The sequence below is a fragment of the Xanthobacter albus genome (genome assembly GCF_043194895.2).
GTDB lineage: Bacteria > Pseudomonadota > Alphaproteobacteria > Rhizobiales > Xanthobacteraceae > Xanthobacter.
In genome coordinates this window covers 1,930,485-1,986,277 of record NZ_CM195532.1, presented here as the reverse complement: position 1 = coordinate 1,986,277, position 55,793 = coordinate 1,930,485, and the positions used below count along the sequence as shown (strand labels likewise).

The following is a 55,793-nucleotide window of genomic DNA, read 5'->3' as shown; positions in this document are numbered from 1 at the left end:
CGAGATGCGTCCGGCGGGCACCGGGCGGCCCCTGGTGCGGGCCATGAGGGCGTCGATGTCGGCATCCCACCACATGTTGAGCGCGCCCGCCGCCCCCGCGCCCACGGCGATGCACACCAGCGCGGTGAAGCCGAGCAGCGGGTGCATCTCCCCCGGCGCGCGCGCGAGGCCCGCGAGGGCGGTGAACACCACCAGCGACATCACCCGCGGCTTCATGAGGGCGAGATAATCGCCGGGGGTCGCGAGCCCCTCCGCCGGCGCGCGCCCCGCCCGCGCGGCGGATGCACCCGCCCGAAGCCCCGTGTCGCTGATCCCGATATCGCTCATGGCGGTGACCCCTAGGGCATTTTCAAGCGAAGTGGATTCCGGTTCGCGTGAAGAAAATGTGTGATCTCAATAATCTAGAGCGGTTACCGCGAGCCGATGCGAGTGGAAAACGCTCCAGGCAGGCCTTCACGGCCCGAGAAACGGGCGGCCGGGAAGCGGCGGCGTCTGCCCTCGCCGCCGCTTCCCCTCGCCATCCTCAGCTGATCCGCGGCAGCACCTGGAATTGGTGGAACGGCGGAGGCGAGGACAAGGTCCACTCCAGCGTGGTGGCGCCCTCTCCCCAGGGGTTGTCGCCGGCCTTCTGCTTGCGCAGGAAGGCGAGCGTGGTGCCGGTGAGGAAGATGAGCACCGCGACCCCCGAGATGTAGGAGCCCACGGAGGAGACGAAGTTCCAGGGCGCGAACGCGTCCGGATAGTCCGCATAGCGGCGCGGCATGCCCGCAAGGCCCAGGAAGTGCTGGGGGAAGAAGACGAGGTTGACGCCGATGAAGGTGACCCAGAAGTGCAATTTGCCCCAGAATTCGGGGATCATGTAGCCGAACATCTTCGGGAACCAGTAATACCAGCCGGCGAAGATGGCGAACACCGCGCCCAGCGACAGCACATAGTGGAAATGCGCCACCACGTAATAGGTGTCGTGCAGCGAACGGTCGATGCCGGCATTGGAGAGCACAACGCCCGTCACGCCGCCGATGGTGAAGAGGAAGATGAAGCCGAGCGCCCACAGCATGGGCGTGCGGAACTGGATGGAGCCGCCCCACATGGTGGCGATCCAGGAGAAGATCTTCACCCCCGTGGGCACGGCGATGATCATGGTGGCGGCCACGAAATAGGATTGCGTGCCGGCGGAGAGGCCCACCGTGTACATGTGATGCGCCCACACCACGAAGCCCACCACCCCGATGGCCACCATGGCGTAGGCCATGCCGAGATAGCCGAACACGGGCTTGCGCGAGAAGGTGGACACCACGTGGGAGATGATGCCGAACCCCGGCAGGATGAGGATGTAGACCTCCGGGTGGCCGAAGAACCAGAACAGGTGCTGGAACAGGATGGGATCGCCCCCGCCCGCCGGATCGAAGAAGGTGGTGCCGAAGTTGCGATCGGTGAGCAGCATGGTGATGGCGCCCGCCAGCACCGGCAGCGACAGCAGCAGCAGGAAGCCGGTGACGAGCTGCGACCACACGAACAGCGGCATCTTGTGCAGCGTCATGCCCGGCGCACGCATGTTGAAGATGGTGGTGATGAGGTTGATGGCGCCGAGCAGGGAGGAGATGCCCGCGAGGTGCAGCGCGAAGATCAGCAGGTCCATGGCCGGGCCCGGATGGCCCACCTTGGTGGAGAGCGGGGGATAGATGGTCCACCCGCCGCCGAAGCCGTTGGTGCCCGGCGCGCCCTCCACGAACAATGAGGAACCGGCGAGGATGAAGGCCGGCGGCAGCAGCCAGAACGCGATGTTGTTGATACGGGGAAAGGCGGTATCCGGCGCGCCGATCATCAGCGGCACGAAATAGTTGCCGTAGCCGCCGATGAGCGCCGGCATCACCATGAAGAAGATCATGATGAGGCCGTGGCCGGTGGTGAAGACGTTGAACACCTGCGGATTGGCGAAGATCTGCAGCCCCGGCTGCTGCAGCTCCATGCGGATGGCGATGGAGAGCGCCCCGCCCACGATCCCCGCCAGGATGGCGAAGATCAGGTACATGAGGCCGATGTCCTTGTGGTTGGTGGAGAACAGCCAGCGCCGCCACCCGGTGGGGACGGAGGCGTGATCGGCATCCGAAAGCGCATACGTGGCCATGCCCTGCTCTCCCTGGCGATGTCTCCCGCGGGGACCCGTGCCGCGCGCGGGCGCGGGGGCCCGCCGGGCTGCGGGCGCCTCGGGATTCTTCTGCCCCGATGGCGCCCTGCCCCTCTTGTCCCGTGTCCCTCTTGTCCCGTGTCCCTCAGCGCGCGGCGGCGAAGCGCCCGGCCGCGTCCGAGGCGGCGGCGAACTTGCCCTTGGCGGCCGCCACCCATGCCTCGAAGTCCTTCTCGCTCAGCGCCCGCACGGCGATGGGCATGAAGGCATGGTCACGCCCGCACAGCTCCGAGCACTGGCCGTAATAGACCCCCTCCTTCGTGACCTTGAACCAGGTCTCGTTGAGGCGTCCCGGCAGGGCGTCGATCTTGATGCCGAAGGCGGGCACGGCGAACGAATGGATGACGTCCGCCGCGGTCACCTGCATGCGGATCACCTTGTTCACCGGCACCACCAGCTCGTTGTCCACGGTGAGCAGGCGCGGCTGGCCCTCCTTCAGGTCGGCGTCCTGCACCAGCAGGGAATCGAAGCCGAAGCCGCCGTGGTCGGGATATTCGTAGGACCAGTACCACTGGTGCCCCACCGCCTTCAGCGTGATGTCCGCGGCCGGCACCCTCAGCTCCAGGTGCAGCAGACGGAAGGAGGGAATGGCGATGGCCACCAGGATCATCACCGGCACCACCGTCCAGATCACCTCGATGAGGGTGTTGTGGCTGGTGCGCGAGGGCACCGGGTGGGCCTTCTCATTGAAGCGCAGCACCACGATGGCGAGCAGCACCAGCACGAACAGGACGATGGAGACGATGATGACCAGGAGGAAGGTGTTGAAGTCGCGGATGCTCTCCATCACCGGCGTGGCGGCGCCCTGCAGGTTCATCTGCCATGGTGATGGTTGCCCGGTGCCGGCAAGGGCGGCCGAAGCGAAGATGAACGCCGCGGAGAAACTCGACGCGGCGCAGGCGGCGATGGCCGTGCGCGACATGTCTTGCTCGCCTCTTCCCTGGCTCGGCCATTTGCTGCCGATGTGCCGCCCCTTCCGGGGGATGTGCGGCTTTCGCCACAATCGCCGGCTTTTTGCCGGTCATGCTCAGGCTGCCACCATCGCGAAATTTCGGCAAACACATTCGTTTGTGCTTTGCAATGCGCTGACGCACCGCACGCATGCGACACAGTAGCGCTTCAGGTCAAAACACCCCTCTCTCCTCTCCGGATACCGCCACGAGAATATGAATAACATTATTAGTGTCATATACTTATATGGAATTCAGGGTCTTTCGCCGACTGTCCTCCTCGCCGGTTCCATTGCTGGAATAGAGACAATTTACCGCAGGTGAGGCGGCAGAGATCTGCCCGGAGAATCCCCTCCCCGCTGCTGGATGGCGGTATCCATGTCGGAAGGCGCCGCCGGCGATGGCGGACTCGGAATCGCCCCATTGTTGACAGGAACGCCTGAGCATTAAGGCAATCGTTGCGAAATGCCGCTATTCGAGATGCAGCTCGGCCCCAGGTCGAGGCGCCCGCAGCTTCCGGAGTCGTGTTGATGGTCGTGTCGTCCCGTGCCCTCCTCTTCCTTCCGGCCCCGCGTGGCGCGGCCCCGCACGGGCGGGCCCTCGGCGGCCTCAAGGGCCTGCTGCTGCTTGCGGTTCTGCTCATCGCCGGGCTCGGCGCGGCGCGCCCCGCCGCCGCCCAGGGGGTGGTGAAGTCGGTGCACGGGGAGTGGCAGATCCGCTGCGACACCCCGCCCGGCGCCCAGGGCGAGCAATGCGTGCTGCTCCAGTCCGTGCAGGCGGAAGACCGGCCCAACGTGGGCCTCACCGTCATCGTGCTGAAGACCGCCGACCAGAAGAGCCGCCTGCTGCGCGTGCTCGCGCCCCTCGGGGTGCTGCTGCCGGCCGGGCTCGGCCTCAAGATCGACGACCAGGACGTGGGCCGCGCCGGCTTCGTGCGCTGCCTGCCCAACGGCTGCGTGGCGGAGGTGGTGATGGACGACAATCTCATCAACCGCCTCAAGACCGGCAAGCAGGCCACCTTCATCATCTTCCAGACCCCCGAGGAGGGCATCGGCGTGCCGCTGAGCCTCGAGGGCTTCGGGCCGGGCTTCGACTCGCTGAAGTAGGACCCGGCCGGCAGGGAGCGTTGCCGTATTGCCGCACCGCCGCGGTTTATCGGCCCCGCCCCCGATATGCCCCATCGACGGCACGGTTTGGTCACGCTTTGATGCGCTCCTTGCGCCCGCGCCGATGGCCCATGCGGCCGGCGCTGCGGACCCCGAGCGGGTGATGCGAGTTTCCATGGAGGCATCCGCCGGTCGCGGCGGCAGGGAGATTTGGGGATGCACGGCGAGGACCACACGCTGTTCGTCGCAGCGCTCGCGCTTCTGACCGCCGCCGTCATCTCGGTTCCCATCGCCCGGCGCCTCGGCTTCTCGCCCATCGTCGGCTACCTCTTGGTGGGGGTCGCCATCGGCCCGGTGGGGCTGAACGTGGCGGACCCCTCGCTGGTCTCCACCGTCGCCGAGCTCGGCGTAGTGATGCTGCTGTTCCTGATCGGGCTGGAGCTGAAGCCCTCGCGGCTTCTGTCCATGGGGCGCTACATCTTCGGCCTCGGGGCGGCGCAGCTTCTGCTCAGCGGGCTCGCCTTCGCGCTGCTCGCCTTCTTCGTGTTCGGGTTCGGCACGGCGGCGGCGGTGGTGAGCGGCATGGCGCTCTCGGTCTCCGGCACCGCCATCGCGCTCCAGCTCCTCAACGAGCGGGACGAGCTCGCCTCCCCCTACGGCCAGCGCACCTTCTCCATCCTGCTGTTCCAGGACATCGCGGTGGTGCCGCTGCTGGCGCTGGTGCCGCTGCTGGCGCCCGGCGAGAGCAAGTTCGCCCAGGACCCCTTGGCGGCGCTGCTGCGCGCCGGCACCGCCATCGCCGCCATCGCCGTGATCGTGGTGGCCGGGCGCTACCTGCTCAATCCCCTGTTCCGGGTGCTGGCCCGCTCCGGCGCGCGGGAGGCGATGACGGCCGCCGCGCTGCTGGTGGTGCTGGGCGCCGCCGGCCTGATGCAGGCGGCGGGCATGTCCATGGCCCTCGGCGCCTTCCTGGCCGGGCTGCTGCTCTCCGAATCCACCTTCCGCCACGAGCTGGAGGCCAATGTGGACGCCTTCCGCGGCCTGCTGCTCGCCATGTTCTTCATGAGCGTGGGCATGTCGCTGAACGTGGCGGTGGTGGCGCACAACATCGGCCCCCTGCTCATCGCCACGGCCCTGGTCTCGGTGATGAAGTGCGTGGTGGTCTATTTCGTCTTCCGCAACGACAACATCGCGCCCCGGCAGTCGGCGCTGGCCTCGGTGGTGCTGCTGCCGGCGGGCGAGTTCGCCTTCGTGCTGTTTCCGCTGGGGCTCAACACCGGCATCCTCCAGCCGGCCCAGGCCGACCTGCTGATCGCCCTGGCGGTGCTCACCATGGTCCTCGGGCCGCTGCTGTTCGCGGCCATGGGGCTGGTGCTGCCCCGCCTCTCGCGCGCCGCGCCCGAGCCGGAGGCCGACGACTTTTCCGATGCCGACGGCTCGGTGCTGGTGATCGGCTTCGGCCGCTTCGGGCAGATCGTCTCCCAGTGCCTGCTGGCGGAGGGGGTGGGCGTCACCATCATCGACAACGATGTGGAGATGATCCAGAGCGCGGGCCGCTTCGGGGTGCACATCTACTATGGCGACGGCACCCGGCTGGAGGTGCTGCGCGCCGCGGGCGCGGAGACCTGCAAGGTGATCTGCGTGTGCGTGGACGACAAGGAGGATGCGAACCGCATCGTGGAGGTGGTGAAGGCCGCCATTCCCGGCGCCAAGCTGTTCGTGCGCTCCTTCGATCGCATCCACTCCATGGAGCTGATGCGCCTCGGCGTGGATTTCGAGATTCGCGAGACCCTGGAATCGGCGCTCGGCTTCGGCGGGCAGGCGCTTCGGGCGCTGGGCATCGGCGCCGAGGCGGCGAGCGCCCGCGTGGCCGACGTGCGCGCGCGCGACAGCGCCCGCCTCCGGCGCCAGCTCGAGGAGGGCATCTTCGCCGCGCCGGAGCTGGTGCGCGGCCGCAAGGTGGAGCCCGAGCCCCTCCACACCCCGGAGAAGCCGGCCAAGCCGCTCAATCCCGAGGCCCAGGACATCCTGAGCCACGAGACCGAATTCTCGGGCTGACCCAAGGCATCCTCCCCCTCGGTGGCGATCCCTTCGTGATTTTGACGCCCCCTTTGGTATAAGCTGTCCAAAAGGGATATCGCGCTGCGGCGCGGCTGCGGCTAGGTTGCACGCGGCTGCAACCTCGCGCACACAGCAATGGGCGCGCCGCCGTCATGCCCCGCGACGGCGCAGCCCGCCACGACCGCGAATGCGGCGCGACGACCGCCCGCCGAGCGCGGGCGAGGACACCGACCGGATCTGCCGGGCGACGAATCACGGCCTTCCGGCGGCAAGCGTCGCTGGGAGTGGATGGACCAGTTCGTGGAGCTGCTGCGCGCCGCTCAAAGGGGAAACGGGATGGAAAATCTTGCACGGGCCTACGGCCTCTCCGCGCAGCAGGCCAAGGCTGTCGCCGATGCCCTGATGCCCGCCTTCGCCGACGGCTTCCGGCACACCACCCAGTCGCCCGAGGCCATGGCCTCGCTGATGGCGCTGATGCTGAGCGGCCCCTACGGCGCCTATTACGGCCAGCCCGGCGCCTATGCCGCGCCCCAGCCCGCGCCGGCGCCGCCGCCCCAGCAGCCGGACATGAACCAGCTCGGCGTGAACGCGCTCAACGCGGTGTTCGGCTCCGACGAGGTCAGCCGCGCGGTGGCGGGCCATGTGGCGGCCTCCACCGGCCTCGGCATCGCCATCGTCCGGCAGATGATGCCCACCTTCGCCAGCCTGTTCGTGGGCGGGCTCGCGAAGTCGCTCGCCGCCTCCGGCGCGCTGCAGACCATGACCGCGGCGCTGCTCAGCCGCCTGCCGCTGGGCCTCCCGCAGACGCGGCCTGCCCCCATCTCGTCCGGCAATCCCTGGATCGACGCCTTCCTGGCGTTCTCGGCCACCACCGCCAGCCAGCCCACCTATTCCTCGGGCAACCCCTGGGCGGATGCGTTCGCGCGGGCGATGTTCCAGCACGCGACGCCCCCGGCCCCGGCGCAGCCCCGCGCCAATCCCGCCAGCGCCTGGCAGGATGTGGTGAGCGCCATGGCCAACACCCTCGCCCAGACCGGCGCCCCGGCCCAGAGCCCGGCCGCGCCGCCCCCTCCTCCGCCCGTGCCGCCGATGCCGGCGCAGTCGGATGCGCTGCTCAACCCGCTGCAGCCGTTCCAGGAATTCTTCGCGAAGATGTTCGCCCAGGGCTTCCCGCCCAATTTCCCCACCGGCGGCGGCGCGGAGCGCTCGGCCTATTCCGTGCCCGAGTTCTGGCTGGACGTGCTCAGCCGCGCGCGGCAGACGGTGCCCGAGGCGGAGATCCTGCCCCCGGAGAAGCCCCGCCTCGTGAAGAAGGACGGCGAGGGCCGCTAAAGCAAAAAGGACCCGCGCCGGTTGCGGTCGGCGCGGGTCCAGCATCGGCGGGGCAGAGGGGCGTGCCCGCCGATATTCCGTAAGGGCCTTGCGCCTTCAGCCCTGCCCCGCCTCGCGGCACAGCAGCCGGCGGGCGGCGCGGCGCTCGGTGGCGCGCAGCACCAGCACGCGGGTGGGATCGGCCCCCAGGGGGGCGCTCACCGCGTCGCGCACGTCGGCGCGGGTGATGCCGATATCCCTGAGCATGTGGTCCTCGAGCGCGGCGAGGCGGGCCATCACGCGGCGGTGCTCGATGGTGCGCGCCATGGCGGCAAGGCCGGTCACGGCCCAGGCCGCCGCACGGCCGGCGGCAGCCATAACGGCCCCCGCCGAAGACCGGAACCCAGCGCGCCCTTGGGGCGCCGCGATGCTGTGGGTGTCACCAAGCGCGCTCATTCTCATCTCCCTTACCGCGACACGCTCGCCGCTCTCCTCTCCAGGGCCGTCCGCTCGCGCCGAAGCACGCGCGAAACGCCCTCATCCATCGATTTCGTCCACGGCCCCGCAGGCCGGAGATCACTCCGCGAGAACGCTCTTCAGCGGCGCTGGGCCTGGCCCGGCGCGCCGCGAGGAGCCGTGGCGCGGCTTCTTTTGCGCGCGCCAGACAAATCACTCTAGCGAATGTTTTTCATTCCACATATCATCTTGCGTGATGAATGATCCGGGGCGCCGCCGCCCCGGCAGCACGCGCACCGGAGCCCCGCCATGACCGCCCTGCTCGACCCCGACCAGCTGCGGACCTTCGTCGCCATCGCCGAGACCGGCAGCTTCACCCGCGCGGCGGACGTGGTGCACAAGACCCAGTCGGCGGTTTCCATGCAGATGAAGCGGCTTGAGGATCGCGTCGGCCGCGCCATCTTCGCGCGCGACGGCCGCGCCTCACGCCTCACCGAGGACGGCGAGCGGCTCCTGGATTTCGCCCGCCGCATCGTGCGGCTGAACATGGAGGCCGTCCTCACCTTCGCCGACACCGAGCTTTCGGGCCGCGTGTGCCTCGGCGTGCCCGACGACTACGCCGACCGCTACCTGCCCGACATCATGGCCCGCTTCTCCCGCACCCACCCCGGCGTGGAGCTGACCGTGATCTGCGAGCCCACCAGCGAGCTGGTGCAGCGCATCGCCGCCGGCACCATCGACCTCGCCATCATCACCGCCACCGAGATCACCGCGCGCAATGCCCAGGTGATCCGCCGCGAGCGGCTCATGTGGGTGGCCTCGGCCCGCCACGCCGTGCACCAGGAGCCGGTGGTGCCCCTTGCCCTGGGGCGGCCCACCTGCCAGTGGCGCGACATCGCGGTGGCGCGCCTCGCCACCGCCGGGCGCGGCCACCGCATCCTCTATTCCAGCCCAAACAGCGGGGCGGTGGCGGCGGCGGTGCTCTCCGGGCTCGCGGTCTCGGTGTTCCCGGAATCGGGGCTGCGGCCGGGCATGCGGGTGCTGGGCGCCGCCGAGGGCTTCCCGCCCCTGCCGCCATGCGACATCGGCCTCCTGCGCAACCGGCACGAGCCTTCGCCGCTGGCGGACGCGCTGGCACAGCACGTGGTGCAGGGCCTCGACAACCTCACCGGCCAGGAGGCGGCGCAATAGCCGCGCGGCGGAGCCTCTTTCCCCGCGCCGCCCCCTTGCGCGGCGCCTGAAAGGGGGAAACTCTGCGCCCCGTGCGCGAGGGAAAGATGACGCGACCCCCTGTCCTGATCTGGTTCCGCGACGACCTGCGCCTTTCGGACAACCCCGCCCTTCACGCGGCGGCACGCTCCGGGCGGCCGCTTGCCGCGCTGTTCGTGCTCGACGAGGACGCGCCCGGCATCCGCCCCCTGGGCGGGGCGGCGCGCTGGTGGCTGGCCGGATCGCTGCGGGTGCTGGCGGCGCAGCTCGGCCGACACGGGGTGCCGCTGGCGCTGCGGCGCGGCCCCGCCACCCGCGTGGTGCCGCAGGCGGCGGCGGAGATCGGCGCCGCCCTGGTGCTGTTCAACGACCGCGCCGGCGGGGCCGAGGCGCGGGTGGACGATGCGGTGGCCGCGCGCCTGCGCCAGGAGGAGCGGGAGGTGGAGCGCTTCTGCGCCCACCTGCTCCATGCGCCGGGCACGGTGGCCACCGGCGGCGGGCGCCTGCCCCGCACCTTCTCCGCATTCCAGCGCGCGGCCATGCGCCTGCCGGCGCCCGGCGCGCCCCTGTCCGCACCCGAGCGCCTGCATCCGGCGCCCGCGCTCGCGGGCGAGGCGCTGGAGAGCTGGGGCCTGGAGCCGGAGCATCCCGACTGGGCGGGCGGCCTGCGCCTCGCGTGGCGGCCGGGCGAGCCCGGTGCCCAGGAGCGCCTTTCCGATTTCATCGACGAGGGGCTGGCGGGCTATGGGACGGGGCGGGACTTTCCGGCCCGGCCCCACGTCTCCCGCCTGTCGCCGCACCTGCGGTTCGGCGAGATCTCCCCGCGCCAGATCCTGGCTGCCGTGACCCACGCCGTCGCGGCGGGCGAGGCGCCGGCCGGCGACACGGAGAAGTTCCTGAGCGAGCTCTACTGGCGCGAGTTCGGCCACCACCTGCTGGCGGCGGAGCCGGATATCGCCCGCCGCAACATCCAGCCCGCCTTCGACGCCTTCCCCTGGCGCGAGTGCCCCGGCGAGCTGAAGGCGTGGCAGCGCGGCGTGACCGGCTATCCCCTGGTGGACGCGGGCCTGCGCGAGCTGTGGCAGACCGGCTGGATGCACAACCGCGTGCGCATGGTGGTCGCCTCCTTCCTCGCCAAGCACCTTTTGATCGACTGGCGCGCGGGCGAGGCCTGGTTCTGGGACACGCTGGTGGATGCCGACCCCGCCAGCAACCCGGCGAGCTGGCAGTGGGTGGCAGGCACCGGCCTCGACGCCGCGCCCTTCTTCCGCATCTTCAACCCGGTGCTCCAGGGCGAGAAGTTCGACCCCGACGGCGCCTATGTGCGCCGCTTCGTGCCGGAGCTGGCGCAATTGCCGGCGAGCCTGATCCACAAGCCCTGGACCGCCGACACCGCCACCCTGCGGCGTGCCGGCGTCACGCTCGGCGGCAATTATCCGCGCCCTCTCGTGGACCATGCCGCAGCGCGGGAGCGGGCGTTGCTCGCGCTTAAATCCACGAGACAATATCGGATAAATTGACTTGATACAGCCATCGTTAGCGATATAGGCTAAGCCTACTTTGTTTAAGGGCTTACTCGATCATGATCCGTAACGGTCTTGTGGAATCCATTGGCAACACGCCCCTCATTCGCCTGAAGCGCGCCTCGGAGGAAACCGGCTGCGAGATCCTCGCCAAGGCGGAATTCCTCAATCCCGGACAATCCGTGAAGGACCGCGCCGCCCTCGGCATCATCAGGGACGCCATCGCGCGCGGGGCGCTGCGGCCGGGCGGCGTGATCGTGGAAGGCACCGCCGGCAACACCGGCATCGGCCTCGCGCTGGTGGCGGCGCCGTTCGGGTTTCGCACGGTCATCGTCATTCCCGAGACCCAGTCCCAGGAAAAGAAGGACATGCTGCGGCTCGCCGGCGCCACGCTGGTGGAGGTGCCCGCGGCGCCCTACTCCAGCCCCAACAACTACGTGAAATACTCCGGCCGCCTCGCGGAAGCCCTCGCCAGGAGCGAGCCCAACGGCGCGGTGTGGGCCAACCAGTTCGACAACGTGGCCAACCGGCAGGCGCACATCGACACCACCGGCCCCGAGATCTACGAGCAGACCGGCGGCAAGGTGGACGGCTTCGTGTGCGCGGTGGGCTCCGGCGGCACGCTGGCCGGCATCGGCATCGCCCTCAAGGAGCGCGACAGCGACATCAAGATCGCCCTGGCCGATCCGCCCGGCGCCGCGCTCTATTCCTATTACACCACCGGCAGGCTGGAGGCCGAGGGCTCCTCCATCACCGAGGGCATCGGCCAGGGGCGCATCACCGCCAACCTGGAAGGCGCGCCGGTGGACCTCGCCTTCCAGATCCCCGACACGGAATCCGTGCCCATCGTATTCGACCTGCTGGAGCACGAGGGCCTGTGCGTGGGCGGCTCCTCGGGCGTGAACGTGGCGGGCGCCATCCGCCTCGCCAAGGAGATGGGGCCGGGCCACACCATCGTGACCATCCTCGCCGACTACGGCACGCGCTACCAGTCGAAGCTGTTCAATCCGGAATTCCTGCGCTCCAAGAGCCTGCCGGTGCCGGCGTGGCTGGAGCGCAAGACCGAGGTGCCCAGCGTCTTCCTCTGAAGCCCTGCGACGCCGGGCCTGTGGATGAGCGCCGCCGCGCCCGTCCATGGGCCCCGCCGGGCGCGCTACAACCTGCCGGCCGCCCCACCGGGGGCGCGCCCAGAAGGAGCATGTGCCATGACCGACACCCCCGCCTTCGTGTCCACCGAGTGGCTCGCCGCCAACCTCGGCGCGCCCGACCTCGTCGTGGTGGACGCCTCCTGGCACATGCCGAATTCCGGCCGCAGCGGCGCCGCCGAGTTCGAGGCGCAGCACATTCCCGGCGCCGTCCATTTCGACATCGACGCCATCGCCGACCATTCCACCGCCCTGCCGCACATGCTGCCGGGCCCGCACGCCTTCGCCCAGGCGGCGGGCGCGCTCGGCATCGGCGACGGGCTGCGCATCGTGGTCTATGACAGCCTCGGCCTGTTCTCCGCGCCGCGCGTGTGGTGGACCTTCAAGGTGTTCGGCGCCCAGGAGGTGATGATCCTCGACGGCGGCCTGCCCAAATGGCTGGCGGAGAACCTGCCGGTGGAGAGCGGCCCGGCCCGCCGCGCGCCGGCCACCTTCACCGCCCGCCTCGACCATTCCATGGTGGCGGACATCAACACCGTAGAGCGGGCGCTCGCCGCCGGCAGCGCCCAGGTGCTGGACGCCCGCGCCGAGGCCCGCTTCCGCGGCGAGGCGCCCGAGCCGCGCGAGGGGCTGCCCTCCGGCCACATGCCCGGCGCCTTCAACCTGCCCCACGGCCGTGTGGTGGACGGCGGGCGCCTGCTGCCGCCGGAACAGGTGCGCTCCATCGTGGAGGCCACCGGGCTCGATCTCTCGCGCCCGGTCATCACCTCCTGCGGCTCCGGCGTCTCGGCCGCCATCCTGTGGCTGGCGCTGGAGAGCATCGGCAAGCGCCCCCTGGCGCTCTACGACGGCTCCTGGACCGAGTGGGGCGCCAGCGGCAAGGCCATCGCCGTCGGCTGAGGCACGCAAGGCAGCGCGCGCAAATGCTTTTGCGCGCGCGATAGTGTATAGGGACGCGCGATCAACGAAGGGGCGTGACGGCAGATGCGGATCTTGATCACGGGTGGCGCGGGCTTCATCGGCTCGGCGGTGGTGCGGCATGTCGTGGGCCTCGGGCACGAGGCGCTCACCTTCGACAAGCTCACCTACGCGGGGAACCTCGCCTCCCTGGCGCCGGTGGCGGACAATCCGCGCCACCGCTTCCTCAAGGCGGACATCTGCGACGCTCCCGCCGTGCGCGCCGCGCTTGCCGCGTTCCGCCCGCAGCTCGTGATGCATCTCGCGGCCGAATCCCACGTGGACCGCTCCATCGACGGGCCGGCAGCCTTCATCGACACCAACGTGACCGGCACCTTCGTGATGCTGCAGGAAGCGCTGGCCTATTGGCGCGGCCTGCCGGACGCAGAGAAGGCAGCCTTCCGCTTCCACCACATCTCCACCGACGAGGTGTTCGGCAGCCTGGGGCCGGAGGGCCTGTTCCGCGAGGACACGCCCTATGCGCCGAACTCGCCCTACTCCGCCTCCAAGGCGGCCTCCGACCATCTGGTGCGGGCGTGGCACCACACCTATGGCCTGCCGGCGGTGATGTCCAACTGCTCCAACAATTACGGGCCCTACCACTTCCCCGAGAAGCTGATCCCGCTCGTGATCCTCAATGCCCTGGAGGGCGCCGAACTGCCGGTCTACGGCACCGGCGAGAACGTGCGCGACTGGCTGTTCGTGGAGGATCACGCCGAGGCGCTGTTCACCATCGCCACGCGCGGACGGCCGGGCGAGAGCTACAACGTGGGCGGCGCCAGCGAGCGGCGGAACATCGACGTGGTGCGCACCATCTGCGCCGCCCTCGACGCCAAGGTGCCCGATGCCGCCGGCCCGCGCGAGCGGCTCATCCGCTTCGTAACGGACCGGCCGGGACACGACGCGCGCTACGCCATCGACTTCTCCAAGCTCCACGGCGAGCTGGGCTGGTCGCCACGCCACACCTTCGAGAGCGGCATCGCGGATACCGTGCAGTGGTATCTCGACAACCGCGCCTGGTGGGAGCCGCTGCGGCAGCGCTACCAGGGCCAGCGGCTGGGCCTCGCGCCGGAACGGAAGGCCTCCTGATGCGCATCCTGCTGCTTGGCGCCGGCGGCCAGCTCGGCCGCGAGATCACCGATCGCGCCGCCGCCCGCGCGGTGGAGCTCACCGGGCTCGACCACACCGCCCTCGACATCTGCGACCCCGCCGCCGTGGCCCGCGCCCTGGAGGCCCACCGCCCCGACGTGGTGGTGAACGCGGCCGCCTACACCGCCGTGGACAAGGCCGAGAACGAGCCGGAGATCGCCGCCCGCATCAACGCCTTCGCCCCGGCCCACATCGCCGAGCGCTGCGAGCGCTACCGCACGCCGTTCATCCACGTCTCCACCGACTACGTGTTCGACGGCACCAAGGCCGCGCCCTATGTGGAGCAGGACCCGGTGGCACCGATCGGCGTCTACGGCCGCACCAAGGCGGCGGGCGAATCCGCCGTGCGCTCGGCGGCGGAGCGGCACATCATCGTGCGCACCTCCTGGGTCTACGGCGCCCACGGCCACAACTTCCTGAAGACGGTGCTGCGCCTCGCGCGCGAGCGCGACCGGCTCACCATCGTGGCCGACCAGCACGGCTGCCCCACCGCCACGCGCGACCTCGCCGAGGCGCTGCTCACCGCCGCCGAGGCGGCCGCGGCGGGCGATGCGCGCTGGGGCACCTACCATTTCGCCGGCGACGGGGCGACCACCTGGCACGGCTTCGCCGCCGAGATCGTGCGCGCGGCGGGCCCGCGCCTGGGCCGCACGCCGGAGGTGGCGCCCATCACCACCGCCGACTACCCCACCCCGGCGCAGCGCCCGGCCAACTCGCGCCTCGCGAGCGACCTGTTCCATCGCACCTTCGGCCTGCGCGCCGCGCCCTGGCAGGAGCGCGTGGCCGAGGTGGTGGACACCCTGCTCGCCGAAGCCCCCGCGACGCGCTGACCACGATGGCGCGCCGCCGTGCGCGGACACGCCGCCGCACTTTTTCGCACCGCACGCATCCTGTAGGCTGCGCCGCGGCATTCCTGACGAAGCCCGCCGGACCTTGAGATGAGCAGCAACTTCAACGAAGAAACCGTGAAGAGCGTCCACCACTGGACCGACCGCCTCTTCACCTTCACCTGCACCCGCGATCCCGGCTTCCGCTTCCTCAACGGGCAGTTCGCCATGATCGGCCTGCTGGTGGACGGCCGGCCGCTGCTGCGCGCCTATTCCATGGCCAGCGCCAATTACGAGGAAGACCTGCAGTTCTTCTCCATCAAGGTGCAGAACGGCCCGCTCACCTCGCGCCTCCAGCATCTCAAGGTGGGCGACAAGATCCTGGTGGGGCGCAAGCCCACCGGCACCCTCATCCAGGACAACCTCCTGCCCGGCAAGCGGCTCTACCTGCTCTCCACGGGCACCGGCCTTGCGCCCTTCCTCTCCGTCACCAAGGACCCGGACGCCTACGAGCGGTTCGAGAAGATCATCCTGGTCCACGGCACCCGCACGGTGGCCGAGCTGGCCTATGAGGACTTCTTCACCAAGGAACTGCCGCAGAACGAGTTCATCGGCGAAGAGGTGAAGAAGAAGCTGATCTACTACCCCACCGTCACCCGCGAGCCCTTCCGCAACCAGGGCCGGCTGACGGAGCTCATGACCTCCGGCAAGCTCTTCTCCGACATCGGCATGCCCGTGATGTCGCCGGAGGAGGACCGCTTCATGCTGTGCGGCAGCCCGGCCATGCTGAAGGATACGGTGGCGATCCTTGAGGAGCGCGGCTTCAAGGAAGGCAGCCAGTCCGAGCCCGGCCACTATGTGATCGAAAAGGCGTTCGCGGAGCGCTGAGGCGCGCGGAACGCCATTCCCGCTTCCTGGACCCTGGAGCGTTTTTTGTTCGTGCCAGCTCACGGATAGCGCCCCAGACTCCTGGGTTTACGCATTTTCTTCACGCGAGCCGGTGTCCACTTCGCTTGAAAATGCTCTAATGCCGAAGGCCCGTGCGTGTTTTTCATGCGCCTTCGGACCGGCCCTTGCGGCGCCTGGACGGAACCCGTCCGGCGCAAATCGAGGACCGGGGCCGGCGGCCTGACGCGGCCGGCGGCGTGGCGGCAACCGAGGGGTGGACGGATCGGGGCATGTTCGACGCGGTCATCATAGGCGGCGGGCCCGCCGGCGCCTCCTGCGCCCTGTGGCTCAAGATGCTGGGCTTCCGCCCCTGCCTCATCGAGCGCAGGGCGGCCCTGGGCGGGCTGCAGAACGACAACCCCTACCCCAACGAATGGATCGCCTCCGCCCCCGACCGCACCGGCTACGAGGTGGCGAGCGACATCCACCGCCACGTCCTCGCCCATGACATCGTGTGCCGGCTGGGCGAGGGGGTGAGCGCGCTCGACCGGATCGACGGCGGCTTCCGCGCCACCACCACCGGCGGCGCCATGGTGTTCGCCCGCACCGCCGTGCTCGCGAGCGGGGTGCGGCCGGTGAAGGGCGGGCTCGCGGCCTCCGAGAACGTGCTCATCGGCCCCGGCCGCACCATGTTCAACGCCGCCTTCGAGGGCCAGGAGGTGGCGATCCTCGGCGGCGGCGACAACGCCTTCGAGAACTACATGTTCGTGCGCAAGCGCGGCGCGGCGGCGGTGCACATCTATGCCCGCACCATCCGCGCCCGCCGCGCGTTCCTGGAGAAGGTGCCCGCCAACGACGTGCGCCTCGGCCCCTACCACGTGGAGCCCGAGCGCCCGGCGGTGGCGAGCCGGCCCTACGACCGGCTGGTGGTGCTCTACGGCTGGGAGCCCTATCTCCCCTTCGCCGCCCACCTCGACCTCGCCCGCACCGCGCGCGGCTTCGTGGAGACCGACCCCGACTGCCAGACCTCCATTCCCGGTCTCTATGCCATCGGCGAGATCGCCCAGCGCATGCACCCGTGCTGCGTCACCTCCATGGCGGACGGGGTGGTGGCGGCCAAGGCCATCCAGCGCACGTTGGAGCAGGATGCGGTCTCCCGCTTCGTGGAGCGCGTGCGCGCGAGCCGGGCAGCGGAGGAGTGAGGCCCAGGGCCCATGAGTTTCGCTTATGGGCCTTCGATTAAGCCCGCACTGTGCTTGAGCGGAGCCACGCGGCACCGGTCAAAGACGGGGCCGATGGTATGAGGCCCAGGGCCCGTGCGCCTTACTCCCTCCGGGCCTGCCCGTGGGCCGAAGATCGCGCCCCGTGCCGCGTTCGCGGGTCGCGGACCGATGGCGTGACGGGCCGTGGCGCCCGCCCTATTCCCCGGCCAACCGCGCTGCCGATGGCGCGGGCGCATCCGCGTCGCGCATCACGGCCGTGGGCGCGGCCAGGGCGGCCGCCACCTCGGGCCGGCGCATGAGGGCGGCGGCGGCGGCATAGACGTCGCCGGGGTCGCCGGCTGGCGCCTGCGGCACCTGCGCCACCACCCGCGCCGGGCGCGGGGAGAGCACCACGATGCGGTCCGCGAGGCGCACCGCCTCCGCGAGGTCGTGGGTGACGAACAGCACCGCCGTGCCCGCCCGCTCCACCTCGCGCCGCACCAGGGCCTGAAGCTCCTGCCGCAGGCCCACGTCGAGGGCGGAGAAGGGCTCGTCCATCAGCACCAGATCCGGCGCGGGCGCGAGCGCGCGGGCGATGGCCACGCGCTGCCGCATGCCGCCGGAGAGCATCGCCGGCCGCTTGGCGAGATCGGCCGGCGAGAAGCCGAAACGGGAGAGGATGTCCGCCGCCGCCGCGCGCCGGGCGGCGCGGGGCACGCCGCGCGCCTTGAGGCCGAAGGCGGCATTGTCCAGCGCATCGGCCCAGGGCAGCAGCCGCGGCTCCTGGAACACCATGGTGAGATTGGAAAAGCCGTTGTGCAGCCGGCCCGCGCCCGGCGCCTGCGCGCCGGCGGCAAGGCGCAGCAGCGTGGTCTTGCCGCAACCCGAGCGGCCGATCAGCACCACCAGCTCGCCGGGCCGCACGTCGAGATCCACGTGGTCGAGCACCACGCCGTCGGCGAAGGCGAGGCCCACCCCCTCGAAGCGAAGCATGGCTCAGCCCCCCGCCATGGGCACGGCGGCGGACGCGCCGTCGCGGGCCGCGAGCCAGCCGCGCAGGGGCGCCAGCAGCACCGCATCCGCCAGCAGCAGGAACGCCACCACGAGCACGATCCACGCCATGGTCTCGGCCAGATCGAGATAGGCCCGCGCATTGGCGATGCCGCCGCCCACGCCATCGGAGCCGCTCAGCACCTCCGCCATGACCGCCACCTTGAAGGAGAAGGCGAGCGCGGTGGCGAAGGCCGGCGCCAGATGGTCCGCCAGGGCGGGCAATATGAGGTCGCTCGCCCGCATGCGCGCGGGCGCGCGATAAACCCGCGCCATCTCGTCGAGGCGCGGATCACGGCTGCGCACGCCCTGGAGCGCGGCGAGGAACACGATGGGCGCCGCCGTCACCGCCACGGTGAATGCGGGCGCCCCGCCGCCGGGGCCGAACCACAGCAGCGCCAGCACCACCCAGGCGATGGGCGGCGTGCCCAGGATCATGACGAGCACCGGCGCCACCATGGCGCCCACTGGCGTCACGAGGCCGCCGGCGAGGCCCAGCGCCAGCCCGGCGACCCCGCCCACCAGGAAGCCGCCGAGGGCATGGCCGGCGGTGGCGGCGAGCGCCGGCAGCGCCAGCCCCTCCGCGACGAGGCGCCAGAGCGCCCGCCCTGTTTCCTGAAGGGACGGCAGAACGAAGGGGCCGAGGGCGTAGTGGCCCCACTGCCAGGCGGCCAGCAGGGCGAGCACGCCCAGGGCCCCCCACCCCCAGCGCGCGATGCGGCTTCCCGCCGCCAGTCCTCGCGACACGGCGCGCATGCCCGCCGCCTCACATGTCGAGGTAGAAATCGTCCGGCGGCAGCTTGCCGCCCAGGGCGTCCGGCTGCATGGAGAGGATGGTCTCGTAGAAGGCGACGAGGCCGGGCTTCAGCGTCCTGGCGCCGGTGGCGACCACGTTGAAATGGTCGAGCGAGGCGGCGAACACCGGCGCCTTCATGCCCATCTTCTCCTGCGCCAGCTCGCCGGCGGCGGGCTTGTTGGCCAGCACCCAGTCCTTGGCCGGCACGAGGCCGCCGCGCAGGGCCGCGACCACCTCCGGATTGTCCTCCAGCAGCTTCTCGTGCACGGCGATGCCGGCCATGGGCAGGCCGAGCCCGTTGTGCTGCTCGCGCCACACGGCCTGCAGGTTGACCGCGCGGTAGAGCGGCTTGCCCGCCTGCTTCGCCATCATGATGGCGGCGGTGGCCGGCGGCTCGGAGAGCACGGCGGTGGTGACGCGCCCGGCGGCGAGCATCTGCGCCGCCTCCATGGGGGTCTGCACGTAGGTGAGCTTCACGTCCTTGTCCGGGTCCATGCCGGCGCCCTTCAGGCAGGCGCGGAAGACGAGGTCGGGCATGTCGTTGCGGAAGAAGCCCAGCACCTCCTTGCCGGCGAGGTCCTTCAGGTCCTTGATGTTCTCGTCCGCGCTCACGACCGTGAGGTGGCCCATGGAGAGGATGGCGAACAGCTTCAACGGCAGGCCGCGGTTGGCGAGGTTCGCGGGCACGTGGGTGGGGGTGGTGAACAGGCGGGTGCGGCCGGAGACGATGGCCGCGCGCAGGTCGTCGGTATCGCGCCACAGGCGGAAGGTGGCGCCGGGCGCGGCGGCATCGAGCCCGCCGGAGGCCAGAAGGCGCACCAGGACGATGGTGGAGCCATTGGGCGCGCCGAGAATATCGAGCCCCTCGGCCGGCTTGGCGAAGGCCCGCGTGAAGCCCCCGGCGCCGAACGCGACGAGGCCGGTGGAGGCCATGGCGCCGAGCATCTGCCGGCGGGAAAGCAATGCGGTCATGAAAATCATCCCCTCGCCGCCCCGGCGGCCGGGGCGGAGTGCTATATACATTTAGACATAGCACAGCCCATGCGTGGACTTCACGCGGCACCGGGCCGGCACGATGTCGCGCCGGGGAGACGGGTAGCCTTTTGCCTGCCGAGATGGCAGCATCCGGGCCGATCGCTTTCGGGAACGGGGGAAGACATGGGCGCTCTTGCAATGCGGCTGCTGGCCATGGCGGTGGCGGTTCTGCTGCCGGCATCCACGCTGCCGGCGGCGGCGCAGACGCTGGACCGGGTGACCCAGAGCCAGACCTTCCGCATCGGCTATCGCCAGTCCGCCCCGCCCTATTCCTATGCCGCCGCCGACGGGAAGCCCGCCGGCTATGTGGTGGACCTGTGCCGCGAGGTGGCGGCGGGCGTGCAGAAGGCGCTGAAGCTGCCCAGGCTGAACATCGAGTATGTGCAGGTCTCCGCCGACGACCGCCTGCAGGCGGTGCACGACGGGCGGGTGGATGTCCTGTGCGAGCCCACCTCCATGACCATGTCGCGCCGCGCGCTGGTGGACTTCTCCCTGCCCACCTTCCTCGACGGCGCCAGCGTCGTCACCCGCGGCGCGCCGGTGAAGGGGCTGGAGGATCTCGCCGGCCGCAAGGTGGGCGTGCTGAAGGGCACCACCACCGAGGAAACCCTGCGCTCCACCCTCGCGCAGATGCATGTGAAGGCCGACGTGGTGGCCGTGGACGACCACCCCCAGGGCCTGAAGATGCTGGCGGACGGCAAGCTCGACGCCTATTTCGGCGACCGGGGCATCTTGTTCTACCTCATCACCAACAGCCCCTATGACAAGTCGCTCTCGCTCTCGGACCAGTATTTCACCTTCGAGACCTACGCCCTCGCCCTGCCGCGCGGCGACCAGGCCTTCCGCCTGCTGGTGGACACGACGCTGGCGGACCTCTACCGCACCGAGCGCATCCGCGATATCTACGCCCGCACCTTCGGCAAGTTTCCGCCGGACCAGTTCCTGAACGCCCTGTTCGTCATCAACGGCGTGCCGAGATAATCCCCATGCCAGGGGCCCCTGCCCTTGCGGGACCGACTTCTCCGCGTCGTGCAGTCATGCCAGGAAGGGGCGGACACCCGTCCTGAAACTGATTGCCCGAACGGATTGCCCATGAACGGTCTCGAAACCGAAGGCCTGCTCTCCGCCTGGTCCTTCGACGGCAAGGGCGCAGCCACCCAGATCGGCTGGAACGAGATCCTCAACACGCCGATCCCCGAAGAGGGCTTCGTGTGGCTCCACTTCCGCCACCTCGAACGCGCGCCGCAGGTCTGGCTGCGGCAGAAATCGGGCATCGACCCCTCCGCCATCGAGGCGCTGGTGGAGGCGGAGGCCCGCCCGCGCTGCGCGGTGTTCGCGGACGGCGCCCTGCTCTCCCTGCGCGGCATCAACCTGCAGCGCAACGCGCTGCCGGAGGAGCTCATCACCGTGCACCTGTGGGTGGATGGCAAGCGCATCATCTCGGTGCAGCACGAAGCCCTCTCCGCCATCGCCGACTATGAGGACATGCTGAAGCGCGGCCGCTGCCCGCGCACCCAGGGCGAGTTCGTGGCCGAGCTCTCCATGCGCCTCGTGGACCGGCTGGACGCGGTGGTGAACAGCCTCATCGACGAGGCCGACGACCTGGAGGACGATGTCGCGCGGCTGGAAAGCTCGGTGCTGCTGCCCAAGGTCGCGATCCTGCGGCGGGTCGCCATCAAGCTGCGCCGGCACATCGCGCCCCAGCGCGAGGCGCTCAACCATTTCTCCCTGGAGGACGATTCCTGGCTCGGCCCCAAGGACCGCAACCGCCTGCGCGACGCGGCCGACCGCGTGACCCGCTTCACGGAAGAGCTGGACAGCGTGCGCGAGCGCGCCGCCGTGATCCGCGACCAGATGGTGGACCGCCGCGCCGAGCAGATGAACCAGTCCATGCTGGTGCTGGCGGTCGTGACGGTGGTGTTCGCCCCGCTCACGCTCATCTCCGGCATGTTCGGCATGAACGTGGGCGGCATCCCCGGCTCCCAGGATGGCGAGGGCTTCTGGATCGTGACCGTGATCCTGGTCCTGCTCGGCCTGTTCTTCCTGTGGGCCTTCCGCCGACTGCGCTGGATCTGAGGCGCGGCCGGCGCCCTTGAGCGCCCTCGCCCGCGTGCCAAAAGAAAAAGGGAGCGCCCCGGCGCGATGGCCGCGGCGCTCCCCGTATCCTGCCGGATCAGATGGCCTTGCTGTACAGTTCGGCCACGTAGTCCCAGTTCACCAGATGGTCCACGAAGGCCTTCAGGTAGTCGGGACGGCGGTTGCGATAATCGATGTAATAGGAGTGCTCCCACACGTCGACGCCCAGGATGGGGGTCGCGCCGTGGATCAGCGGGTTCTCGCCGTTGGGGGACTTGGAAACCTCGAGCTTGCCGTCCTTGACGGACAGCCAGGCCCAGCCCGAGCCGAACTGGCCGGCGCCGGCGGCGATGAAGTCTTCCTTGAACTTCTCGACCGAGCCGATGTCGGCGATGATCTTCTTTTCCAGCTCGCCGGGGATGGCGCCGCCGCCGTTCGGCTTCAGCCAGTTCCAGAAATGCAGGTGGTTATAGTGCTGGCCGGCGTTGTTGAAGAGCGCGGCGTTCTTGCCGTAGGAGCCCTTCACCACCTCCTCAAGGGATTTCCCTTCAAATTCAGTTCCCTTTAGGAGATTATTGCCATTATTGACATAAGCGAGATGGTGCTTGTCGTGATGGTACTCCAGGGTCTCGCGCGACATGTACGGGGCGAGAGCATCGTAGGAGTAAGGCAGGTCGGGCAGCGTAAAGGACATGAAACATCTCCGCAAACGATCCGGCACACACTCGGCGCCAGATCGCAGGTCCCGCCCAGGCGGGAGATGCGGAGCGACCGAGCTGCGAACTAGATAGGGCGGGGTCGGTCCTCAAACAACCTTGATCTCGCCAATTTTCCGGATGCGTCGCCACCCTGGCGCCATATCCGGACGGACTGCAAAGGGGCGTCCGGCCGCCGGTCTCTTCGGCGCGCGCGTGGCCGGCACAGCGGAGTGGGGTAGCGGGATGTGGTGGTTTCTAGTCCTTCTCGGCATACTGATCGCGCTCTCGGGCCTTTCGGTCATCGCGCTCGGCATTTCCATCTTCGTGTCGACCTTCGGCAACACGCTCATCACCACCGGCGCGGTGGCGGCCTCGGGCGGGTTCGTCATCACCGCCATGGGGCTGGTGCTGCGCCAGATGGAACGCCTCTCACAGCGCATCGACGCCGCCATCGGCCGCGTCCGGACGGACGAGGAGCCGAAGGCGGAGGCTGAGCCCGCCGTCCTGGAGCCGGTGCCGGCCAAGCGCGGAAAGGCCGCCCCTGCCGCCGCCGGAGAGGCTCCGTCCACGGAGGCGCCCGCCGCCGGGACAGCGCCCGAGGGCGCCGGCCGCGACCTTCCCGCCGCCGGCGAGAAGCGCGGCGCCGGAGAGGCGGGGCCCGAGATCAAGCCCGAGACGAAGCCGATGACCGCCCGCGAGCGGATGAAGCCGGAGCTGCGCGCCCCGCGCCTGCCGGCGGAGGAGGCCAAGCCCGCCGAGCCGGAGGCGCCGCGCGCCGCCCAGCCGTCCCCCGCGGAGGACCCCATGGTTCAGGCGCGGCGCGAGCGGCTGGAGCGCCGTGGCGAGACACCCGCCCCCGCTCCGGCCGAGCCGCGCACGCCCCTGCCGCCCCGCCCGCGCGCCGGCCTTGAGCCGCCCGCGCCGCGCGGCCCCCGCCCGCCCGAGCCCCGCATCACCGAGCCTCGCGCGCAGGAACCCCGCGCGACGGAGCCTCGGGCCACCGAGCCTCGTGTGCAGGAACCCCGCGCGACGGAACCTCGCGCGACGGAGACGGAGGCCGCCACGACGGCCGCCCCCGTCGCCCCGGCTCCGGAGCCGGAGGCCCCCGCCGCCACCGCCGAGGAACCGCGCATCCTCAAGTCCGGCATCGTGGGCGGCATGGCCTATACGCTTTATTCGGACGGCTCCATCCAGGCCGAGCTGCCCGACGGCGTGGTGCGCTTCTCCTCACTGCAGGAGCTGCGCGACCATGTGGCGCGGGCCCAGCAGATGCGCTGACGCGACGGCGCCCTCCGCGACACCGGGGGCGCCTCGCGCACGCGCGACGACGGCCCGCGGAGGCACAATCTCAGGTTGATTTTCGGAATATGTTTCACGCCGCCGACATTCCGTTCGCCGCGGCGGACGCCGTGTGCGGCGCTCCGCGCGCTCCCTTCGGGCGAGACACGGCGCGTGACACCCCGAGCAGCCGCGGAACGAACCAAACGCCCCGCAGCAGAGGCGCCCCGCGCGCCGGGGCGTGGTGCGGACGGCGGGGATCGAACCCGCATACCCGGAGGTGAGGGATTTTAAGTCCCTTGCGTCTACCAGTTCCGCCACGTCCGCATCGCGCCCGGCCGGGCGGGAATGCCTCAGGATTCGGCGTAAGTCGAGGGGTCCGCCGGGGTCAGGGACACCGACTCGCCACAACCGCAGGAAGAAACCTGATTCGGATTGTTGAAGACAAACTGGGCGGCCAGCTTGTCCACCTTAAAGTCCATCTCGGTTCCCAAAAGGAACAGCAGGGCCTTCGAATCGATCACCACCCGCACGCCCTTGTCCTCGACGACGGTATCCAAGGGGACGATGTCGTGAGTATATTCCATGGTGTACGACATGCCGGCGCAGCCTCCATTGGCCACGCCCAGTCGCACCGCGTCGCCGGGCCGCTCGGCGGCGGCGAGAAGCTCCTTCAGGCGCGCGGCGGCAGCGTCGGTGATGCGGAGAACCGGTGGACGTGGACGCCTGCCCTCGGTCGGACGCTGGCCCTCGGCCGGCGGGGAAACCTCGCTCATGAACGTTCTCCAGCTCGCGCCCCACAGCCTGGGGCGATCCTTAACCCCTAGATGGTGGATCGCGCCGGCCACGGCAAGGCATCGTCCCGCCGTGGCGGCGCGCGCCGGCGGCGGCTAGAGGGGAATCGCGGAATCCGGTATTCGCCGGCCCGCCCCTGTTTCACCGGGCCGGCACTGTCCCGCCGATCGAGAGTTCAAGTACGAGATGCTTATCCGCAGTCAAAGCCTGGGCCTGACGATCGCATACGTGGTCATCGCGGGCATCTGGCTGCTCCTTCCCGACGTGTTCCTCTCCCGCCTCCTCGGCGCGGACACGGCCACCGTGATCTCCCCCTACCGCAACGCCCTGTTCGTGGCCTTCTCGGCGCCGCTCCTGCTGCTGGCGCTGCAGCGCGTGGGCGGCAAGGACGGGCGCGCACGCACCTTCCAGCCGAAGCTGGTGCACATGGCCATCGCCTCGCTGGCGCTGAGCATCGCGGTCATCGCCGGCATCGCCTACACCTACGAGACCGCCTCCCAGCGCCTCATCAGCGACAACCGGCGCTACCTCGCCGGCTTCACCGAGGTGCAGAACCAGACCCTGCTGCGCCAGCGCGCCTTGCGGACGGCCGCCACCGAGGCCATCGCCGGCCTGCCCGCCCTCGCCGGCGCGATGGGGAGCGGAACCACCGACCGTGAGCAGGCGCGCCTCCTGCTCGAGCATTCCACCTCGGCCTTCGATTTCACCGCCTTCCAGGTGCTCGACCTCGACGGCCGCGGCCAGATCGCCACCACCAAGGGGCTGGTCATCCCGCCCGGCATCACCACGGGCATCCGCCAGGCGGTGGAGACCCGGCAGCCGGTGTTCGTGCCGCTCTGGGATTCCGGGGATGGCGACACCCGCAGCGGCGTGCTCGCCCCGATCATCGACGCGGAGGCGCCGGGCAAGCCCGTCACCGGCGTGCTGCTGAGCGAAACCTCCGCCTCGCAATTCCTATACCCGTTGCTCGCCGGCGCGCTGCGCGGATCCAACACCACCGACGTCTTCCTCATGCGTCCCGCCGGGGGCGGGCGCTGGGTCATCACCTCGCCCCAGCGGGGAAGCGATTCGCCGCCCCTCACCGAGACCATCGACGGGCGCACCTATGACTTCGCCGCCAGCCCCGACGGCGGGCAGATCGGCATCGGCACCGATCACCTCGGCCGGCCGGTGCTGGCCTTCCGCCGCCCGCTGGACGGCACGCCCGCCGATCTCGTGGCCAAGACCGACCTCCAGGAGGTGCTGGGCGACGCGCAGATGGTGGCGGCGCTCTCCACGGCGGTCGCCGGGCTGTCGCTCATGCTCGCCTTCGCCATCGGCTACGCCGCCACCGAGAGCGCCAAGCGGCGGACGACGGCGCGCATCACCGCCCAGGCGCGGGCGCTCGACCATGCCGAGATCCGCTTCCGCGCCACCTTCGAGCAGGCGGCGGTGGGCATCGCCCACATCGGGCTCGACGACACCTTCCTGGAGGTGAACCAGACCCTGTGCAGCCTGCTCGGCTACACCAAGCAGGAACTGGCCGGCCAGCACTACGGGCGCATCCGCCGCCCCGACGAGAGCGCCGACGACGTCCGCATCTGGCGCGCCCTCATCGCCGGCGCCGTGCCCAACGTGCAGACCGAGCAGCGGCACGTGCGCAAGGACGGCAGCGAGGTCTGGCTCGCCTGCACCACCTCCCTCGCCCGCACGCCGGAGGGCGCGCCGGACTATTTCATCATGGTCGCCCGCGACATGTCGGTGCGCCGCGCGCAGGAAGTGGCCCTGCTCGAAAGCCGGGAGCGGTTCGAGCTCGCCGTGGGCAGCACCGAGCAGGGGGTGTGGGACTGGCGCCGCCGCGGGCCCGGCATCTATCTCTCGGAGCGCTGCCACACGCTGCTGGGCTTGCCCGCCGACAGCCCGCTCGACCTGATGCGCCTGTGGCGCGAGCTTCTGCATCCGGAGGACCGGCCCGTGTTCCGCAAGGCGTGGCACCGCCTGCGCAACACCACGGACGACCTGTTCCAGGCCGACGTGCGGCTGCTCCACGCCGACGGCACCTATCACGACTACCGCCTTCGCGGCTGCGCCAAGCGCGACCGGAGCGGCATGGTCGAGCGCCTCGTGGGCATGCTCGACGACGTGACGCAGGACCGGCGCACCGAGCGCCACCTGCGGCTCGCCGCCGCCGTGTTCGTCAGCTCGAACGAGGGGCTGGTGGTCACCGACCTCGGCGGCACCATCTCGGCGGTCAATCCCGCCTTCACCCGCATCACCGGCTATGACGAGCAGGACGTGGTGGGGATGAACATGCATGTCATGCGCTCCGGCCGCCACGACATCGCCTTCTACAAGCAGATGTGGGGCGCCATCCGGAAGAACGGGAGCTGGCAGGGCGAGATCTGGAACCGGCGCAAGAATGGCGAGGTGTTCCTGCAGCAGCTCGTCATCAGCACCGTCTACGACGCCGACGGCGCGCCGCAGAGCTATGTCGGCGCCTTCCACGACATCACCGCCATCAAGCGCAGCGAGTTCGAGCTCGACCACATCGCCCATTACGACCTGCTCACCGACCTGCCCAACCGCACCCTGCTCGCCTCCCTGCTCGACCATGCGGTGACGCGGCCGGCGGCGCGCTGCGCGGTGCTGTGCGTGGACCTCGACCGCTTCAAGACCGTGAACGAGAGCTACGGCCACGTGGCCGGCGACCAGGTGCTGCAGATGGCGACCGCCCGCATGCGCGGCGTGCTCGGCGCCAACACCACCCTGGGCCGCTACGGCGCGGACGAGTTCCTGGTGATCGTCGACGACGTCCGGGGCCCGCAGGATGCCGCCGCCACCGCCAGCACGGTCATTTCCGCGCTCGCGGCGCCCTATGTGTTCCCCCCGGACGGGCAGGACGTCTACGTGGGCGCGAGCGTCGGCATCTCGCTCTACCCCGAGGATGCGGACAACGCCCAGAAGCTGGTGCAGCACGCCAACTCCGCTTTGTTCGAGGCCAAGAACAACGGGCGCGGCACCTACGCCTTCTACACCCGCGAGCTGACGGACACCGCCAAGGCCCGCATCGAGATGGAGACCGAGCTGCGCCGCGCCCTCGCGCGCCAGGAGTTCGAGCTGCACTACCAGCCGTGCGTGGACCTCACCACCGGGCACATCCGCAGCGTGGAGGCCCTGGTGCGCTGGCGCAGCCCCACGCGGGGGCTGGTGCCGCCCGACCGCTTCATCCCCTTCGCGGAAGAGACCGGCCTCATCGTGCCGCTGGGCGACTGGGTGCTGGAGGAAGCCTGCCGCCAGATGGCGAAATGGCTGAAGGCGGGCATGGTCTGCGACTATGTCGGCGTCAACCTCTCGCCCCGCCAGTTCAGCCGCGAGGCCATCTGCGACCGGGTGCGCGAGGTGCTGCGCCTCACCGGCCTGCCGCCGGAGCGCCTGGAGGTGGAGATCACCGAGGGCATGCTGTTCGAGGCGCGGGACGCCGCCGAGCAGAAGTGCCGGAAGCTCGCCGACATGGGCGTGCACATCGCCCTCGACGATTTCGGAACGGGCTATTCATCGCTCGGCTATCTCAAGCGCTTCCCCATCTCCAAGCTGAAGATCGACCGCAGCTTCGTGCGCGACCTGCCGCGCTCGGCGGCGGACGGGGAGATCACGGTCGCCATCATCGCGGTGGCGAAGGCGCTCGGCATGGAGGTGGTGGCGGAGGGAATCGAGACCGGGGCGCAGTACGACTTCCTGCGCAACCGCGCCTGCGACCTCGGCCAGGGCTACCTGTTCAGCCGCCCGCTGATGGTGGCCGACATCGAGGCCCGCTTCGCCGGCAAGCAGGTGCCTGTGGCCGAGCTGGCCGCGGCCGAGGCGGCGGCGAGCGCCTGAGCGAGCGGGGCCGGCTTTCGGCGGAGGGCGGGGCCCCGGCAAAAGCGGAGCAGGGCGCGCGCCACGCGGGCGCCGCCAAAGGCCCGGGAGAGCGTTTTCCGGGAGCGCTCCCGGAGAGCGACCCATGGGAAAAACGCGCGGCCTCCGGCATCGGAGCGGCGACGGCAGGGGAGAGCTTCCGGATGTCCGGGCTCGGGCGCCGGAATCGCGAAATCCCGCGCCCGCTCAGTAATTGTCCCAGAGGCCGGGGCTCGCGATCTCCGCGAGGTTGCCGTCGGGGTCGCGGAAATAGAGGCTCGTGCCGCCACGCGGCCAGCGCACCTCCCCCTCGATGGCGACCCCGTGGGCCTGGAGGTGCCGCCGCCAGGGCTCCACGTCCGCCACCGCGAAGGCGAAATGCGCACGCCCGGCGCCGTCATGTCCGGGAATGGTGCCGCCGAAGGGCAGCGCCACCGGCGCGTCGGCCGCGCCGCGCAGGAACAGCAGCAGCACCGTGCCGCCCACGGGATAGGCGACGAAGCGCGCATCCGCCCGCATGGGCGAGAGCCCCATCACGCCTTCATAGAAAGCCGCCGCGCGCGCGAGATCGTCCACGTAGAGGCCGGTTTCCAGCACACGGGCGAGGGGCGGCGGCCGGTCCATGGCGGAAAGCTCACCACAGGTTCAAGGTGGCCCGCGCCTCGTCGGACATCCGACCCTGGTCCCAGGGCGGATCGAAAGTGATCTCCACCTTCACGCCCGAGACGCCCGGCACGGTCGCCACGGCGTTCTCCACCATGCCCGGCAGCGAGGCGGCGGCGGGGCAGTTGGGGGTGGTCAGCGTCATCTCCACCGCGACAGAACGGTCGTCGGCGATATCGACCCTGTAGATGAGCCCGAGCTCATAGATGTCCACCGGGATCTCGGGATCGAACACGGTCTTCAGCGCATCCACGATGCCGTCGGTGAGGCGCGACAGCTCGTCCTGCGGGACGCTGGAATGAACCTGCGGCAGGTTGCCCGCCTCCGCAACGGTCTCGTGAGCCTTGGTCTCGGTCATGCGAACACATCCTGTGCCATGGGCCGGGCGCCGGTATGGCGATTTTCCAAATGTGGGACCAGATGTCGAACTTTGGTCTGGAACGTTTCCCGCTCGCATTGGCGCGCGGCAGCCGATCCAGATTTTTGAGATCACGCATTTTCTTCACGCGAACCGGCATCCACTTCGCTCGAAAATGCTCTAACGGCCTTGGGCACCACGGCCTTGGGAGTCAGGCACCGGGCCGCGCCCGCCGGCGCCGCGCGCCATCAGGGGGCGCGGGGCGCCACGCGAGCAGCAGCCACCTTTTCATATCCGCCCAAACGACGCCGCGCGCAACGCCTTCGCGCGCCGGCCCAGGCCGGGAAAGAGGCGCGCGCCGGCCCTAGCCGGCCCGCGCCGCGAGCCACCCCGTCATGCGCGCCACCAGCGCCTCGCGCACCGCCGGGTCCGCCACATGCTCCACCGCCTCGCCGGCGAAGGCCTGGATCAGCAGCATCTCCGCCTCGGCGCGCGGCAGGCCGCGGGACATGAGGTAGAACAGCATCTTGTCGTCGAGCGCACCGGCGGTGGCGCCGTGGCCGCACTGCACGTCGTCGGCGAAGATCTCGAGCTCGGGCTTGTTGTCCATCTCCGCATCATCGGAGAGCAGCAGCGCCTGGCTCATCATGCGCCCGTCGGTCTTCTGCGCGTCGGGCCGCACGGTGATCTTGCCCTGGAACACCCCGCGCGCGGCATCGGCCAGCACGGTCTTGAACAGCTCCCGGCTCTCGCAGCCGGGCACCGCATGGTCCAGGAACAAGGTCACGTCCGCATGGCGCCGGCCGGAAAGCAGGCTCGCCCCGCGCACGCCCATGTGGGCGTCGGAGCCGGCGAAGCGCCCGTGCACCGTGAGGCGCGAGAGCGCGGCGCCGAGGGTGAGCACGAAGGCGTCGTAGCGCGCCGCGCGGCCAAGCTCCACCACCAGCGTGCCGAGGTGGGTCGCCCCCTCCCCTTCCGCCTGCAGGCGCACATGGTCCACCCGCGCCCCGTCGCCCACCAGCAGTTCCACCACCGCGTCGTCGAGATAGGCCGCACCGGAAGTGCCCTCGAAGCTCTCGATGAGGGACAGTTCGGCCCCCGCCTCCACCACCACCAGCAGGCGGGTGAAGACGCTGGCGGCATCGGCGGCGCCGAACACCTGCGCCACATGGATGGGCCGCGCCACCTTCGCCCCCGCCGCCACATGCAGCACCACGCCCGCGCCCAGCAGGGCGGTGTTGAGCGCGAGGGGCGCGTCATAGAGCGCCGGCACCGCGCCGGAGAGCCGCTCCAGCAGCGGATGATCCGCCGCCAGCGCCTCAGCGAGCGAAAGCAGTGTCACGCCCTCCGGCAGTCCGGCCGGCAGCGGGCCCACGCGCCCATCGGAGATGGTGACGCGCACGGCATCGGGAAAAGCCACGGCCTCACGCGCGGGGGCGTCACCCGCCGCCGCGCGGGGCGGCACGGTGCGCAGCAGCGCCCGCAGGTCGGTATAGTGCCATTCCTCCACCCGCCGGTGGGGCAGGCCGTTCTGCGCGAAGGCGGCGGCCGCCGCGCGGCGCAGCGCGCCCACGCGGCCGGACTCGGCGGCGGGGGAGGCCGCCAGCATGTCCATGAAGGCCTGCTCGGCGGGGGTGCGCAGGGCGCGCAGCTCCGCCCGCGCGGGGGCCTTGGGCTGCGGGCTCGACCGGTCGACGTTCAGATTCTCGGCAGTCATGGGGCCGTCCTCACGCCGCGTCCGCGCCGTAGGCGGCGTAGCCGGTCTCCTCCAGCTCCAGCGCCAGCTCCTTGCCGCCCGTGCGCACGATGCGGCCCTTATGCATGACGTGGATCACATCCGGCACGATATGGTCGAGCAGGCGCTGGTAGTGGGTGATGACGAGCATGGAGCGATCCGGCGCGCGCAGGGCGTTCACGCCTTCCGCCACCACCTTCAGCGCGTCGATGTCGAGCCCCGAATCTGCCTCGTCCAGGATGCAGAGCCTGGGCTGGAGCAGCGCCATCTGCAGGATCTCGTTGCGCTTCTTCTCGCCGCCGGAGAAGCCAACGTTGACGCCCCGCCGCAGCATGTCCTGGGAGATGCCGAGCGCCGGCGCCTTCTCCCTCACGAGGCGCAGGAAATCGGGGGTGGAGATCTCCTCCTCGCCGCGCGTGCGGCGCTGGGCGTTGAGGGCGGCGCGCAGGAAGGTCATGTTGGCGACGCCGGGCACCTCCACCGGATACTGGAAGGCGAGGAACACCCCCGCCGCCGCCCGCCGGTCGGCCGAGAGCGCCAGCAGGTCCTGGCCCTCGAAGGTGACGGTGCCGTCGGTGACCTCGTAGTCCTCCTTGCCCGTGAGCACGTAGGAGAGGGTGGACTTGCCGGAGCCGTTGGGGCCCATGATGGCGTGCACCTCGCCGGCGGGCACCGTGAGGTCCAGCCCCTTGATGATCTCGTTGCCGCCGATGCGGGCGTGCAGGTTCCTGATTTCGAGCATGTCTCGCAGTCCTTGAAGCTTCGCCGTCGCGGGGGGCGCCGGGCGCCCGCCTGCCGCGCCGTGCCGCCCCTCGCGGGCGGCCTCGTCCGTTGGAAGCCCGCCGGCCCGGAGGCCGGGGCGGGCGGAGATGATGCCGGCCCTCAGCCCACCGAGCCTTCGAGGCTCACGGCGATGAGCTTCTGCGCCTCCACCGCGAACTCCATGGGCAGCTGCTGCAGCACGTCGCGCACGAAGCCGTTCACGATGAGCGCCACCGCCTCCTCCGGCGAGAGCCCGCGCTGGAGGCAGTAGAACAGCTGGTCGTCGGAGATCTTGGAGGTGGTGGCCTCGTGCTCGAACACGGCGGAGGCGTTCTTCGCCTCCATGTAGGGCACGGTGTGGGCGCCGCAGGCGCCGCCGATGAGCAGCGAATCGCAATTGGTGAAGTTGCGCGCGCCCGCGGCCTTGCGGTGGGCCGAGACGAGCCCCCGGTAGGTGTTGTTCGAGTGCCCGGCGGAAATGCCCTTGGAGATGATGCGGCTCGACGTGTTCTTGCCGAGGTGGATCATCTTGGTGCCCGAATCCACCTGCTGGTGGCCGTTCGAGATGGCGATGGAATAGAACTCGCCGCGCGAGTTGTCGCCGCGCAGGATGCAGCTCGGATACTTCCAGGTGATGGCCGAGCCGGTCTCCACCTGGGTCCAGGAGATCTTGGAATTGTCACCCCGGCAGTCGCCGCGCTTGGTGACGAAATTGTAGATGCCGCCCTTGCCGTCCTTGTCGCCGGGATACCAGTTCTGGACCGTGGAATACTTGATTTCCGCGTCCTTCATGGCCACCAGCTCCACCACGGCGGCGTGAAGCTGGTTCTCGTCGCGCTGGGGGGCGGTGCAGCCTTCGAGGTAGCTCACATAGGCGCCCTCGTCGGCGATGATGAGGGTGCGCTCGAACTGGCCGGTGTTCTTCTCGTTGATGCGGAAGTAGGTGGACAGCTCCATGGGGCAGCGCACGCCCGGCGGCACGTAGACGAACGAGCCGTCGGAGAACACCGCCGAGTTGAGCGTGGCGTAGAAATTGTCCGACACCGGCACCACCGAGCCCAGATACTTGCGCACCAGGTCGGGATGCTCGCGGATGGCCTCCGAGATGGGCATGAAGATGACACCCGCCTTGGCCAGCTCCGCCTTGAAGGTGGTGGCCACCGAGACGCTGTCGAACACAGCGTCCACCGCCACCTTCGGCCGCTCCGCGCTCTCGATGCCGAGCAGCGCGTCGCGCTCGCGCAGGGGGATGCCGAGCTTCTCGTAGGTCTTGAGGATCTCGGGGTCGATCTCGTCGATGGACTTGGGCGCCGCCTTGGGGCGGGCGAAATAATAGTAGCTCTGGAAATCGATCTTCGGATAGCTCACCCGCGCCCAGGTGGGCTCCTCCATGGTGAGCCAGCGGCGATAGGCGTCGAGCCGCCATTCCAGCATCCATTCCGGCTCGTTCTTCTGAGCCGAGATGTAGCGCACGATATCCTCGGACAGACCCTTGGGCGCCTTCTCGCTCTCAATGTCCGTCACGAACCCGTACTTGTACTGATCCACATCGATCGCGCGCACCTGCGCGACGGTCTCCTGGACGGCAGACATCTTCACTTCTCCTCTCCCGCGCGGGGTCAAGGCCCGCGGGTCAAGTACGCGTCGCTTCGCTCCGGCTGCCGCCGGGGCCCATCAGGCCGCCCGCGACGAGCGGCCTCTCACCTGCGGCACGACCTTTTGCAAGGCCGCCACCGCCCTATCCACATCCTCCTCGCCGCTCGACCAGCCGAGCGACAGGCGGATGGCGCCCGCCGCCCGCTCCGCATCGAGCCCCATGGCTTCCAGCACGTGGGACGGGCCCACCTTACCCGAAGAGCAGGCCGAACCGGCACTCACGCTTATGTGGGCGAGATCGAGCGCAATCACCAGCGTTTCCGCGCGCAATCCGGAAAAAGCCACAAGAGCGGTATTCGGAAGCCGCTCCACCGCCGCTCCCACCACGGAGGCGCCGGGAATGCGCGCCAGCACCTCGCCCTCCAGCCGCGCGCGGGCGGCGGCGAGGCGCGCCGCATCCTCCCGCCGCGCGGCCACGGCGGCGGCGGCGCCGAAGCCGGCGATGGCGGCGACATTCTCGGTGCCGGCGCGCCGGTTGCGCTCCTGCCCGCCGCCGGCCACCAGCGGCGCCACCCGCGTGTCGTCCCGCCCCGCCACCAGCGCCCCCGCCCCCTGCGGCCCGCCGATCTTGTGAGCGGACACCGCGACGAAATCGAGGTCCAGCTCGCCCATGTGCAGCGGCACCCGCCCCGCCGCCTGCACCGCATCGCAGAACACGACGCCATCGTGCGCGTGCACGAGCTGCGCCGCCTGGGCGAGGGGCTGGAGCACGCCGGTCTCGTTGTTGGCCGCCATCAGCGCCACCATGGCGCGCCGGCCGGCATCGCGGTGGTGGCGCAGCAGCGCTTCCAGCGCATCGAGGTCGATGCGGCCGGCCACGTCCACCGGCACCCGCTCCACCGCCGGGAAGCGATGGCCCTTCAGCACCGCCGGATGCTCCACCGCGCTCGCCAGCAGCACGTCGCAGCGGTGCGGACGGCCGCCGATCTCCACCTCCGGATGGAGCGCCAGGGAGATGGCCTCGGTGGCGCCGGAGGTGAAGACCACGCCGCGCGCCGGTCCGCCCACCAGGGCCGCCACCGCGCTGCGCGCGCGCTCCAGCTCGGCGCGGGCCGAGCGCCCCTCGCTGTGGACGGAGGAGGCGTTGCCCGGCGCGTCGAGCAACGCGAGCATGGCCGCGCGCGCCTCGGGCCGGAGGGGACTGGTGGCGTTATGGTCGAGATAGACCCGCGCGGGCCCGCCCGCTTGCGCCTGCTCCGCCGCCTGCCGCTCGTTCATGTCCGCCTCGATCCGCCTCGCATCGGCCGCAGATGACGCCTGCCGCCCCTCGGGCCGCCCCCTCCCGCCCAGGCCATGCACAGGGCGGAGGTGCGATCCGGAGGCTTGCAATTGCCAGAAATCTCGGCCATAGGTCAAAGTCCAACCGTTCCTGCCTGCGTCATCCAGGGCACGGCCGCTCGGCAAGGCCCCGCGCGCGGGAACACGCTGGAATGATCGGAAATGATGGGTTCGCCCCGTCTTGAAGTCAAGGCGCTCAACGTGAGGACCGGACCCGGCACGGGCCCGCGGCCGATGCGGCAGCGCCGTCCAGACGAAATTCTGATCGGCGCCGCCGGCTGAGGGCTCCGTCCCGCGCCCGGATGCGCCGCACGAGACCGGCCCGCGAACCAGGCGCCTCGCGGACCGACCTGAGAAGATCGCCACTTGGAGCGCCTCCCCGTTTCCTGGAATCGGGGAAACGCTCCAAATTCTTGAGTTGACGCGTTTTCTTCACGCGGGCGGGCTTCCGCTTCGCTCGAAAACGCTCTTGAGAGGTTGCGGACGTCCATGCCCGAAGTCATCTTCCCCGGCGAAAAGGGTCGCCTTGAAGGCCGCTACCAGCCCGCCAAGACCCGCAATGCCCCCATCGCCATCATTCTTCATCCGCATCCGCAGTTCGGCGGAACGATGAACAATCCGGTGGTGTACAACCTCTACTACCAGTTCGCGAACCGCGGCTTCTCGGTGCTGCGCTTCAACTTCCGTGGCGTCGGCCGCTCCCAGGGCGCGTTCGACCACGGCCAGGGCGAGCTTTCGGACGCCGCGGCCGCGCTCGACTGGGCGCAGTCCGTGAACCCGGACGCGCGCGCCTGCTGGATCGCCGGCTTCTCCTTCGGCGCCTGGATCGGCATGCAGCTGCTGATGCGCCGCCCGGAGGTGGAGGGCTTCATCTCCATCGCCGCCCCGGCCAACCTCTACGACTTCTCCTTCCTCGCGCCCTGCCCCTCCTCCGGCCTGTTCGTGCACGGGGACAAGGACGCGGTGGTGCCCACCACCGCGGTGCAGACCCTGGTGGAGAAGCTGAAGACCCAGAAGGGCATCGTCATCGAGCAGCAGGTGGTGCCCGGCGCCAACCACTTCTTCGACGGCAAGACCGAGGAGCTGATGGGCGTGGTGGGCACCTATCTCGACAAGCGCCTGCCCGGCACCCGATCCACCACCGCCGCCTGAGCACGCCGCCGCGCTTTCGACCGAAGGGGCCGCCCACGCGGCCCCTTTTTCATGCCCGACGCCGACGCGGCGACACGGCGGAAGCCGATGGCGTCAGGTTTCCACGATGCCGGTGGTGTTGGCGGCGGCGATGGAATCCGGGCGGCCATGGGGCTTCGCCAGATATTCGCCCGAGCGCATCTCATGCAGGCGCGAGACCGTGCGCGCGAACTCGAACGCCTCGGTGCCCTCGCTCGCCACGTAGAGCCCCTCCGGCGGGGCGGCGGCGGAGGCCACCAGCTTCACGTTGGCATCGTAGAGGGTGTCGATCAGAGAGATGAAGCGCTTGGCCTCGTTGCGCTGGTCCGGCCCCATCACCGGAATGTGCTCCACCACCAGCGTGTGGAACATGCGCGCGAGGCTCAGGTAATCCGGGTTCGGTCCCAGCGGCGCCTCGCACAGATTGGCGAAGGAGAAGCGCGCCGCCCCGTGCGCCATGGCCGGCACCACCAGATGGCGCCCCTTCAGCTCGATGGCCCCCGGCACCCCGCCCGAAGGCCCCGCCAGGCGCGCCCAGGCGGCGTCGATGGCGGCATCCGCCTCCCGCCCGAGCGGCGTGTACCAGGTGGAAAGGCCCTCCAGCTTCTCCATGCGGTAATCGGTGCGCGATTCGAGGGAGAGCACGCTCATGCGCGCCTCGATCATGTCGATGAACGGCAGGAACAGCGCGCGGTTGAGCCCGCCGGCATAGAGGTTCCGCGGCGCCACGTTGGAGGTGGCCACCACCACCACGCCGTCCGCGAACAGCTTCTCGAACAGGCGGCCGAGAATCATCGCGTCGGCGATGTCGGTGACGTGGAACTCGTCGAAGCACAGCACCTTGGCCTCGGCGGCGAGGGCCGCGGCCACGGGGGCGATGGGATCGGCGGTCTTGCGCTCGCCGTTCTTCTGGGCCTGGCGCTCCTTGAAGATGCGCTCGTGCACGTCGCCCATGAAGGCGTGGAAATGGGCGCGGCGCTTGCCCTTGGGCGGCAGGGCCTCGAAGAAGAGGTCCATCAGCATGCTCTTGCCGCGGCCCACCTCGCCGTAGATGTAGAGCCCCTTGGGCGCGGAAACGGGCGCGCGGCGCTGGAACAGCCAGCCGAGGGAAGAGGACTTCTGCGCCAGCGCCTTCTGGCGCAGCTCCAGCTCGAGGCTCGCGAACGCCTTCACCACCTCGGCCTGGGCGGGGTCCGCCTCGATGTCGCCGGCAGCGAGCCGTGCCGCATAAAGCTCCGCCACCCGCGCCGTCGTCTCAGTCGCCATGGAACGTCCCCCGCGCGCGGGCGAGCCGGCGCCGCTTCACCATTGTCGTTGGGGAAGGTGGCCCGGTGCCCCCCTTCGGGGCCTGCTTTAAATCATTTGCCCGCCGCCTGGATACCGGTGCGCACGAAGAAAATGCGCCGGCCCAGGCGCCGGCTCACCCCACGCGCGGCGGCAGGGGGTGGCCGGGCATCAGCTCGTAAGGATGCACCCAGCCGGGCAGCGCGGCGATGCGTTCCGCCCAGCGCGCGATGTTGGGGAACTGCTCGATCTCCACCCCCGCCCGCTCGGGATAATAGACGTAGCCGGCCAGCGAGACGTCGGCATAGGTGGGCAGCGGGCCCACCAGGAAGTCGCTCCTGGCGAGGTGGGCGTCCACGATGCCGTAGGCGGCGAGCGCGCGCAGCCGCAGGAAGGCCGTCACCTCCCCCTCCATGTGGCCGGAGAGGCCCACCATGAAGCGCAGGGTGGCGAAGTAGCTGGTGAACTTGTGGTTGTCGAACAGGAGCCAGCGCAGCGCCTCGCGCCGCTCCGCCTCGCCCTCGGGCAGGAAGCGGCCGGTCTTGAGGGCGAGATAGTCGAGAATCACGCCCGACTGGGAGAGCTTCAGGTCGCCGTCCAGCAGAACCGGCACCTCGCCCATCTCGTTCACGGTGGCGCGGAACTGGTCGGTGCGGGTCTCGCCGCCGAAATAATCGACGAACACCGGCTCCCACGGCAGGTCGCACAATTGCAGCATCAGCGCGGCGCGATAGGCGTTGCCGGACTGGGCGAAACAATAAAGCTTCAGGGGATGCACGGCGGGCCTCCTTCGCGAACCCGGCGAGCTTACCCCCTCGGGCGACCCGCCGCACTGGACAGCGCACCCCGACCCGTGAAATTTGACCCCCGCCGCACGCCGGCCCGCGCGGGCCCGGACGAACGCGAAGGAGCCCGAGTGAACGCGAAGGACCCCGTGAGCGCGCCGCCCTCCGCCCCCGCCCGCGAACCCACGCCGCTCCTCGGCCGCATCGGCATCTGGCTGGCCGATCACGACCCCGGCGGGGTGGACAGCACGCGGGCGCTGCACCTCGGCATCGCGCTGGTGATCGCGATCCTGGCCGGGGTCGCCACCGTGCACGCGCTCGGGCTCGGCATGGGCATCCCGTTCCCGCTGATGGCGGGCACCGGCGCGCTCATCATGATCTCCTTCAACCCCGCCGCCAGCCGCCGCACGGAAGCGCGCACCATGGCGCGGCTGTTCCTGGTGGCGGCCGCCTTCCTGGCGCTGCTCACGGCGGTGGGGCCGGGCGAGGGGGCCGGGAACGCCACCCTGCAGAAGCTGCTGCTGATCCCCCTCTCGTTCTGCGCGCTGATCCCGCGGCGCTACGGCATGGACGGCCAGCGCCTGGGCCTCTCGCTGATCGTGGTGGCGACGGTGGGTACCATTCTTTCCCCCACGCGGGTGCAGGCGGCGCTGCTGCTGGCCGCCTTCTGCCAGGGCGCGGCGGTGGCGGCGCTGCTGCGGCTCTCGCCGTGGCGGCCCTCGGCGGTGGCGGCCTATGTGCAGTCCACCCACGACGTGCAGGCGGCGGTGGCCGCCTATCTGCGCGAGATGTCGGAGGCGGTGCGCGCCGGCATCCCCTTCACCGACGACGGGGCGCGGAGCGTCGAGCGGCTGCGCGCCCGCGTGTGGAACGCCCTCGGCAACGCGCTGGCCGAGGACCCCGGCGCCCGCGCCGACTTCGAGGCCCTGCGCGCCAAATTCTACCGGCTGCGCGTGGCGGTGCAGCTCCTGGCCGGCTGCATCCCGCAGGATGCGCCCGACGCACCCGACTGGCGCAGCCCCTTCGCCGCCGCCGCCGACCACATCGCCCGCCGGCTGGAGAGCATCGACGTGCACGACGTGCACGCGCAGGAGCGCTTCGAGCGCGCCATCGCGCAGTTGCGCGCGCGGGCCTTCTCGCGCGACCTGCCGCCGGAGGCGCGCTTCGCGCTGATGCGCGCGCTGACCGCCTTCGACCGGCTCGGCCTCGTCGCCGACGGCATCGCGCGGGTGGAGACGGAACCCTTCCCCCCGCCCCATCCGGCGGAAGCCGACGCCCCGCCGGCGCCAAAGCCCACGCCGCTCCTGGAGCGGGCGGCCGACGGCACCCGCCGCCTCTCGGCGCCGCTGAAGGTGGCCTGCCAGGGGCTGGTGGCCACCTCCATCACCACCGCGTTCGACGTGGGCCTCCACCTCAGCCACGCCTATTGGGCGACCATGACGGTGATGTTCGTCATCGGCAACAGCGTCGGCGAGACCTATGTGCGGGTGCGCTACCGGGTGGTGGGCACGCTGATCGGCGTGCTCATCGGCATCCTCGTGTTCTTCCTGCTGGGCGACACGGTGTGGCTGCTCGCCATCCTGTGCATGCTGGCGCAGCTCGTCTCCATCGTCACGCAGAAGGACCGCTACGACGTTGCCTCGGCGGCGGTGGGCTTCTCGGTGGTGCTGGGCCTGCACATCCTCGACGGGCTCGGCACCTCGGGCATGCTGGCGCGCATCTACGAGACCGCCATCGGCGCGCTGGTGGCGCTCGCGGTGTCCTATGTGGTGCTGCCGGTCTACGTCACCGAGCAGTTCCGGCCCGAGGTGCTCGGCATCCTGCGCCGCTGCCGCGAGGCGCTGGCCTCCTGGTGGCCCCATGCGGGCGGGCGGGCCTCGGTGGCGCCGCAGGCGCTGGCGGTGCGCCAGCTCGGCACCCGCCTGCCCCAGTTCGGCGCCGAGCAGGCCTTCGGCCACTCCGCCGGCGACACCGCCAACGTGGTTTCCACCCTCGACGTGCTGGTGACCTATCTCGCCCTCATCGAGGACATCTCCGCCCGCCTCGAAGGCGTGGAGGCGCCGGCCGAGATGGTGGCGGTGGTGGAGGCGGCCCGCTCGCGCAGCCTCACCGCCTTCGCGGTGGTGCTGGGCGAGGGCGGGGCCGAGGGCCTCGCCGCCGCCGCCCCGGCGGTGGAGGCGGCGGTGTCGAGCGCGCTGCGCCTCGCCGACGAGCCCGCGGCCAAGGAGGTGCTGCCGCTCGCGGCCGACTACATCGCCTATTCGGATGCCCTGCTGCGCCCGCTGCGCGAGATCCGCGCCGCCTTGCAGGACACCACCCCCTGGCAGAAGGAACGCACCCTCGCCGCCAGCCAGCACCCCATGCGCGCCGGCTAAGGCGTTTCCGAGCGACGACCGATTCGCGCGAGGAAACGCGCCGCGCCTCGATGTCGCGGGCGGCGCCGCGGCGCGCGGGCTACCTGCCCGTGAACGGGTGGAAATGCTTGGAGAGCTTCAGCCCCTGGCCCTGGTAGTGGGAGCGCATGTCGGCGCCGTAGAGGGTGCCGGGGCGAGCCGCCATGCGCTCGTAGACGAGCCGGCCCACGGTCTGCCCGTGCTCCAGGATGAAGGGCACCTCGCGCGAGCGCACCTCCAGCACCGCGCGGGCGCCGCGCCCGCCGGCGGCGGCGCTGCCGAAGCCGGGATCGAAGAAGCCGGCGTAATGCACCCGGAACTCGCCCACCAGCGGATCGAACGGCACCATCTCCGCCGCATAGTCCGGCGGCACGTGCACCGCCTCGCGGGAGGCGAGGATGTAGAAGGCGTCGGGGTCCAGCACCAGGGCGCGCCCGTCGCCGCGCACGCGGATCGGCTCCCAGAAATCCTCCACGTCGAGCACGCCGGACTGGTCCACGTCGATGACGCCGGTGTGCTTCTTGGCGCGGAAGCCCTGGAGCCCGGCGAGGGCATCGCCCGCGAGATCGACGCCGAGGGCGATGCCGCCGGCCGCCACATCCGGATGGGGCGCATCCACGAGGCATTCCGCCGCCTGGAGGTTCAGGAGCTCCAGATCGGACAGGCGCGCCACGCCGCGCCGGAACCGCACCTGCGACAGGCGCGAGCCGGTGCGCACCAGGATGGGGAAGGTGCGCGGCGAGATTTCCAGGTAGAGCGGCCCCTTGTAGCCCGCGGGGATGGTGTCGAACGCCCGCGCCCCATCGGTGATGACGCGCACGAACACGTCGAGCCGGCCGGTGGAGCTCTTGGGGTTGGCCGCCGCCGCGAGGTCCGCCGGCAGCTTCATGCGCTCGAACAGCTCCACCAGATAGACGCAGCCCGTCTCCAGCACCGCGCCGTGGGAGAGGTCGAGCTTGTGCAGCGCCAGGGCGTCGAGCCGCTCCTGGACGCTGACGCCGGCGCCGGGCAGGAAGCTCGCCCGCACCCGCCAGGCGCTGCGGCCGAGCCTCAGGTCCAGGCTCGCCGGCTGGATCTGGTCGACATCGAGCGCATGGCGGCAGGCGATGGCGCCCCTGGCCTTGAGCTCCGAAATGGCTTCTGCGGGCAGGATTCCCGGCTTCAGTACATCGGCCACGCGCATCCCCACATCCGCTTCGCCATCCGCGTCGTTCGATTTAACGAACGAAATCCTTGACGCCAAGGGGACGGCGGCATTAGTGATCCGTTCGTGGTGAATTTGAGCCGGCCGGCTTGCAGCCACGTTAAACGCACTTGCTAAAAGGCCGGGGATGAGCGGATCGACGCCGGGCATGTGCCGCGAACGCGCGCACAATGCAAGCGCGCATTCCGCAAAAGCTCCTCGGCCTTGGAGACAGCCATGTCCTCGGCCTCCCGTCCCGCCCTCGATACGCGCGCCCTGCACCCCGAAACGCGCCTCGTGCACGCCGGCACCACCCGCTCGCCGTTCGGCGAGACCTCGGAGGCGCTGTTCCTCACCCAGGGCTTCGTCTACGACAGCGCCGCCGCCTGCGAGGCGCGCTTCAAGGGCGAGGACCCCGGCTTCGTCTATTCGCGCTACGCGAACCCCACCACCGCCATGTTCGAGGAGCGCATGGCGCTGATCGAGGGCGCGGAGGTGGCGCGCGCCACCGCCTCCGGCATGGCGGCCGTGAACGCGGCGCTGCTGTGCCAGGTGAAGGCCGGCGACCATGTGCTGGCCGCCCGCGCCCTGTTCGGCTCCAGCCGCTGGATTCTCGACGAGCTGCTGCCGCGCTTCGGCGTGGAGGTGACGCTGGTGGACGGCACCGACGTCTCCGCCTGGCGCGCCGGCATCCGCCCCAACACCCGCGTGTGCCTGCTGGAAAGCCCCACCAACCCCACGCTGGACATCATCGACATCGCGGCGGTGGCCGAGATCGCCCATTCGGTGGGCGCGCGGCTGGTGGTGGACAATGTGTTCGCCACCCCGCTGCTCCAGCATCCCCTGGAGCTGGGCGCCGACGTGGTGGTCTATTCCACCACCAAGCATGTGGACGGCCAGGGCCGCTGCCTGGGCGGCATGGTGCTGTGCTCGCGCCAGTTCCTGGACGAGGAGCTGCAGGTGTTCCTGCGCCAGACCGGCCCCTCCATCTCCCCCTTCAATGCCTGGGTGATGCTGAAGGGCCTGGAGACCCTGGCCCTGCGCGTGGACCGCATGCAGGCCAGCGCGGCGCGCATCGCCGATTTCCTGGCCGAGGCCAAGGGCATCGAGAAGGCCGTCTATCCCTTCCGGAATGACCACCCCCAGGCGGCCCTCGCCCGCCGGCAGATGAGCGGCGGCGGCACCCTCGTCACATTCGTGGTGGAAGGTGGCAAGGACGGCGCGTTCCGCTTCATGGATGCGCTCAAGGTGATCCGCATCTCCAACAACCTGGGCGACGCCAAGAGCCTCATCACCCACCCGGCCACCACCACCCACCAGCGCTTCACCCCCGAGGCGCGGGCCGAGATGGGCATCAGCGACGGGCTGCTGCGCCTCTCCGTGGGCCTGGAGCACCCCGATGACCTCGAGGCAGACATCGCAGAAGCCCTGAAGGCGGTCTGAAAAGCGGCCTGACCGGCAACTGCCGCGCCCTTCGGGGCGCGGCACGCCTCAGGCCGCGCGCGGCCTCACACCACGCCCATCTTGGCGAGATAGCCCTCGATCAGGGGCACGTCGGAGGGGTTGTTCAGCTCCCAGAAGGCGGCGCCGCGGCTCTCCACCTCCACCGTGGCGATGGGCACGCCGTGCTCCAGGAAGCGCAGCTGCTCCAGCCCTTCCAGCGCCTCCAGCACGCCCGGCTCCATGCCGGCATAGGCATCGAGCGCGCCGCGCCGGTAGGCGTAGAGCCCCACGTGGTGGAACACCGGCACCACTCCCTCCACCCTGGCCTTGCCATTGGTGAAGGGAATGACCTCCTTCGAGAAATAGAGCGCGTTTCCGGCCCGGTCGAACACCACCGTGGTGGCGCCCACGCGGCCGGCGCGGCGATCGGCCAGGAAATGCTCCAGGCTCTCCTCGTCGCAGCGCAGCACCGGCGTCGCCACCTGGCGCCTGGGCACATCGCGCATGGCCTTCGCCAAGGCGGTGACGAAATGGGGCGGGGTGAGCGGCGCATCGCCCTGCAGGTTCACGATGATCTCGGCATCGATGCCGGCCCGCGCCACCGCCTGGGCCACCCGCTCCGTGCCGTTGCGGCAGGCGGGGTCGGTCATGATGACCGGGGTGGAGAGGCGCTCGGCCTCGGCCGCGATTCGCGCATCGTCGGTGGCCACGTAGACCGGTGCGCCCTCGGCTCCCGCGCGGGCGGCCAGGATGGAGCGCTCCACCAGGGTGCGGTCGATGCCGGTCGCGCCCTTCAGGGTCGCCAGCGGCTTGCCGGGATAGCGGCTCGACGCGTAGCGCGCCGGGATGATGATCGCCACGTCACTCATGCTGCACCTGTCGGGGAAAGAAAGCGCGGCCGCGCCGGGAAGGGGCAGGCCCGATGCGGCCCGGCGCCCTCAGAAGGCGGCGGAAAGGGCCCGGTTCTTGGCGATAGCGTCGAGCGCCGTCAGGTCGCGCAGCAGCGGGCCGATCCATTCGAGCGGCAGCATGTTGGGGCCGTCGGACGGGGCGTGGTCCGGGTCGTCGTGGGCCTCGGCGAACACCGCGCCCACGCCCACCGCAAGCGCGGCGCGGGCGAGCGCCGGCGCGAACGCCCGCTTGCCGCCGGAAGAGCCGCCCCGCCCGCCCGGCTCCTGCACCGAATGGGTGGCATCGAACACCACCGGGTAGCCGGTCTCGGCCATGATGGGCAGGCCGCGGAAATCGCTGACGAGGGCGTTGTAGCCGAACGAGGTGCCGCGATCGCACAGCAGGATGCGCCCGTTGCCGGTGGAGGCGATCTTCTCGGCCACGTTCGCCATGTCCCACGGCGCCAGGAACTGGCCCTTCTTCACGTTCACCGCGGCGCCGGTCTCGCCCGCCGCCAGCAGCAGGTCGGTCTGGCGGCAGAGGAAGGCGGGGATCTGGAGGATGTCCACCACCCTGCCCGCGGTGCGCGCCTGCTCGATGTCGTGGATGTCGGTGAGCACCGGGCAGCCGAACTCGGCGCGCACCTCGTCGAGGATCTTCAGCCCCTCGTCGATGCCGATGCCGCGCGGCCCCTTCAGGGAGGTGCGATTCGCCTTGTCGTAGGAGGACTTGAAGATGAAGGGCACGCCCGCCCGCTCCGCCTCCGCCTTCAGGAAGGCCGCCATGCGGAAGGCGTGGTCCCGGCTCTCGATCTGGCACGGACCCGAGATGAACACGAACGGCAGGTCGTTGCCGAACGTCACGTCGCCCACGGTCACATGCTTTGCCGGCTCGCTCATCCTGCCCTCGTCGATGGGCGCCGCTCCGGCGCCGCGCTGTCAGTGGGTGTCCCTTGGCGGCTCCAGCGCCGCGCGCGGACCATGCGCCACCGCCGCCGGCCGCTCAAGGGCTTTCGGCGGGGCATGAAACGCGTCACCGCCGGGCGGAAGGCCCGATCGGCAATCGCATCATGTGGAGGAAACATTCCCCTTCCGGAGGACTGGTGGAGCCAGGCGGAATCGAACCGCCGACCTCTTGAATGCCATTCAAGCGCTCTCCCAACTGAGCTATGGCCCCCAGGGGAGGCGGCTAATTGCCATGCCCCCCGGCGGATGGCAAGGGCATCACGCGCACTCTGTCGCCAAAGCAGGGGATAACTTTCCGCCGGCAACAGACCTGTGGACAGAACCGCCCCGAACGGACGCCCTCTTCCGCGCCCCGATCGCGCGGCGTGGAGATCCGACGCCGCAGGGCGGCCATCCACTCCCGCCGGCCTCTCCCGCCGGCCTCTCCCGCCGGACAGCAAGCCTGAAAGCCGGGATTCGTTGCGCCCCGACACAAGAGGGTCACCCGAGGCGCCACAGGCAGGGCCGCCCCATCCCGGCACCCGCGCCCTCCCCCGCCGACGAAGGAAGACCGGCGCGCCTGAGACAGCGCTCTCCGCTCGATTCGGAAGCTAAAGGCAGAACCGCCGATGAAAGGGGGAAGTCGGCCTGCAAGGCCAAGCCACGTGGCCGCTGCGTTCGCGGCCAGCATTTTCAGAATGATGGGATTAGGAATTTGGTGGAGCCAGGCGGAATCGAACCGCCGACCTCTTGAATGCCATTCAAGCGCTCTCCCAACTGAGCTATGGCCCCACCGGGCCGCGGGTGCACATGGAAGGCGATTTGAACCTTGAGGTTCACTGCGCTGCCACATGCCGGGAAGCCCCGCGGCGGGAGCCCGGCGAGTCATGTCCGCCGGGCGAGAGCGGCCTTTAAGCACAGGCCGCGTTCGACTTCAAGTCCCTTTTTTAGGGTTCCTCGTCGTCCTCGTGACCTTCGCCGATGAGGCCGGTCACGTCGTTGCCGTCGTCCTCGTCCTCCTCGAGGAAAGCATCCTCGTCGGTGGCCTCGATGTCGTCGTCCTCGTCCACATCCGGAGAGGCGGCGCCCGCCTTGGTGGGCGTGCCGGCGGCCTCCTCGTCGGCCTCCTCCAGGCTGATGACCTCGGCGGCGGTATCCTCGCCGTCCTGGTCCTCACTCGGCTCCTCTGCGCGGACGGGGCCGCGAGCCGCAGGCTCGAAATAGGAGCGCGGATAAGATTCGCCCGTGAAGGGGGAAACCACCGGATCCTTGTTCAGGTCGTAGAATTTGCGCCCCGTAACAGGACAGATGCGCTTGGTGCCGAGTTCTGGCTTCGCCACGGCAAAGTTCCTCGGTAGGGCTGTAACAGAGCGTGCTCCATTGGCGCCTCGCACGATTGGTGTCAAGGCACAATCTCACCGGCAAGGGGCCGCCATCCCCTTCCGCGTCGCGTGGCACAGCCGGAAGGCCTGTGTTACACGACCGGCGCACCCGATAAGACCGAACGTGGCGCGGCGCCCCACGCGGGCCGCGCACCCCGCCCGAGGCCCGATTGACCATGTCCAGCGCCCCCGCCAGCCCCTCCGCGCCCGAGGCCCGCACCCACGGCAGCGGCCCGGTCCAGCCCGCCACCGCGCGCCGTTCGCCCGCACTCCACGGCACCGTGCGCGTGCCCGGCGACAAGTCCGTCTCCCACCGGGCGCTCATCTTCGGCCTGTTCGCGGAAGGACGCACCCGCATCACCGGCCTTCTGGAGGGCGAGGACGTGCTCAACACCGCCGCCGCCTGCCGCGCCCTGGGCGCGAGGGTGGAGCGGCTCGGCCCCGGCGAATGGGAGGTGGAGGGCGTGGGCGCGCGCGGCCTCACGCCCCCCGCGGCCCCTCTCGATTTCGGCAACTCCGGCACCGGCGTGCGCCTGATGATGGGCGCGGTGGCCGGCCAGGATATCGCCGCCACCTTCGACGGCGACGCCAGCCTGCGCCGCCGGCCCATGAAGCGCGTGCTCGATCCCCTGGTCGCCATGGGCGCGCAGGTGACGGCCTCCGCCGAGGGCGGCCGCCTGCCGCTCACGCTCAAGGGCTCGGACCGCCTCGCCGCCGTCACCTACGAGACCCCCGTGCCCTCGGCCCAGGTGAAATCCGCCGTGCTGCTCGCCGGCCTCGGCGCCGATGGCGAGACAGTGGTGGTGGAGCGCGAGGCGACGCGCGACCACACCGAGCGCATGCTCGCCCATTTCGGCGCCGAGGTGCGGGTGGAGCCCTGCGGCGCCGCCGGCCGCCGCATCACCCTGAAGGGCCACCCCCGGCTCAAGGCCGCGCCCGTGGACGTGCCGGCCGACCCCTCCTCGGCCGCCTTCCCGCTGGTGGCCGCGCTGCTGGTGCCCGGCTCCGAGGTGGTGCTGACGGACCTCATGCTGAACCCGCTGCGCACCGGCCTCATCACCACCCTGAAGGAGATGGGCGCCGACATCGAGGTGCTCGACGCCCGCGAGGAGGGTGGGGAGACGGTGGCGAACCTCAGGGTCCGCCACTCCCGCCTCATGGGCGTGGAGGTGCCGCCCGAGCGGGCGCCGGCCATGATCGACGAATACCCCGTCCTCGCCGTCGCCGCCGCCTTCGCGGAAGGCGAGACGGTGATGCGCGGGCTCGCCGAGCTGCGCGTGAAGGAGAGCGACCGCCTCACCGCGGTGGCGGACGGCCTCGCCGCCTGCGGCATCGCGCACCGGGTGGAGGGGGATGACCTCATCGTCTCCGGCCGTGCCGCCGTCATGGGCGGCGGGCCGGTGAAGACCCACATGGACCACCGCATCGCCATGGCGTTCCTAGTACTGGGGCTGGCGAGCGACGCCGGCGTGAGCGTGGACGACGTCTCCTTCATCGCCACCTCCTTCCCCACCTTCCTGCCCATGATGCGCGCGCTCGGCGCGCAGATCGACTGAGCCCTCGCATGATCGTCGCCATCGACGGGCCGGCGGCCTCGGGCAAGGGCACCCTTGCCCGGCGCCTCGCGGCCCATTACGGCCTGCCCCATCTCGACACCGGCCTTCTCTACCGCGCCGTGGGCGCCGCCTGCCGCGTGGCCGGAGTGCTGGGCGACGACGGGGCGGCCGCGGCCATCGCCCGCGGGCTCGACACCGCCGCCCTCGACGCCGAGGCCCTGCGCGCGGCCGAGGTGGGCGAGGCGGCCTCGGTGGTCGCGGCGGTGCCGGAGGTGCGCGCCGCCCTGCTGGAGCTGCAGCGCCGCTTCGCCGCGCGGCCCGGCGGCGCCGTGCTCGACGGGCGCGACATCGGCACCGTGATCTGCCCGGATGCGCCGGCCAAGCTGTTCGTCACGGCGAGCCCCGAGGTGCGCGCCGACCGCCGCCACCGGGAGCTGACGGGACGCGGCGAGGCGATCAGCTACGAGGACGTGCTCGCCGACATCCGCAAGCGCGACGCCCGTGATTCGGGCCGTGCCGCCGCGCCGCTGGCGCAGGCGCAGGATGCCATGCTGCTCGACACCACGGCCCTCGGCATCGATGAGGCCTATGCGGCCGCACTGGCGCTGGTGGAGAGCCGGCGCCGCTGAGGCGGCGGCGCGAGGCATCCGGGCCGCCGCCTCAGCGATCGGGACCTCTAACGCCGGGCCCTGCCGAAGGCTCTCCGCATGAAGCCAGTGCCGTGCCGCATGAAGGGCCCGGGACCCGTGAAGCTGGTGCTCGAATCGGCTGGCGAATCAGGCTCCGCCGGCCCGGCCGCCATTCCGCGCGGGACAGGGAATGAGACCCGCATCCAGCCCCGAGATAGGCCGGACGAACACAAAGCGCCGGGTATCCCCGGGGCGCGGCCACGGGCTGGATGAAGCGCGCTCTCCGTGCCGGAATGCGCGGGAGCGCCGCTCTCCCCTCGGAACGACAAGACCGCCGCAGGCCGCCCTTGGACATGGACGCGCGATAGCGGCGCGAGCGCTCCATGCGGTTTTTGCGGGGTATGGACGGCCCGTCGCTCCTCCCGCGCGGCACCTGAAAGCCGGCGAAACGGGACGGGCGGGTCCATAGGATCAACCGATGCGCCCCGTGCCCCGCCCTTAGAGCATTTTCAAGCGAAGTGGGCTCCGGTTCGCGAGAAGAAAACGCGTAATCCCAAGCGCCTAGACAGGCTGCCGCGCGCCAGTACGCGTGCGAAGCGCTCCGCTGCGACGGGGGGATCCGGTTGCGCTCAGCGCGCAGCGGGCTCCCCCGCTTCGTCATCGGGCACATCACGCTCCGGCGCATCACCGCGCGGCGGCGCATTGCGCCGGCGGGTACGCCACGGCAGCGCGATGAAGGCGAGATCGTCCAGCATGTCGAGGAGCTTGCCGGCCTGCGTCAGCTCGTGGTCGAGCTTCGCCATGGTGCGCGAAAGGCCGGGGTCCTCATCGTCGAGCCAGACCTCGACGACGCGCGCGAACAGCAGCGCCAGCCCCTTCGCGCGCACCGAGCCCTGAAGCCCGGCGCAGCTTATGCCCGCCGCAGCCAGCATCCAGCGCTGGGAGCGGGCGGAGAGGCGCAGCAGGGCGAGGGCCAGCAGCGGGTCCCGCCGCGCGCCTTTCACCAGGGCGCGCACGGCCGCACGGTGGGGCTCCAGCGCGTCGAGGCGACGCATGAGCACCTCGAACAGGCGCTCACGCGGGCCTTCCCCTGCGAAATCCTCCGCATCGGGTCCGCCTTCCGCCAGCACATGGCGGTCGGTGGCGCGGAAGAAGGCGGCGAGGAGATCGTCCACCGAGCCGTAGGCCGTCCGCATCTCCGAGAGGGCGACGCCGCTCGCGGCGGCCACCTCCGCGAGGTCGATGCGCAGGGGCGAGCACCCCTCGGGATGCCCGGACAGAAGATCGAGAAAAGCGCGCAGGCACGCCTCGCGCGCGGTCTCCGACGTCATGGCTCGCTCCCTTCCGCCCGGCAACGTTCACGTGATCCTCGCACGCCCTCAGGGCGTGGCGCGAGAGGGCGCGCGATTCGCCGCCCGCCTCAGCCAGCCAGTTCCCGGCCACGGCGGGTGGCGGCGGCCACCGCCTCCTCCATCAGCGGACGGAAACCGCGCGTCTCGTGCATGAGCACTGCGAGGGCGGCGGCGGTGGTGCCGCCCGGCGAAGTGACATTCTGGCGCAGGGTCGCGGCAGGAAGGTCGGACGCCTCCAGCAGCGCGCCGGAGCCGGAGACCGTGGCGCGGGCGATTCGGGCGGAAAGATCCGCCGGCAGGCCCGCCGCGCGCCCGGCCTCCGCCAGAACCTCAGCCAGCAGGAACACATAGGCCGGGCCGGAACCGGAGACGGCGGTGGCCGCGTCCATGAGCGCCTCGTCATCCACCCACTCGACAATGCCGATGGCCCCGAGCAGGGCGCTCGCCAGCACCCGATCGGCGGCGGTGACGGTGGCGCTCGGCACGGCGACGCTCACCCCCCGGCCGATGGCCGCCGGCGTGTTGGGAATGGCTCGCACCAGCGGCGTGCCTTCCGGGAAGTGGGATGACAGGAAAGAGAGGGTGCGCCCGGCCATGATGGACACCACCAGCGTGCCGGAACGCACCAGGGGCGCCACCTGGGGCAGCGCCTCGGGCGCCACCTGGGGCTTCACCGCCAGCAGCAGGACAGCCGGAGCGGCAACGAGATGGGCCGGCGGATTGACGCTGACGCCCTGCGCCGTGAGCGCGGCGGCGGCGGCCTCGGGCAGCTGGGGATCGATGACCACGGCGAGGTCAGGCGGCAGGCCCAGCTTCAGCCAGCCTTCCAGCATGGCCCCGCCCATCTTGCCCGCGCCCAGCAGCACCACCGGGCCGGACAGGTTCCTCAACACCACGTCGCTCATGATCGCCTCGCATCGCGGCCGGCGGCTCGTGGCGCCGCGCCGCCCTTTCGAGGCCCAGGTTTAAGCCAGCCCGGCGCGCGGGAAAACCCCGCGCCGGGCTGCCCAGGTCGCCGAAGGCGCCCCACGTACGGCCCTGGCGCGGCTCAGGCCTCGCCCACGGTGTCGAACAGGGCCGTGTCCATGGCCTCGCGTGCGGTCTTGCCGGCCCACACCACGAACTGGAACGCGGGATAATAGCGCTCCACCGCATCGATCGCGGCGTCGACGATGGCCTCGCACTGGCGGTCCGAGGCGGTGGCGCCGCCCGCCAGCACCAGCGCATGGCGGAACATGATGACCCCCTCCTGGGACCACATGTCGAAATGGCCGAGCCACATCTGCTCGTTGACCATGGCGAGCAGCTTCAGCACCTCGCCGCGGCGGCCGTCCGGCACCTTGAAATCGAAGGCGCAGGCGACATGCAGCGCCTCCAGCTCGTCCATCCACTGGAAGGACACGTGGCAATCGGTCCAGCGGCTGGCCAGCGAGAGGGTGATCTCGTCTTCGTCGGAGCGCTCGAAAGACCAGTCGTGAACAGCGGCGAGCTGCTCCACCAGATCCACGGGATTGGCCGGCGCTTCGGCTTCAATGTCGATGAGAGACATGCCTCGACCTCGCGGTGGGAAGGACGCGGAGACGGCCGGTGACGGCAGGGGCACGACGACGCTCGGGCAACGAGGCCAAAGGCATGCGTAGGAACCCGCGTGCCATGCAACGACCTCCTTAAAGACGAACCACTTCGGACATGGCGCGTGAGGGTGCAGCACCGCGACGGCGAGCCGAAAGCCATGCGGCGGCGGCCCTGCACCGGACATGCGCGCGTCAGGCGAGCCTACGCCCCGTCGTACACCCGCGATACGACGAACCGGCTCCGAATCGCCACGAAAATCAGTATATCGCGGGTAAAGATGGCGTCGCTACGACAGATTGTGTACATCCCATGGGCATGCACACAAATGCGCCGGCTCAGGGCCGGCTGCCGCCGAAGCTCTCGTCATAGGGCTGCGCAGGGGTCTCGCCGGATGCGACGCCCAGCTTCGCCTCCAGGGCGGCGATGCGCGCTTCCAGGCGCTCGTTCTCCTCGCGGGCGGCGGCGGCCATGTCCTTCACCGCCTCGAACTCCTCGCGCTTCACGAGGTCCATGTCCCGCAGGAGGCGCTCCACCTGGGTGCGCATCACCGTCTCGGCCTCGCGCCGCACCCCCTGGGCCACGCCCGCGGCATCGTTCACGAGGCGGGCCATCTCGTCGAAAAAGCGGCCGGTGGTCTGGGTCATGGTCGTCTCCTGGCGGCGGCCCGTGTGCCGACGGCATTCCGCCGCATCAATGGGCGTGAACATGGCGACAGCGCGCGCCGCGCGCAAGGCCCGTGCGCGCCGGAGCCCGCTGGCCCGCGCTTCCCGCCCGGCATCCTTGACGGCGGCACCCGCCCCGCGCCAGATGCGCCCGGCCTTACCGCCCCGGCGCGACCGTTTCCAGGAATCCTCGCAGAATGCTCGCCCTGCCCTTCCCCGCCATCGATCCGGTCCTCGTGAGCGTGGGCCCGCTCTCCATCCGCTGGTACGCCCTCGCCTACATCGCCGGGCTGGTGCTCGGCTGGCTCCTGGGGCGCAGGCTGGTGGCCATGCCGCGCCTGTGGGGCGGCACCTCGCCCATGCGGCCGCAGGACCTCGACGACGCCCTGTTCTGGGCGACGCTGGGCGTCATCCTGGGCGGGCGCCTGGGCTATGTCCTTTTCTACAACCTGCCCCATTTCGCCACCCACCCGGCCGACATCATCGCCGTGTGGAAGGGGGGCATGTCGTTCCACGGCGGGCTCACGGGCACCATCGTGGCGCTGGTGCTGTTCGCCCGCGCGCGCGGCATCCGCATCCTTTCCCTGCTGGACGTGGCCGGCGTGGTGGCGCCGCTCGGCCTGCTGTTCGGCCGCATCGCCAACTTCATCAATTCCGAGCTGTGGGGCCGCCCCGCCGACGTGCCCTGGGCCGTGGTGTTCCCCAACGGCGGCGGCGTGCCGCGCCATCCGAGCCAGCTCTATGAGGCGGGGCTGGAAGGGGTGCTGCTGTTCATCATCATGCTTGTGGTCGTGCGCGCCGGGGCGCTCAGGCGGCCGGGGCTCGCGGCCGGCATCTTCGGCATGGGCTACGGCTGCGGGCGCATCGTCGGCGAGTTCTTCCGCGAGCCGGACGTTCAGCTCGGCTACCTCGCCTTCGGCACCACCATGGGCATGTGGCTCTCGGTGCCGGTGGTGCTGGCCGGCGCCGGCCTCGTCGTCTATGCGCTGAAGCGCAAGGCGGTGGCGTGACGAACCCGCTCGCGGAAGAGATCCGCGCCCTCATCGCCGCCGAGGGGCCCATGCCGGTGAGCCGCTACATGGCGCTGTGCCTCGGCCATCCGCGCCATGGCTACTACATCACGCGCGATCCCCTCGGCGCGGACGGCGACTTCACCACCGCGCCCGAGATCAGCCAGATGTTCGGCGAGCTGCTGGGGCTGTGGGCGGTGGCCGCGTGGCGGCAGGTGGGCGCCCCCGCCCCCTTCCTGCTGGCGGAGCTCGGCCCCGGCCGCGGCACGCTGATGGCCGATGCCCTGCGCGCGGCGCGCATCGCGCCCGATTTCGCCGCCGCCGCGCGGGTGCATCTGGTGGAGACGAGCCCGGTGCTGCGGCAGGCCCAGCGGCGCGCGCTCGCGGGCATCGAGGTTTCCTGGCACGACCGCATCGAGGAACTGCCTCCGGGTCCGGCCATCGTGCTCGCCAACGAGTTCTTTGACGCCCTGCCCATCGACCAGTATGTGCGCGTCGGCGGCGGCTGGCACGAGCGGCGCGTGGGGCTCGACGCGCGGGGCCGGCTCGCCTTCGGGCTCGATCCCGCGCCCTCCGCCATCGCCGCCGCCTTCGCGCCGCGCGGGCCCGCGCCCGAGGGAGCGGTGCTGGAGCGCATGGAGAGCGGGCCGGCGCTCGCCCTCGCCCGCCGCCTCGCGCATGAAGGTGGCGCGGCCCTGGTGGTGGATTACGGCCACGCCGGCGGCTTCGGCGATACGCTCCAGGCCCTCGCCCGCCACGCCTTCGCCGATCCACTGGGCGAGCCGGGAGAGGCGGACCTCACCGCGCACGTGGATTTCGCCGCCCTCGCCCGCATGGCGCAAAGCCAGGGCGCGCGCGCCTTCGGGCCGCTGCCCCAGGGCGAGTTCCTGCTGCGGCTCGGCCTCGCCCAGCGCGCGGAACGGCTGATGGCCGAGGCCGGCCCGGCGGGCGAGGACGCCATCGCCACCGCCGCCCTGCGCCTCGCGGGAACGGAAGAGGGCCAGATGGGTGCCCTCTTCAAGGTGCTCGCCCTCGCGGCGCCGGGGCTCGGCGCCCCGCCCGCATTCACTCTGGACGAGACGTTCCGGGGCTGAGCCGGCGGCTCAGCCCTCCAGTTCCTCCTTGAGGATCTCCAGCCGCAGCCATTCCTCCTCCGCCGCGTCGAGGGCGCCCTGCGCCTTGGAAAGGGCGGCGGAAGTCTTCTCGAAGGCGGCGGGGTCGCGGGCGTAGAGGCTCGGGTCGGCGATGGCGGACGCGAGCTTCTCGATCTCGACGCGCAGCTTGTCCATGGTGGCCGGCAGCGTCTTCAGCGCGTGCTGCTCGTGGAAGGAAAGGCGCTTCTTCTCCTTGGGCGCGGCCTCGGCCTTGGGCGCGGGCGCGGCAGCGGCGGCCTGGCTTTTGGTCGCGGTCTTCTCCTTGGCCTCCACCCCGCGCCCGCGCTGGGCCAGCATGTCGGCATAGCCGCCCGCATACTCGCGGAACACGCCGTGGCCCTCGGCCATGATGATGCTGGTCACGGTGCGGTCGAGGAAGTCGCGGTCGTGGCTCACCAGGATGACGGTGCCGGTATAGTCGGCCACCATCTCCTGCAGCAGGTCGAGGGTTTCGAGGTCGAGATCGTTGGTGGGCTCGTCGAGCACCAGCAGGTTCGAGGGCAGGGCCAGCGCCCGCGCCAGCATCAGCCGGCCGCGCTCGCCGCCCGAGAGCACGGAGAGCGGGGTGTTGGCCTGCTCCGGCGTGAAGAGGAAGTCCTTCAGATAGCCCATCACGTGCTTCGGCTGCCCCCCCACCATCACGCTGTCGGAGCCGCCGCCGGTGAGGGCGTCGCGCAGGGTGGTGGTGGGCGCGAGGGCGGCGCGCTTCTGGTCGAGAGAGGCGACCTCCAGGTTGGTGCCGAGCTTCACCGTGCCCGAATCAGGCGCGATCTCGCCGGTGAGCAGCTTGATGAGGGTGGTCTTGCCCGCCCCGTTGGGCCCGACGATGCCGATGCGGTCGCCGCGCTGGATGCGGGTGGAGAAATCCTTCACCACCTCCTGGTCGCCATAGGCCTTGGAGATGGCCTTGGCCTCGATGACCAGCTTGCCGGAGGTCTCGCCCTCGGTGACCTGAAGCTTCACATTGCCCTGGGCGCGGCGCTCCTCGCGGCGATCCTTGCGCATGGAATGCAGCAGGCCCAGGCGCCGCACATTGCGCTTGCGCCGAGCCGTGACACCGTAGCGCAGCCAGTCCAGCTCGGCGACGATCTTGCGGTCCAGCTTGTGGCGCTCGGTCTCTTCCTGCTCCAGCACGCCGTCGCGCCACGCCTCGAAGGCGGAGAAGCCCTGCTCGATCCGGCGTGTCTGGCCGCGATCGAGCCACACGGTGGCGCGGGAGAGGGTTTCGAGGAAGCGCCGGTCGTGGCTGATGAGGACGATGGCGGACCGGAGCGACCTCAGCTCGCTTTCCAGCCATTCGATGGCGGGCAGGTCGAGATGGTTGGTGGGCTCGTCCAGCAGCAGCACATCGGGCT

49 protein-coding genes, 3 tRNA genes and 1 riboswitch (2 of these 53 cut by a window edge) are annotated in these 55,793 nt (G+C 70.6%); of the genes, 23 read left to right on the top strand and 29 right to left on the bottom strand.

Translation table 11 applies throughout. The annotated features are described in order from the left end of the window. The 3 genes from V5F75_RS08880 to coxB all read right to left on the bottom strand — a co-directional run. Positions 1-327: the start of a heme o synthase gene (locus tag V5F75_RS08880; protein ID WP_394034732.1), read on the bottom strand. The gene continues 648 nt to the left of window position 1, outside the view; the window shows 327 of its 975 coding nt (coding positions 1-327); its start codon is at positions 325-327; the stop codon falls past the left edge of the window. Between the two features lie 196 nt (positions 328-523). Continuing rightward, a complete protein-coding gene (gene ctaD, locus V5F75_RS08875) occupies positions 524-2,128 on the bottom strand; it encodes a cytochrome c oxidase subunit I (RefSeq protein WP_394034733.1) in 1,605 nt (534 codons plus the stop codon). A 145-nt stretch (positions 2,129-2,273) separates the two neighbouring features. Then, the gene (gene coxB, locus V5F75_RS08870; RefSeq protein ID WP_394040982.1) at positions 2,274-3,056 is read right to left on the bottom strand and encodes a cytochrome c oxidase subunit II; all 783 of its coding nucleotides are present in this window, start codon (positions 3,054-3,056) and stop codon (positions 2,274-2,276) included. Here coxB and V5F75_RS08865 point away from each other — a divergent pair. The 4 genes from V5F75_RS08865 (at position 2,965) to V5F75_RS08850 (ending at position 7,637) form a co-directional block, all read left to right on the top strand. Then, positions 2,965-3,303, top strand: a complete 339-nt coding sequence (locus V5F75_RS08865) for a hypothetical protein (RefSeq protein ID WP_394040984.1) — start codon at positions 2,965-2,967, stop codon at positions 3,301-3,303. The genes coxB and V5F75_RS08865 overlap by 92 nt on opposite strands. A gap of 365 nt (positions 3,304-3,668) precedes the next feature. Next, complete coding sequence (locus V5F75_RS08860) at positions 3,669-4,244, top strand: invasion associated locus B family protein (protein WP_394034735.1); 576 nt, start codon at positions 3,669-3,671, stop codon at positions 4,242-4,244. A gap of 216 nt (positions 4,245-4,460) precedes the next feature. Then, positions 4,461-6,302, top strand: a complete 1,842-nt coding sequence (locus V5F75_RS08855) for a monovalent cation:proton antiporter-2 (CPA2) family protein (protein ID WP_394034736.1) — start codon at positions 4,461-4,463, stop codon at positions 6,300-6,302. Positions 6,303-6,641: 339 nt separating this feature from the next. Further along, positions 6,642-7,637 (top strand): DUF937 domain-containing protein, encoded by a 996-nt coding sequence (locus tag V5F75_RS08850; RefSeq protein ID WP_509212163.1) that lies wholly within the window; start codon positions 6,642-6,644, stop codon positions 7,635-7,637. 96 nt (positions 7,638-7,733) lie between these two features. On the opposite strand, the gene V5F75_RS08845 is transcribed toward V5F75_RS08850, so the two are convergent. Next, on the bottom strand, positions 7,734-7,994 hold the full coding sequence (locus V5F75_RS08845) for a DUF1127 domain-containing protein (protein ID WP_394034738.1): 261 nt from the start codon (positions 7,992-7,994) through the stop codon (positions 7,734-7,736). A gap of 387 nt (positions 7,995-8,381) precedes the next feature. Between V5F75_RS08845 and V5F75_RS08840 the strand changes: the two genes are divergently transcribed. The 8 genes from V5F75_RS08840 (at position 8,382) to V5F75_RS08805 (ending at position 16,972) form a co-directional block, all read left to right on the top strand. Then, entirely contained in the window at positions 8,382-9,263 is an 882-nt protein-coding gene (locus V5F75_RS08840; RefSeq protein ID WP_394034739.1) for a LysR substrate-binding domain-containing protein, read from the top strand. A gap of 86 nt (positions 9,264-9,349) precedes the next feature. Next, a complete protein-coding gene (locus tag V5F75_RS08835) occupies positions 9,350-10,801 on the top strand; it encodes a cryptochrome/photolyase family protein (protein WP_394034740.1) in 1,452 nt (483 codons plus the stop codon). A gap of 62 nt (positions 10,802-10,863) precedes the next feature. After that, positions 10,864-11,892: a cysteine synthase A gene (locus tag V5F75_RS08830; protein ID WP_394034741.1), complete on the top strand. Its 1,029-nt coding sequence runs from the start codon at positions 10,864-10,866 to the stop codon at positions 11,890-11,892. Between the two features lie 117 nt (positions 11,893-12,009). Continuing rightward, positions 12,010-12,849, top strand: a complete 840-nt coding sequence (gene sseA / locus V5F75_RS08825) for a 3-mercaptopyruvate sulfurtransferase (RefSeq protein ID WP_394034742.1) — start codon at positions 12,010-12,012, stop codon at positions 12,847-12,849. Positions 12,850-12,933: 84 nt separating this feature from the next. Then, the gene (rfbB, locus tag V5F75_RS08820) at positions 12,934-13,995 is read left to right on the top strand and encodes a dTDP-glucose 4,6-dehydratase (protein WP_394034743.1); all 1,062 of its coding nucleotides are present in this window, start codon (positions 12,934-12,936) and stop codon (positions 13,993-13,995) included. Continuing rightward, a complete protein-coding gene (gene rfbD / locus V5F75_RS08815; protein WP_394034744.1) occupies positions 13,995-14,885 on the top strand; it encodes a dTDP-4-dehydrorhamnose reductase in 891 nt (296 codons plus the stop codon). The genes rfbB and rfbD overlap by 1 nt, the downstream gene beginning before the upstream one ends. Positions 14,886-14,993: 108 nt before the next feature. Beyond that, a complete protein-coding gene (locus V5F75_RS08810) occupies positions 14,994-15,770 on the top strand; it encodes a ferredoxin--NADP reductase (protein ID WP_394034745.1) in 777 nt (258 codons plus the stop codon). 290 nt (positions 15,771-16,060) lie between these two features. Continuing rightward, positions 16,061-16,972, top strand: a complete 912-nt coding sequence (locus tag V5F75_RS08805; RefSeq protein ID WP_394034746.1) for an NAD(P)/FAD-dependent oxidoreductase — start codon at positions 16,061-16,063, stop codon at positions 16,970-16,972. A 216-nt stretch (positions 16,973-17,188) separates the two neighbouring features. Here the strand turns inward: V5F75_RS08805 and V5F75_RS08800 are convergent, their stop codons facing one another. From V5F75_RS08800 to V5F75_RS08790, 3 genes are read right to left on the bottom strand one after another with little or no spacing between them, the layout of a single operon-like run. Further along, on the bottom strand, positions 17,189-17,965 hold the full coding sequence (locus tag V5F75_RS08800) for an ABC transporter ATP-binding protein (RefSeq protein WP_394034747.1): 777 nt from the start codon (positions 17,963-17,965) through the stop codon (positions 17,189-17,191). A gap of 3 nt (positions 17,966-17,968) precedes the next feature. Further along, positions 17,969-18,778 carry an ABC transporter permease gene (locus V5F75_RS08795; protein ID WP_394034748.1) on the bottom strand — a complete coding sequence of 270 codons (810 nt, stop codon included), beginning with the start codon at positions 18,776-18,778 and terminating at the stop codon, positions 17,969-17,971. Positions 18,779-18,788: 10 nt separating this feature from the next. Next, on the bottom strand, positions 18,789-19,790 hold the full coding sequence (locus V5F75_RS08790; protein ID WP_394034749.1) for an ABC transporter substrate-binding protein: 1,002 nt from the start codon (positions 19,788-19,790) through the stop codon (positions 18,789-18,791). A 186-nt stretch (positions 19,791-19,976) separates the two neighbouring features. Here V5F75_RS08790 and V5F75_RS08785 point away from each other — a divergent pair, with 186 nt between their 5' ends. Both V5F75_RS08785 and V5F75_RS08780 read left to right on the top strand, forming a co-directional pair. After that, positions 19,977-20,834, top strand: coding sequence for an amino acid ABC transporter substrate-binding protein (locus tag V5F75_RS08785; RefSeq protein ID WP_394034750.1), 858 nt, complete (start codon positions 19,977-19,979; stop codon positions 20,832-20,834). Positions 20,835-20,945: 111 nt separating this feature from the next. Next, positions 20,946-21,929, top strand: coding sequence for a zinc transporter ZntB (locus tag V5F75_RS08780; protein ID WP_394034751.1), 984 nt, complete (start codon positions 20,946-20,948; stop codon positions 21,927-21,929). A 97-nt stretch (positions 21,930-22,026) separates the two neighbouring features. Here the strand turns inward: V5F75_RS08780 and V5F75_RS08775 are convergent, their stop codons facing one another. After that, the gene (locus V5F75_RS08775; protein ID WP_394034752.1) at positions 22,027-22,623 is read right to left on the bottom strand and encodes a superoxide dismutase; all 597 of its coding nucleotides are present in this window, start codon (positions 22,621-22,623) and stop codon (positions 22,027-22,029) included. A 247-nt stretch (positions 22,624-22,870) separates the two neighbouring features. On the opposite strand from V5F75_RS08775, the gene V5F75_RS08770 reads away from it, so the two are divergent. Further along, positions 22,871-23,905 carry a hypothetical protein gene (locus V5F75_RS08770; protein WP_394034753.1) on the top strand — a complete coding sequence of 345 codons (1,035 nt, stop codon included), beginning with the start codon at positions 22,871-22,873 and terminating at the stop codon, positions 23,903-23,905. A 242-nt stretch (positions 23,906-24,147) separates the two neighbouring features. On the opposite strand, the gene V5F75_RS08765 is transcribed toward V5F75_RS08770, so the two are convergent. After that, positions 24,148-24,232: transfer RNA gene (locus tag V5F75_RS08765), tRNA-Leu, on the bottom strand. 26 nt (positions 24,233-24,258) lie between these two features. Next, on the bottom strand, positions 24,259-24,681 hold the full coding sequence (locus V5F75_RS08760) for a HesB/IscA family protein (protein ID WP_394034754.1): 423 nt from the start codon (positions 24,679-24,681) through the stop codon (positions 24,259-24,261). A 205-nt stretch (positions 24,682-24,886) separates the two neighbouring features. Here V5F75_RS08760 and V5F75_RS08755 point away from each other — a divergent pair, with 205 nt between their 5' ends. Next, on the top strand, positions 24,887-28,555 hold the full coding sequence (locus tag V5F75_RS08755) for a sensor domain-containing protein (RefSeq protein ID WP_394034755.1): 3,669 nt from the start codon (positions 24,887-24,889) through the stop codon (positions 28,553-28,555). A 225-nt stretch (positions 28,556-28,780) separates the two neighbouring features. Here the strand turns inward: V5F75_RS08755 and V5F75_RS08750 are convergent, their stop codons facing one another. From V5F75_RS08750 to V5F75_RS08725, 6 genes are all read right to left on the bottom strand, one after another. Continuing rightward, entirely contained in the window at positions 28,781-29,197 is a 417-nt protein-coding gene (locus V5F75_RS08750) for a VOC family protein (RefSeq protein WP_394034756.1), read from the bottom strand. A 10-nt stretch (positions 29,198-29,207) separates the two neighbouring features. Next, a complete protein-coding gene (locus V5F75_RS08745; protein ID WP_394034757.1) occupies positions 29,208-29,594 on the bottom strand; it encodes an SUF system Fe-S cluster assembly protein in 387 nt (128 codons plus the stop codon). Positions 29,595-29,958: 364 nt separating this feature from the next. Beyond that, the gene (gene sufD / locus V5F75_RS08740; RefSeq protein WP_394034758.1) at positions 29,959-31,311 is read right to left on the bottom strand and encodes a Fe-S cluster assembly protein SufD; all 1,353 of its coding nucleotides are present in this window, start codon (positions 31,309-31,311) and stop codon (positions 29,959-29,961) included. Positions 31,312-31,321: 10 nt separating this feature from the next. Continuing rightward, complete coding sequence (gene sufC / locus V5F75_RS08735) at positions 31,322-32,071, bottom strand: Fe-S cluster assembly ATPase SufC (protein ID WP_394034759.1); 750 nt, start codon at positions 32,069-32,071, stop codon at positions 31,322-31,324. Between the two features lie 140 nt (positions 32,072-32,211). Further along, positions 32,212-33,684 carry a Fe-S cluster assembly protein SufB gene (sufB, locus tag V5F75_RS08730; protein ID WP_394034760.1) on the bottom strand — a complete coding sequence of 491 codons (1,473 nt, stop codon included), beginning with the start codon at positions 33,682-33,684 and terminating at the stop codon, positions 32,212-32,214. A gap of 81 nt (positions 33,685-33,765) precedes the next feature. Next, positions 33,766-34,965 carry a cysteine desulfurase family protein gene (locus V5F75_RS08725; RefSeq protein WP_394034761.1) on the bottom strand — a complete coding sequence of 400 codons (1,200 nt, stop codon included), beginning with the start codon at positions 34,963-34,965 and terminating at the stop codon, positions 33,766-33,768. A 549-nt stretch (positions 34,966-35,514) separates the two neighbouring features. Between V5F75_RS08725 and V5F75_RS08720 the strand changes: the two genes are divergently transcribed. Next, a complete protein-coding gene (locus tag V5F75_RS08720; protein WP_394034762.1) occupies positions 35,515-36,177 on the top strand; it encodes an alpha/beta hydrolase in 663 nt (220 codons plus the stop codon). 93 nt (positions 36,178-36,270) lie between these two features. Here the strand turns inward: V5F75_RS08720 and zapE are convergent, their stop codons facing one another. Continuing rightward, positions 36,271-37,461 carry a cell division protein ZapE gene (gene zapE / locus V5F75_RS08715; protein ID WP_394034763.1) on the bottom strand — a complete coding sequence of 397 codons (1,191 nt, stop codon included), beginning with the start codon at positions 37,459-37,461 and terminating at the stop codon, positions 36,271-36,273. A 154-nt stretch (positions 37,462-37,615) separates the two neighbouring features. After that, the gene (locus V5F75_RS08710) at positions 37,616-38,257 is read right to left on the bottom strand and encodes a glutathione S-transferase family protein (protein ID WP_394034764.1); all 642 of its coding nucleotides are present in this window, start codon (positions 38,255-38,257) and stop codon (positions 37,616-37,618) included. A gap of 138 nt (positions 38,258-38,395) precedes the next feature. Between V5F75_RS08710 and V5F75_RS08705 the strand changes: the two genes are divergently transcribed. After that, on the top strand, positions 38,396-40,639 hold the full coding sequence (locus V5F75_RS08705; protein ID WP_394034765.1) for an FUSC family protein: 2,244 nt from the start codon (positions 38,396-38,398) through the stop codon (positions 40,637-40,639). Between the two features lie 79 nt (positions 40,640-40,718). On the opposite strand, the gene V5F75_RS08700 is transcribed toward V5F75_RS08705, so the two are convergent. Continuing rightward, on the bottom strand, positions 40,719-41,840 hold the full coding sequence (locus tag V5F75_RS08700) for a 2'-deoxycytidine 5'-triphosphate deaminase (RefSeq protein WP_394034766.1): 1,122 nt from the start codon (positions 41,838-41,840) through the stop codon (positions 40,719-40,721). Positions 41,841-41,917: 77 nt separating this feature from the next. After that, positions 41,918-41,998: riboswitch (SAM riboswitch) on the top strand. Between the two features lie 79 nt (positions 41,999-42,077). On the opposite strand from V5F75_RS08700, the gene V5F75_RS08695 reads away from it, so the two are divergent. Then, complete coding sequence (locus V5F75_RS08695) at positions 42,078-43,283, top strand: O-succinylhomoserine sulfhydrylase (protein ID WP_394034767.1); 1,206 nt, start codon at positions 42,078-42,080, stop codon at positions 43,281-43,283. Positions 43,284-43,348: 65 nt separating this feature from the next. On the opposite strand, the gene V5F75_RS08690 is transcribed toward V5F75_RS08695, so the two are convergent. The 5 genes from V5F75_RS08690 to V5F75_RS08670 form a co-directional block, all read right to left on the bottom strand. Next, positions 43,349-44,152: a 3-deoxy-manno-octulosonate cytidylyltransferase gene (locus tag V5F75_RS08690; protein WP_394034768.1), complete on the bottom strand. Its 804-nt coding sequence runs from the start codon at positions 44,150-44,152 to the stop codon at positions 43,349-43,351. 69 nt (positions 44,153-44,221) lie between these two features. Next, the gene (kdsA, locus tag V5F75_RS08685) at positions 44,222-45,073 is read right to left on the bottom strand and encodes a 3-deoxy-8-phosphooctulonate synthase (protein ID WP_394034769.1); all 852 of its coding nucleotides are present in this window, start codon (positions 45,071-45,073) and stop codon (positions 44,222-44,224) included. Between the two features lie 201 nt (positions 45,074-45,274). After that, positions 45,275-45,350, bottom strand: a tRNA-Ala gene (locus tag V5F75_RS08680). A 484-nt stretch (positions 45,351-45,834) separates the two neighbouring features. Then, positions 45,835-45,910, bottom strand: a tRNA-Ala gene (locus V5F75_RS08675). Positions 45,911-46,065: 155 nt separating this feature from the next. Beyond that, positions 46,066-46,458, bottom strand: coding sequence for a TIGR02300 family protein (locus tag V5F75_RS08670; RefSeq protein WP_394034770.1), 393 nt, complete (start codon positions 46,456-46,458; stop codon positions 46,066-46,068). Between the two features lie 218 nt (positions 46,459-46,676). Here V5F75_RS08670 and aroA point away from each other — a divergent pair, with 218 nt between their 5' ends. Then, entirely contained in the window at positions 46,677-48,056 is a 1,380-nt protein-coding gene (gene aroA / locus V5F75_RS08665) for a 3-phosphoshikimate 1-carboxyvinyltransferase (protein WP_394034771.1), read from the top strand. An 8-nt stretch (positions 48,057-48,064) separates the two neighbouring features. Beyond that, entirely contained in the window at positions 48,065-48,685 is a 621-nt protein-coding gene (gene cmk / locus V5F75_RS08660) for a (d)CMP kinase (protein WP_394034772.1), read from the top strand. Positions 48,686-49,314: 629 nt separating this feature from the next. Here the strand turns inward: cmk and V5F75_RS08655 are convergent. From V5F75_RS08655 to V5F75_RS08640, 4 genes are all read right to left on the bottom strand, one after another. Next, on the bottom strand, positions 49,315-50,016 hold the full coding sequence (locus V5F75_RS08655) for a TetR/AcrR family transcriptional regulator (protein WP_394034773.1): 702 nt from the start codon (positions 50,014-50,016) through the stop codon (positions 49,315-49,317). An 89-nt stretch (positions 50,017-50,105) separates the two neighbouring features. Then, a complete protein-coding gene (gene proC / locus V5F75_RS08650; RefSeq protein ID WP_394034774.1) occupies positions 50,106-50,942 on the bottom strand; it encodes a pyrroline-5-carboxylate reductase in 837 nt (278 codons plus the stop codon). Between the two features lie 143 nt (positions 50,943-51,085). Then, positions 51,086-51,586 (bottom strand): type III secretion system chaperone family protein, encoded by a 501-nt coding sequence (locus tag V5F75_RS08645; RefSeq protein WP_394034775.1) that lies wholly within the window; start codon positions 51,584-51,586, stop codon positions 51,086-51,088. Positions 51,587-51,947: 361 nt separating this feature from the next. Further along, positions 51,948-52,256, bottom strand: a complete 309-nt coding sequence (locus V5F75_RS08640; protein ID WP_394034776.1) for an accessory factor UbiK family protein — start codon at positions 52,254-52,256, stop codon at positions 51,948-51,950. Between the two features lie 215 nt (positions 52,257-52,471). Between V5F75_RS08640 and lgt the strand changes: the two genes are divergently transcribed. Both lgt and V5F75_RS08630 read left to right on the top strand, forming a co-directional pair. After that, entirely contained in the window at positions 52,472-53,284 is an 813-nt protein-coding gene (lgt, locus tag V5F75_RS08635) for a prolipoprotein diacylglyceryl transferase (RefSeq protein WP_394034777.1), read from the top strand. A 50-nt stretch (positions 53,285-53,334) separates the two neighbouring features. Then, positions 53,335-54,378, top strand: coding sequence for a class I SAM-dependent methyltransferase (locus tag V5F75_RS08630; RefSeq protein WP_394034888.1), 1,044 nt, complete (start codon positions 53,335-53,337; stop codon positions 54,376-54,378). Positions 54,379-54,387: 9 nt separating this feature from the next. On the opposite strand, the gene V5F75_RS08625 is transcribed toward V5F75_RS08630, so the two are convergent. Then, positions 54,388-55,793, bottom strand: the 3' portion of a protein-coding gene (locus V5F75_RS08625; RefSeq protein WP_394034778.1) for an ABC-F family ATP-binding cassette domain-containing protein. The gene runs 409 nt beyond the window's last position; the window shows 1,406 of its 1,815 coding nt (coding positions 410-1,815); its start codon lies beyond the right edge, outside the window — the gene reads right to left on this strand; its stop codon occupies positions 54,388-54,390.

What these genes read in the sequence shown, in the direction of transcription:
- V5F75_RS08640 (WP_394034776.1), bottom strand. Translation starts at nt 52,256, where the DNA reads ATGACCCAGACCACCGGCCGCTTTTTCGACGAGATGGCCCGCCTCGTG.
- V5F75_RS08645 (WP_394034775.1), bottom strand. Translation starts at nt 51,586, where the DNA reads ATGTCTCTCATCGACATTGAAGCCGAAGCGCCGGCCAATCCCGTGGAT.
- V5F75_RS08780 (WP_394034751.1), top strand. Translation starts at nt 20,946, where the DNA reads ATGAACGGTCTCGAAACCGAAGGCCTGCTCTCCGCCTGGTCCTTCGAC.
- V5F75_RS08720 (WP_394034762.1), top strand. Translation starts at nt 35,515, where the DNA reads ATGCCCGAAGTCATCTTCCCCGGCGAAAAGGGTCGCCTTGAAGGCCGC.
- V5F75_RS08690 (WP_394034768.1), bottom strand. Translation starts at nt 44,152, where the DNA reads ATGAGTGACGTGGCGATCATCATCCCGGCGCGCTACGCGTCGAGCCGC.
- V5F75_RS08790 (WP_394034749.1), bottom strand. Translation starts at nt 19,790, where the DNA reads ATGACCGCATTGCTTTCCCGCCGGCAGATGCTCGGCGCCATGGCCTCC.
- V5F75_RS08785 (WP_394034750.1), top strand. Translation starts at nt 19,977, where the DNA reads ATGGGCGCTCTTGCAATGCGGCTGCTGGCCATGGCGGTGGCGGTTCTG.
- V5F75_RS08860 (WP_394034735.1), top strand. Translation starts at nt 3,669, where the DNA reads ATGGTCGTGTCGTCCCGTGCCCTCCTCTTCCTTCCGGCCCCGCGTGGC.
- V5F75_RS08655 (WP_394034773.1), bottom strand. Translation starts at nt 50,016, where the DNA reads ATGACGTCGGAGACCGCGCGCGAGGCGTGCCTGCGCGCTTTTCTCGAT.
- V5F75_RS08800 (WP_394034747.1), bottom strand. Translation starts at nt 17,965, where the DNA reads ATGCTTCGCTTCGAGGGGGTGGGCCTCGCCTTCGCCGACGGCGTGGTG.
- kdsA (WP_394034769.1), bottom strand. Translation starts at nt 45,073, where the DNA reads ATGAGCGAGCCGGCAAAGCATGTGACCGTGGGCGACGTGACGTTCGGC.
- V5F75_RS08830 (WP_394034741.1), top strand. Translation starts at nt 10,864, where the DNA reads ATGATCCGTAACGGTCTTGTGGAATCCATTGGCAACACGCCCCTCATT.
- V5F75_RS08845 (WP_394034738.1), bottom strand. Translation starts at nt 7,994, where the DNA reads ATGGCTGCCGCCGGCCGTGCGGCGGCCTGGGCCGTGACCGGCCTTGCC.
- sufB (WP_394034760.1), bottom strand. Translation starts at nt 33,684, where the DNA reads ATGTCTGCCGTCCAGGAGACCGTCGCGCAGGTGCGCGCGATCGATGTG.
- V5F75_RS08695 (WP_394034767.1), top strand. Translation starts at nt 42,078, where the DNA reads ATGTCCTCGGCCTCCCGTCCCGCCCTCGATACGCGCGCCCTGCACCCC.
- V5F75_RS08725 (WP_394034761.1), bottom strand. Translation starts at nt 34,965, where the DNA reads ATGAACGAGCGGCAGGCGGCGGAGCAGGCGCAAGCGGGCGGGCCCGCG.
- V5F75_RS08805 (WP_394034746.1), top strand. Translation starts at nt 16,061, where the DNA reads ATGTTCGACGCGGTCATCATAGGCGGCGGGCCCGCCGGCGCCTCCTGC.
- V5F75_RS08855 (WP_394034736.1), top strand. Translation starts at nt 4,461, where the DNA reads ATGCACGGCGAGGACCACACGCTGTTCGTCGCAGCGCTCGCGCTTCTG.
- cmk (WP_394034772.1), top strand. Translation starts at nt 48,065, where the DNA reads ATGATCGTCGCCATCGACGGGCCGGCGGCCTCGGGCAAGGGCACCCTT.
- V5F75_RS08760 (WP_394034754.1), bottom strand. Translation starts at nt 24,681, where the DNA reads ATGAGCGAGGTTTCCCCGCCGGCCGAGGGCCAGCGTCCGACCGAGGGC.
- V5F75_RS08745 (WP_394034757.1), bottom strand. Translation starts at nt 29,594, where the DNA reads ATGACCGAGACCAAGGCTCACGAGACCGTTGCGGAGGCGGGCAACCTG.
- V5F75_RS08850 (WP_509212163.1), top strand. Translation starts at nt 6,642, where the DNA reads ATGGAAAATCTTGCACGGGCCTACGGCCTCTCCGCGCAGCAGGCCAAG.
- zapE (WP_394034763.1), bottom strand. Translation starts at nt 37,461, where the DNA reads ATGGCGACTGAGACGACGGCGCGGGTGGCGGAGCTTTATGCGGCACGG.
- V5F75_RS08775 (WP_394034752.1), bottom strand. Translation starts at nt 22,623, where the DNA reads ATGTCCTTTACGCTGCCCGACCTGCCTTACTCCTACGATGCTCTCGCC.
- V5F75_RS08795 (WP_394034748.1), bottom strand. Translation starts at nt 18,778, where the DNA reads ATGCGCGCCGTGTCGCGAGGACTGGCGGCGGGAAGCCGCATCGCGCGC.
- proC (WP_394034774.1), bottom strand. Translation starts at nt 50,942, where the DNA reads ATGAGCGACGTGGTGTTGAGGAACCTGTCCGGCCCGGTGGTGCTGCTG.
- V5F75_RS08700 (WP_394034766.1), bottom strand. Translation starts at nt 41,840, where the DNA reads ATGCGCGTGGCCGATGTACTGAAGCCGGGAATCCTGCCCGCAGAAGCC.
- V5F75_RS08840 (WP_394034739.1), top strand. Translation starts at nt 8,382, where the DNA reads ATGACCGCCCTGCTCGACCCCGACCAGCTGCGGACCTTCGTCGCCATC.
- V5F75_RS08835 (WP_394034740.1), top strand. Translation starts at nt 9,350, where the DNA reads ATGACGCGACCCCCTGTCCTGATCTGGTTCCGCGACGACCTGCGCCTT.
- sufD (WP_394034758.1), bottom strand. Translation starts at nt 31,311, where the DNA reads ATGACTGCCGAGAATCTGAACGTCGACCGGTCGAGCCCGCAGCCCAAG.
- V5F75_RS08865 (WP_394040984.1), top strand. Translation starts at nt 2,965, where the DNA reads ATGCTCTCCATCACCGGCGTGGCGGCGCCCTGCAGGTTCATCTGCCAT.
- rfbD (WP_394034744.1), top strand. Translation starts at nt 13,995, where the DNA reads ATGCGCATCCTGCTGCTTGGCGCCGGCGGCCAGCTCGGCCGCGAGATC.
- V5F75_RS08630 (WP_394034888.1), top strand. Translation starts at nt 53,335, where the DNA reads ATGCCGGTGAGCCGCTACATGGCGCTGTGCCTCGGCCATCCGCGCCAT.
- V5F75_RS08755 (WP_394034755.1), top strand. Translation starts at nt 24,887, where the DNA reads ATGCTTATCCGCAGTCAAAGCCTGGGCCTGACGATCGCATACGTGGTC.
- lgt (WP_394034777.1), top strand. Translation starts at nt 52,472, where the DNA reads ATGCTCGCCCTGCCCTTCCCCGCCATCGATCCGGTCCTCGTGAGCGTG.
- ctaD (WP_394034733.1), bottom strand. Translation starts at nt 2,128, where the DNA reads ATGGCCACGTATGCGCTTTCGGATGCCGATCACGCCTCCGTCCCCACC.
- V5F75_RS08810 (WP_394034745.1), top strand. Translation starts at nt 14,994, where the DNA reads ATGAGCAGCAACTTCAACGAAGAAACCGTGAAGAGCGTCCACCACTGG.
- sufC (WP_394034759.1), bottom strand. Translation starts at nt 32,071, where the DNA reads ATGCTCGAAATCAGGAACCTGCACGCCCGCATCGGCGGCAACGAGATC.
- V5F75_RS08750 (WP_394034756.1), bottom strand. Translation starts at nt 29,197, where the DNA reads ATGGACCGGCCGCCGCCCCTCGCCCGTGTGCTGGAAACCGGCCTCTAC.
- rfbB (WP_394034743.1), top strand. Translation starts at nt 12,934, where the DNA reads ATGCGGATCTTGATCACGGGTGGCGCGGGCTTCATCGGCTCGGCGGTG.
- V5F75_RS08770 (WP_394034753.1), top strand. Translation starts at nt 22,871, where the DNA reads ATGTGGTGGTTTCTAGTCCTTCTCGGCATACTGATCGCGCTCTCGGGC.
- aroA (WP_394034771.1), top strand. Translation starts at nt 46,677, where the DNA reads ATGTCCAGCGCCCCCGCCAGCCCCTCCGCGCCCGAGGCCCGCACCCAC.
- sseA (WP_394034742.1), top strand. Translation starts at nt 12,010, where the DNA reads ATGACCGACACCCCCGCCTTCGTGTCCACCGAGTGGCTCGCCGCCAAC.